General features: G+C 33.2%; 52 protein-coding genes and 1 tRNA gene (2 of these 53 running past the window's edge). 19 read left to right on the top strand and 34 right to left on the bottom strand.

Annotated features, from left to right (window positions below):
• The 3 genes in view from BUA46_RS11430 to BUA46_RS11420 are tightly spaced (at most 45 nt apart) and all read right to left on the bottom strand, a layout consistent with a single transcriptional unit that may run on beyond the window.
• A protein-coding gene (locus BUA46_RS11430; RefSeq protein WP_019388255.1) for a bifunctional 4-hydroxy-2-oxoglutarate aldolase/2-dehydro-3-deoxy-phosphogluconate aldolase crosses the window boundary here: on the bottom strand, nucleotides 1-216 show its beginning. Its footprint begins 453 nt before the window's first position; 216 of the gene's 669 nt are visible here — the first part of the coding sequence; the start codon lies at nucleotides 214-216; the stop codon falls past the left edge of the window.
• Nucleotides 217-234: 18 nt separating this feature from the next.
• A complete protein-coding gene (locus tag BUA46_RS11425; protein WP_019388254.1) occupies nucleotides 235-1,452 on the bottom strand; it encodes a 6-phosphofructokinase in 1,218 nt (405 codons plus the stop codon).
• 45 nt (nucleotides 1,453-1,497) lie between these two features.
• A complete protein-coding gene (locus BUA46_RS11420) occupies nucleotides 1,498-2,544 on the bottom strand; it encodes a sugar kinase (RefSeq protein WP_019388253.1) in 1,047 nt (348 codons plus the stop codon).
• Between the two features lie 154 nt (nucleotides 2,545-2,698).
• Here BUA46_RS11420 and BUA46_RS11415 point away from each other — a divergent pair, with 154 nt between their 5' ends.
• A complete protein-coding gene (locus tag BUA46_RS11415; protein ID WP_026010106.1) occupies nucleotides 2,699-3,724 on the top strand; it encodes a LacI family DNA-binding transcriptional regulator in 1,026 nt (341 codons plus the stop codon).
• A gap of 269 nt (nucleotides 3,725-3,993) precedes the next feature.
• Nucleotides 3,994-5,292 (top strand): tyrosine-type recombinase/integrase, encoded by a 1,299-nt coding sequence (locus BUA46_RS11410; protein ID WP_019388251.1) that lies wholly within the window; start codon nucleotides 3,994-3,996, stop codon nucleotides 5,290-5,292.
• Here the strand turns inward: BUA46_RS11410 and BUA46_RS11405 are convergent.
• The 4 genes from BUA46_RS11405 to BUA46_RS11390 all read right to left on the bottom strand — a co-directional run bounded on the left by BUA46_RS11405 (nucleotide 5,285) and on the right by BUA46_RS11390 (nucleotide 11,215).
• Nucleotides 5,285-7,900 (bottom strand): DEAD/DEAH box helicase family protein, encoded by a 2,616-nt coding sequence (locus BUA46_RS11405; protein WP_019388250.1) that lies wholly within the window; start codon nucleotides 7,898-7,900, stop codon nucleotides 5,285-5,287. The two genes, BUA46_RS11410 and BUA46_RS11405, sit on opposite strands and share 8 nt — an antisense overlap.
• Before the next feature lie 9 nt (nucleotides 7,901-7,909).
• Nucleotides 7,910-8,857 carry an Abi family protein gene (locus BUA46_RS11400; RefSeq protein WP_019388249.1) on the bottom strand — a complete coding sequence of 316 codons (948 nt, stop codon included), beginning with the start codon at nucleotides 8,855-8,857 and terminating at the stop codon, nucleotides 7,910-7,912.
• Nucleotides 8,858-9,043: 186 nt separating this feature from the next.
• Nucleotides 9,044-10,888, bottom strand: coding sequence for a DNA methyltransferase (locus tag BUA46_RS15245; RefSeq protein WP_019388248.1), 1,845 nt, complete (start codon nucleotides 10,886-10,888; stop codon nucleotides 9,044-9,046).
• 96 nt (nucleotides 10,889-10,984) lie between these two features.
• Nucleotides 10,985-11,215, bottom strand: a complete 231-nt coding sequence (locus BUA46_RS11390) for a helix-turn-helix domain-containing protein (RefSeq protein WP_019388247.1) — start codon at nucleotides 11,213-11,215, stop codon at nucleotides 10,985-10,987.
• A 195-nt stretch (nucleotides 11,216-11,410) separates the two neighbouring features.
• Between BUA46_RS11390 and BUA46_RS11385 the strand changes: the two genes are divergently transcribed.
• Nucleotides 11,411-11,776, top strand: a complete 366-nt coding sequence (locus BUA46_RS11385; RefSeq protein ID WP_143148123.1) for a hypothetical protein — start codon at nucleotides 11,411-11,413, stop codon at nucleotides 11,774-11,776.
• Nucleotide 11,777: 1 nt separating this feature from the next.
• A complete protein-coding gene (locus tag BUA46_RS11380; RefSeq protein ID WP_019388245.1) occupies nucleotides 11,778-12,200 on the top strand; it encodes a hypothetical protein in 423 nt (140 codons plus the stop codon).
• A gap of 79 nt (nucleotides 12,201-12,279) precedes the next feature.
• Here BUA46_RS11380 and BUA46_RS11375 read toward each other — a convergent pair whose 3' ends face one another.
• The 9 genes from BUA46_RS11375 to BUA46_RS11335 form a co-directional block, all read right to left on the bottom strand.
• Nucleotides 12,280-13,203 carry a hypothetical protein gene (locus tag BUA46_RS11375; protein ID WP_019388244.1) on the bottom strand — a complete coding sequence of 308 codons (924 nt, stop codon included), beginning with the start codon at nucleotides 13,201-13,203 and terminating at the stop codon, nucleotides 12,280-12,282.
• Nucleotides 13,200-13,511: a helix-turn-helix domain-containing protein gene (locus tag BUA46_RS11370; RefSeq protein ID WP_019388243.1), complete on the bottom strand. Its 312-nt coding sequence runs from the start codon at nucleotides 13,509-13,511 to the stop codon at nucleotides 13,200-13,202. Before BUA46_RS11370 ends, BUA46_RS11375 begins: the two co-directional genes overlap by 4 nt.
• Nucleotides 13,512-14,446: 935 nt before the next feature.
• Nucleotides 14,447-14,519: transfer RNA gene (locus tag BUA46_RS11365), tRNA-Met, on the bottom strand.
• A gap of 119 nt (nucleotides 14,520-14,638) precedes the next feature.
• Nucleotides 14,639-14,821 carry a CPXCG motif-containing cysteine-rich protein gene (locus BUA46_RS11360; protein ID WP_072794749.1) on the bottom strand — a complete coding sequence of 61 codons (183 nt, stop codon included), beginning with the start codon at nucleotides 14,819-14,821 and terminating at the stop codon, nucleotides 14,639-14,641.
• A gap of 68 nt (nucleotides 14,822-14,889) precedes the next feature.
• A complete protein-coding gene (locus BUA46_RS11355) occupies nucleotides 14,890-15,714 on the bottom strand; it encodes a hypothetical protein (RefSeq protein ID WP_019388242.1) in 825 nt (274 codons plus the stop codon).
• A gap of 126 nt (nucleotides 15,715-15,840) precedes the next feature.
• Nucleotides 15,841-17,157, bottom strand: a complete 1,317-nt coding sequence (locus tag BUA46_RS11350) for a TolC family protein (RefSeq protein ID WP_019388241.1) — start codon at nucleotides 17,155-17,157, stop codon at nucleotides 15,841-15,843.
• Nucleotides 17,147-20,344, bottom strand: a complete 3,198-nt coding sequence (locus tag BUA46_RS11345) for an efflux RND transporter permease subunit (RefSeq protein WP_019388240.1) — start codon at nucleotides 20,342-20,344, stop codon at nucleotides 17,147-17,149. Before BUA46_RS11345 ends, BUA46_RS11350 begins: the two co-directional genes overlap by 11 nt.
• Nucleotides 20,344-21,471: an efflux RND transporter periplasmic adaptor subunit gene (locus BUA46_RS11340; protein WP_019388239.1), complete on the bottom strand. Its 1,128-nt coding sequence runs from the start codon at nucleotides 21,469-21,471 to the stop codon at nucleotides 20,344-20,346. The genes BUA46_RS11345 and BUA46_RS11340 overlap by 1 nt, the downstream gene beginning before the upstream one ends.
• Before the next feature lie 82 nt (nucleotides 21,472-21,553).
• A complete protein-coding gene (locus tag BUA46_RS11335; RefSeq protein ID WP_026010105.1) occupies nucleotides 21,554-23,464 on the bottom strand; it encodes an ABC transporter ATP-binding protein in 1,911 nt (636 codons plus the stop codon).
• An 85-nt stretch (nucleotides 23,465-23,549) separates the two neighbouring features.
• Between BUA46_RS11335 and BUA46_RS11330 the strand changes: the two genes are divergently transcribed.
• Complete coding sequence (locus BUA46_RS11330) at nucleotides 23,550-23,933, top strand: DUF983 domain-containing protein (RefSeq protein ID WP_019388237.1); 384 nt, start codon at nucleotides 23,550-23,552, stop codon at nucleotides 23,931-23,933.
• A gap of 143 nt (nucleotides 23,934-24,076) precedes the next feature.
• Here BUA46_RS11330 and BUA46_RS11325 read toward each other — a convergent pair whose 3' ends face one another.
• The 11 genes from BUA46_RS11325 to BUA46_RS11275 form a co-directional block, all read right to left on the bottom strand.
• On the bottom strand, nucleotides 24,077-25,120 hold the full coding sequence (locus tag BUA46_RS11325; protein ID WP_019388236.1) for an NAD(P)/FAD-dependent oxidoreductase: 1,044 nt from the start codon (nucleotides 25,118-25,120) through the stop codon (nucleotides 24,077-24,079).
• Between the two features lie 118 nt (nucleotides 25,121-25,238).
• Nucleotides 25,239-26,129 carry a type IX secretion system ring subunit PorN/GldN gene (gene porN / locus BUA46_RS11320; protein ID WP_019388235.1) on the bottom strand — a complete coding sequence of 297 codons (891 nt, stop codon included), beginning with the start codon at nucleotides 26,127-26,129 and terminating at the stop codon, nucleotides 25,239-25,241.
• Nucleotides 26,130-26,198: 69 nt separating this feature from the next.
• Nucleotides 26,199-27,764: a type IX secretion system motor protein PorM/GldM gene (gene porM / locus BUA46_RS11315; protein WP_026010104.1), complete on the bottom strand. Its 1,566-nt coding sequence runs from the start codon at nucleotides 27,762-27,764 to the stop codon at nucleotides 26,199-26,201.
• A gap of 61 nt (nucleotides 27,765-27,825) precedes the next feature.
• The gene (porL, locus tag BUA46_RS11310; protein ID WP_019388233.1) at nucleotides 27,826-28,461 is read right to left on the bottom strand and encodes a type IX secretion system motor protein PorL/GldL; all 636 of its coding nucleotides are present in this window, start codon (nucleotides 28,459-28,461) and stop codon (nucleotides 27,826-27,828) included.
• Between the two features lie 82 nt (nucleotides 28,462-28,543).
• Nucleotides 28,544-29,911: a T9SS ring complex lipoprotein PorK/GldK gene (gene porK / locus BUA46_RS11305; protein ID WP_489884280.1), complete on the bottom strand. Its 1,368-nt coding sequence runs from the start codon at nucleotides 29,909-29,911 to the stop codon at nucleotides 28,544-28,546.
• Between the two features lie 164 nt (nucleotides 29,912-30,075).
• Complete coding sequence (locus BUA46_RS11300) at nucleotides 30,076-31,242, bottom strand: formimidoylglutamase (protein WP_019388231.1); 1,167 nt, start codon at nucleotides 31,240-31,242, stop codon at nucleotides 30,076-30,078.
• A gap of 6 nt (nucleotides 31,243-31,248) precedes the next feature.
• Complete coding sequence (gene topA, locus BUA46_RS11295) at nucleotides 31,249-33,759, bottom strand: type I DNA topoisomerase (protein ID WP_019388230.1); 2,511 nt, start codon at nucleotides 33,757-33,759, stop codon at nucleotides 31,249-31,251.
• A 138-nt stretch (nucleotides 33,760-33,897) separates the two neighbouring features.
• Nucleotides 33,898-34,665 carry a hypothetical protein gene (locus tag BUA46_RS11290; protein ID WP_019388229.1) on the bottom strand — a complete coding sequence of 256 codons (768 nt, stop codon included), beginning with the start codon at nucleotides 34,663-34,665 and terminating at the stop codon, nucleotides 33,898-33,900.
• A 12-nt stretch (nucleotides 34,666-34,677) separates the two neighbouring features.
• Entirely contained in the window at nucleotides 34,678-35,448 is a 771-nt protein-coding gene (locus BUA46_RS11285) for a hypothetical protein (RefSeq protein ID WP_035106473.1), read from the bottom strand.
• Between the two features lie 88 nt (nucleotides 35,449-35,536).
• A complete protein-coding gene (locus BUA46_RS11280; protein WP_026010102.1) occupies nucleotides 35,537-36,781 on the bottom strand; it encodes an LVIVD repeat-containing protein in 1,245 nt (414 codons plus the stop codon).
• 16 nt (nucleotides 36,782-36,797) lie between these two features.
• Complete coding sequence (locus BUA46_RS11275; protein WP_143148122.1) at nucleotides 36,798-37,238, bottom strand: hypothetical protein; 441 nt, start codon at nucleotides 37,236-37,238, stop codon at nucleotides 36,798-36,800.
• A gap of 144 nt (nucleotides 37,239-37,382) precedes the next feature.
• Between BUA46_RS11275 and miaB the strand changes: the two genes are divergently transcribed.
• The 7 genes from miaB to groL all read left to right on the top strand — a co-directional run bounded on the left by miaB (nucleotide 37,383) and on the right by groL (nucleotide 44,268).
• Nucleotides 37,383-38,831 carry a tRNA (N6-isopentenyl adenosine(37)-C2)-methylthiotransferase MiaB gene (gene miaB, locus BUA46_RS11270; RefSeq protein WP_019388225.1) on the top strand — a complete coding sequence of 483 codons (1,449 nt, stop codon included), beginning with the start codon at nucleotides 37,383-37,385 and terminating at the stop codon, nucleotides 38,829-38,831.
• Between the two features lie 92 nt (nucleotides 38,832-38,923).
• The gene (locus BUA46_RS11265) at nucleotides 38,924-40,204 is read left to right on the top strand and encodes a sigma-54 interaction domain-containing protein (protein WP_019388224.1); all 1,281 of its coding nucleotides are present in this window, start codon (nucleotides 38,924-38,926) and stop codon (nucleotides 40,202-40,204) included.
• A 51-nt stretch (nucleotides 40,205-40,255) separates the two neighbouring features.
• Entirely contained in the window at nucleotides 40,256-40,765 is a 510-nt protein-coding gene (gene lptE, locus BUA46_RS11260) for an LPS assembly lipoprotein LptE (protein ID WP_019388223.1), read from the top strand.
• 27 nt (nucleotides 40,766-40,792) lie between these two features.
• Nucleotides 40,793-41,734: a DUF8458 domain-containing protein gene (locus BUA46_RS11255; protein ID WP_019388222.1), complete on the top strand. Its 942-nt coding sequence runs from the start codon at nucleotides 40,793-40,795 to the stop codon at nucleotides 41,732-41,734.
• Nucleotides 41,734-42,093 (top strand): preprotein translocase subunit SecG, encoded by a 360-nt coding sequence (secG, locus tag BUA46_RS11250; RefSeq protein ID WP_026010101.1) that lies wholly within the window; start codon nucleotides 41,734-41,736, stop codon nucleotides 42,091-42,093. The genes BUA46_RS11255 and secG overlap by 1 nt, the downstream gene beginning before the upstream one ends.
• A gap of 165 nt (nucleotides 42,094-42,258) precedes the next feature.
• Complete coding sequence (locus tag BUA46_RS11245; RefSeq protein WP_019388220.1) at nucleotides 42,259-42,534, top strand: co-chaperone GroES; 276 nt, start codon at nucleotides 42,259-42,261, stop codon at nucleotides 42,532-42,534.
• Nucleotides 42,535-42,636: 102 nt separating this feature from the next.
• Nucleotides 42,637-44,268, top strand: coding sequence for a chaperonin GroEL (gene groL, locus BUA46_RS11240; protein ID WP_019388219.1), 1,632 nt, complete (start codon nucleotides 42,637-42,639; stop codon nucleotides 44,266-44,268).
• An 83-nt stretch (nucleotides 44,269-44,351) separates the two neighbouring features.
• On the opposite strand, the gene BUA46_RS11235 is transcribed toward groL, so the two are convergent.
• The 7 genes from BUA46_RS11235 to xrtF form a co-directional block, all read right to left on the bottom strand.
• The gene (locus BUA46_RS11235; RefSeq protein ID WP_019388218.1) at nucleotides 44,352-44,693 is read right to left on the bottom strand and encodes a hypothetical protein; all 342 of its coding nucleotides are present in this window, start codon (nucleotides 44,691-44,693) and stop codon (nucleotides 44,352-44,354) included.
• Between the two features lie 42 nt (nucleotides 44,694-44,735).
• The gene (locus tag BUA46_RS11230; RefSeq protein WP_019388217.1) at nucleotides 44,736-45,089 is read right to left on the bottom strand and encodes a heavy-metal-associated domain-containing protein; all 354 of its coding nucleotides are present in this window, start codon (nucleotides 45,087-45,089) and stop codon (nucleotides 44,736-44,738) included.
• Nucleotides 45,090-45,099: 10 nt separating this feature from the next.
• Entirely contained in the window at nucleotides 45,100-47,340 is a 2,241-nt protein-coding gene (locus BUA46_RS11225; RefSeq protein ID WP_026010100.1) for a TonB-dependent receptor, read from the bottom strand.
• A 1-nt stretch (nucleotide 47,341) separates the two neighbouring features.
• Nucleotides 47,342-48,070 (bottom strand): heavy-metal-associated domain-containing protein, encoded by a 729-nt coding sequence (locus BUA46_RS11220; protein ID WP_019388215.1) that lies wholly within the window; start codon nucleotides 48,068-48,070, stop codon nucleotides 47,342-47,344.
• 81 nt (nucleotides 48,071-48,151) lie between these two features.
• Complete coding sequence (locus BUA46_RS11215; protein WP_019388214.1) at nucleotides 48,152-48,553, bottom strand: HYC_CC_PP family protein; 402 nt, start codon at nucleotides 48,551-48,553, stop codon at nucleotides 48,152-48,154.
• Between the two features lie 57 nt (nucleotides 48,554-48,610).
• Nucleotides 48,611-49,039, bottom strand: a complete 429-nt coding sequence (locus tag BUA46_RS11210; RefSeq protein ID WP_072794748.1) for an exosortase F system-associated membrane protein — start codon at nucleotides 49,037-49,039, stop codon at nucleotides 48,611-48,613.
• Nucleotides 49,032-49,583 carry an exosortase family protein XrtF gene (xrtF, locus tag BUA46_RS11205; RefSeq protein WP_026010098.1) on the bottom strand — a complete coding sequence of 184 codons (552 nt, stop codon included), beginning with the start codon at nucleotides 49,581-49,583 and terminating at the stop codon, nucleotides 49,032-49,034. Before xrtF ends, BUA46_RS11210 begins: the two co-directional genes overlap by 8 nt.
• Before the next feature lie 71 nt (nucleotides 49,584-49,654).
• Here xrtF and BUA46_RS11200 point away from each other — a divergent pair, with 71 nt between their 5' ends.
• The 7 genes from BUA46_RS11200 to rodA all read left to right on the top strand — a co-directional run.
• Nucleotides 49,655-50,110 carry a GAF domain-containing protein gene (locus BUA46_RS11200; RefSeq protein WP_019388212.1) on the top strand — a complete coding sequence of 152 codons (456 nt, stop codon included), beginning with the start codon at nucleotides 49,655-49,657 and terminating at the stop codon, nucleotides 50,108-50,110.
• Nucleotides 50,111-50,273: 163 nt separating this feature from the next.
• Nucleotides 50,274-51,806, top strand: coding sequence for a bifunctional phosphoribosylaminoimidazolecarboxamide formyltransferase/IMP cyclohydrolase (gene purH / locus BUA46_RS11195; protein WP_019388211.1), 1,533 nt, complete (start codon nucleotides 50,274-50,276; stop codon nucleotides 51,804-51,806).
• Nucleotides 51,807-52,114: 308 nt separating this feature from the next.
• The gene (locus BUA46_RS11190) at nucleotides 52,115-53,143 is read left to right on the top strand and encodes a rod shape-determining protein (RefSeq protein ID WP_019388210.1); all 1,029 of its coding nucleotides are present in this window, start codon (nucleotides 52,115-52,117) and stop codon (nucleotides 53,141-53,143) included.
• A 23-nt stretch (nucleotides 53,144-53,166) separates the two neighbouring features.
• Nucleotides 53,167-53,982: a rod shape-determining protein MreC gene (mreC, locus tag BUA46_RS11185; protein ID WP_019388209.1), complete on the top strand. Its 816-nt coding sequence runs from the start codon at nucleotides 53,167-53,169 to the stop codon at nucleotides 53,980-53,982.
• Complete coding sequence (locus BUA46_RS11180) at nucleotides 53,983-54,489, top strand: hypothetical protein (protein ID WP_019388208.1); 507 nt, start codon at nucleotides 53,983-53,985, stop codon at nucleotides 54,487-54,489. It begins immediately after the preceding gene.
• Complete coding sequence (gene mrdA, locus BUA46_RS11175; protein ID WP_019388207.1) at nucleotides 54,486-56,423, top strand: penicillin-binding protein 2; 1,938 nt, start codon at nucleotides 54,486-54,488, stop codon at nucleotides 56,421-56,423. The genes BUA46_RS11180 and mrdA overlap by 4 nt, the downstream gene beginning before the upstream one ends.
• On the top strand, nucleotides 56,423-57,671 hold the 5' portion of the coding sequence (gene rodA / locus BUA46_RS11170; protein ID WP_019388206.1) for a rod shape-determining protein RodA. Its footprint extends 29 nt past the window's final position; 1,249 of the gene's 1,278 nt are visible here — the first part of the coding sequence; the start codon lies at nucleotides 56,423-56,425; its stop codon lies beyond the right edge, outside the window. The genes mrdA and rodA overlap by 1 nt, the downstream gene beginning before the upstream one ends.

Below are 57,671 nucleotides of genomic sequence, written 5' to 3'. Positions count from 1 at the left end.
CATTCCAGGTAATTCTTTAATTGCATATTTAGTTAACTCTCCAAAAACTTCATGAGCAAAATCACCACGTGCTGTAAACTCCATTAAACGCGCACCACCATCGTAGCATGCTTTTAATACTTTTTTACTTAATTCTATATCATTATGAAAGAATAAAGGAATCATTCCGGTATCTTTCATTGCTTGTGCCACTTCTAATCTTGAAAATTGTGCCATTTTATTGTTTTTTAATTTTTAGTTCCAGTTTAATATTTTCTTAAAATCATATGCCTCGGGGTTTGGCACATATTTTTTAGCTTTTTCATAATCCTTTTCTTGAATATAGAACAAATTGTTAATGAATAATTGTGCCATATCCGAATTAATATCTACCAATCTTGGAGGTATTTTGCCATTTTCATCTTCAAAATCTTTTAAAAATAAAGGTGTTATATCTCCTTTGGAATTTGCACTAACTATGCAACCAGATATACCTTGGTCAAATAATTTCTTAACGCCTATTCCTAAAAGCGTACACAATGTTAAATCAAAAGCAATGGGATTACAACATCTTAATTCATAACCAAGTTCTACTGGTCTTGATTTAACTTTTAGCCCGATCTCTTTTAATTTTAATTGTAAAAGATAGTTAAAAATATGAGACTTACTTACATTTCCTAACTCAGGATGTCCATGATCATCATAAGTAAAATTGATTCCGGAGTTTATAATTTCTTCCTCTTCCATAAAATGAAAAACACCTTCACTTACCAAAGCAACGCCATACTCTACGCCTTCAATTTTGCATTTTACTATTGAAGACACAATCAAGTTAATGAGCTTTTCGAAAGTAATGGTTGTTTTATCAAACATTTCTGGAATAATCATCATTTGAAAATGACAAGCCGAAGCAATGCCAAAAGCCAAATGACCCGCTGAACGCCCCATAGCAGATACAACAAACCAGTTTTCACTAGTTCTGGCATCTTCATAAACCGTATTTCCTATACGAACACCTTCATCTTTAGCTGTATGAAAACCAAAAGTTGGATTTCTATCAGGTAAAGGCAAATCGTTATCGATAGTTTTTGGAACATGAACATGCGAAACCGTTAAATCTTGAGATTGAAGATACTTGGTTAATCTATTGGCGGTTGATGCTGTATCATCGCCGCCAATAGTTACCAATAATTTTACATTATGTTTTTTAAAAAAATCAGCTTTAAAGTCGCTATCCTTGGGTTTAAATCTACTCATAATTAAAGTAGAACCACCACGGCTAAAAATACGATCGGCATGATGAAAATCGAAAATCTTCAATTCTGGATCGTCTGATAGTAATCCTTGATACCCATGATGAACACCAATTACCTCGTAACCATCTTTTAAAAAAGTTTTGGCTACTGTACTTATAACGGTATTGATACCAGGAGCTGGACCGCCTCCGCAAATAATTGCAATCGATTTTTTCATGAGTCTTTAAAGGTTATTTTAAAATAAAAATGTTTTATTAGATGCTTATCTAGCAACACGCCCAGAAGCATCACCACCCATAAGTTTTTCAACCTCGGCAACTGTTACTAAGTTGGCATCACCTTTAATAGTATGTTTTAAACATGAAGCAGCTACAGCAAAATCTAAAGCATTTTGATCATCTTTTGGGTATTTTAATAATCCGTAGATTAAACCTCCCATAAATGAATCTCCTCCACCTACTCTATCAACGATATCTGTAATTTGATACTGACGTGTTTGGAATAATGTTTTACCATCATATAAAACACCCGCCCATGTATTATGAGAAGCAGAAATAGATCCTCTTAAAGTCGTAATTACTTTTTTAGCTCTTGGGAATTTTTCCATCATTTGTTCACAAACCGATAAGAAAGCTTCAGCTTTTACATCGTGCCCTTGAGTTTGAACAGTAATTCCTTCTGGTTTAATACCAAAGTGCATTTCAGCATCTTCTTCGTTTCCTAAAACAATATCACAGTACGATGTTAACTCGGTCATTACTTTTTCTCTATGAGCAGCATCACAATACTTCCAAAGTTTTGCTCTGTAATTTAAATCTGTAGAAATAGTTATTCCTTTTGCACTTGCAGCTTTTACAGCTTCTAAGCACACATCAGCAGATCCTTGAGAAATAGCAGGAGTAATACCTGTCCAGTGAAACCATTCACAACCTTCAAAAACTGCGTCCCAATCAATCATTCCAGACTTAATTTCTGCAATGGCAGAATGTGCTCTATCATAAACTACTTTAGAACCTCTAGATACGGCACCAGTTTCTAAGAAGTAGATACCTAAACGATCTCCACCCCATACAATTTTATCAACACCAACGCCTCTTTTGCGCATTTCCATCATGGCACATTCACCAATATCATTTTTTGGTAAACGTGTTACAAAATCTACATCTACACCGTAGTTTGCTAACGATACTGCTACGTTTGATTCACCTCCTCCGTAAATAGCATCAAAACTATTTGCTTGAGAAAATCTTAAAAATCCTTGAGGAGCTAATCTTAACATGATTTCTCCAAATGTTACTACTTTACCCATTTGTTTAATTCTTATTTAAAATATTAATTAGTTTGCTTAAACGTTTAACCAAAAAATTAAAAATAAAACCAAAACCTTTAATGTATTGAAGATTTTGATTCAAACAATAAATACATTACATTTGCTTAAACGATTAAGCAAAGATATAAAAAAATTGAATACTAAAAAGAAAACTACTATAAAAGATATTGCAAATGTGCTAAATATCTCTACTGCTGCGGTTTCTAAAGCGCTTCATAACGACTCTAGAATTAGCAAAAAAACTAAAAAAGCAGTAAGACAAGTAGCAAAAAACTTAAATTATCAGCCCAATCATCTTGCTAGTGCATTGCGAAAAGGTAAAAGTAATTTAGTTGGTGTTATTGTACCTCGTACCAATAGCAACTTTTTTTCTTCGGTGATTCAAAATATAGAAGAAGTTTTAAATAAAGAAGGATATAATATTATAATAACACAATCAAACGAATCCTATAAAAAGGAATGCAACAACATAGATACTTTATTATTTACACAAGTTGATGGGATTATAGCTTCAATGGCTAATGAAACTATAGATTTAGAATTTTATGAAAAAGTAAAGGCTAAAGGTATCCCTTTAATACTTTTTGATCGCGGTGAGAACGATTTAAACGTAGATTATATTGGAATTAATGATTATGAAAGCAGTCATGTTATTGTAGAACATCTCGTTAAACAAGGTAGAAAACGAATTGCACATATTGGCGGTTATAAACATACCAGAATTTTTAATAATAGAATTAGAGGTTACGTTGATGCCTTGAAAAAACATCATCTTCCTTTAGATAATGAACTCCTTATTGAAAGCAGCCTCACTATAGAAGACGGAAGGCAAAAAATGGAGCAATTATTAAAACTCAAAAACAGACCCGATGCTGTTTATATTGCCAGTGACTACGCTGCTCTAGGAGCTCTTCAATTACTGAACGAATTACAAATAAAAGTTCCAGAAGATATTGCGTTGGTTGGTTTTGGTAACGAACCTTTCACTGCAATGGTTACACCTTCAATTACAAGTATCAATCAGCATAGTGAGGAAATTGGCAAACAAGCCGCTTTAACCTTCTTGAATTACAAGAATAAAAAAACAATTAAGCAAACCTTGAATAAGATTATTCTGGATGCTGAATTGGTTGTTAGAGAATCTTCTGCTCCAAAATAGAAATACGTTTAAAGTAGAAAATATTAAGCATAAAAAAACCAAATACGTAAATGTATTTGGTTCTTCTCTTAGTAGCGGGAACTGGACTACCACAATGAAATTCAATAGATTTCAGATAATTTCAAAAACCATCTTAAAAGCCTTATATATAAAGAGTTTATTGTCTTAATGGGTTTCTTTAAATTTCACAAAAATTCAAGTAATTACATAATAATCGGGAATATTTCGGGAAGATTTTATATATTAGCTATAGAAAGACAATAAAAAAAATGGCATCAATACGATTTATAGTAAAAGGAAAGAAAAACCCATCCCACATTTATGTTAGGTTTTATCATAGCAAGGATTTTGACGAAGTATCTAAAATAAGATTGCTTATAAATCCAAACCATTGGAACAACAAACTACAACGTTTTAAGAGCATTGCTGAACACATTGAGGACAAAGAAGATATAACTAAAAGGTTAGAGGATTTAAAGACCTCTATAGTATCTGAATATAACAAATCGGAAGCAAGAGGCGAACTGATTACTAAGCAATGGCTTGACAATACTGTAAATAAATTTAACAATAGACCCACGGACGAAAACGACACAACAGTGTTTTTTATACCTTTTATAGACAACTATATAGAAGAATCAAATTCAAGAATAAATCCCGATACAGGAAAACCTATTAACATAAAAACAATTAGAAAATACAAAACAACATCTACACGATTAAAAGAATTTGAAACCAAGCATAAGACTAAACTTAAACATATTGACATTGGTTTAGAGTTTTTCACAAAATTTGTAAGTTTTCTATCCATTGATGGCGGTTATTCTAAAACCACTATAAATAAATATATAAGTCAGGTAAAAATGTTTTGTAATGAAATAAAAACAAAAGGCTATAAGTATAACCCTGAATACGAAAGCAGAAGATTTTATGTTAAAAGAGGCGAAACACTGGATACCTATTTGAACAAAGACGAAATAAAAAAAATATTTGAATTAGAGATTAAAGATGAAAGACAGGACAAAATTAGAGATTTGTTTATTATCGGACTATGGACAGGTTTAAGGGTAAGTGATTTTAGCGAGATAGAAAGACTAAAAATTGTAGGCGATAATATGCTAATAAGTGCCACAGTTAAGACAATAGCACCCGTTAAAATACCTCTACACCCACAAATAAAAACAATCCTCAAAAAAAGGGGCGGGAAGTTACCTGAATTTGAATTAACCCCTAAATCCCTTGAAAATTTATTTAACAAAGAAATAAAAGTGATTTGCAAAAATGCAGATATTGATGAGGAAATTATCGGAGATTTAAGAAACAAGGAAACTAACAGGAATGAAAGAGGCATCTATGCCAAACACTTATTAATTTCTTCACATACCTGTAGAAGGTCATTTATTACAAATCACTTAAACGTATTGCCTGATAAAGCAATAATGACCATAACTACACATAGCAGTCCTGAACAACTACATAGGTACAATAAAAAAGCCACAGAAGATTACCTTGAACAAGTTAGGGAGCATTGGGAAGAAGAAAGAAAAGCAAAACTAAAAGTTATATAATGCTAGATAATTTTTCTGAAAACTCATCTTCTCTATTTTGCATGTTATAAAAGGGCATCCCTATTAATTTATATTGTTGGTTTTGGTATAATTCTATTAAAGCTTCTTTCTCTATTTCGGCAAGGAATTGCTCTTTCCATTCATCATTGTATAACAAATGGTCTCCTTTTGGCTCTATAAATAACTGGTAAATAACTTCTTCATCTGAATTTTTATCTGTCATAAATAGTACAAAGTCGGGTTCGGTAGCTTTTGCATCACTAAACCTATATAGTTTAAAGAACCTCTCATTTCTTAATAAAAATATGTCCTTAAATTTTTCTTTTAGCTCATCTATATTATCATGGAAATACTTTACTAAAAACTTTTCTTCGGAAGAGCCGTAGTTCTCTTTATAAACATACCAATCGGCTTTATTTAAATCCACAAAGTATTTTGGATCTATATCATTCCTCATGGTTGGTTTTCCTGTTTCTGCTGTAGTATTTGTATTCACTGAAAAGGATAATTTCTTGTCTCTAAAATACTTTCTTAAAGGCTCTCTATAAAAGGATTTTGTCCCTCTGTAATCTCCAAACTTTGTTGCTATTTCGTTTGCCACTCTTGTAGCAACATCAATAACTATTTCTAATTTTTGTTGAGGCGATAAATTATTAGTGTCTTTTTGCAACCCTGTAACTTCTACTGTTACCCCACCAAAATATTTAGCATCTGTAATAAAATCGTCTATAGACTTAACGCTAGGAAAATAACGTCTAATATTACTAAAGTGGTAAAATGGGATTTTGTTCAACCCCTTTTTTAATATGGTCTTGTCCCAAACAGAAAAATGATGTTTATTAGAATAATTTGCTTGTAATTTATTTTGTTTTACAGAAGCATTATCTAATATAGTTGTCGAAGCTGAACGATTAGTTCTTAAAGCGTAAGTATGCTTTTTTACAATGTCTGGCTCTTGGTACTCTAATAATGTTTTAGGGTTATTTTTTACCTTTTTATTTAAGAATATAAAGCCGTTTTTATAAAAAGATGTTGCTTTAAATTCGTCTTTTAAGATTAAATCAACTTCAATCTTTTCTTCTGGAAACATTCCTATTTGACGGAGCGCATTATTTAACTCTGTTATGTATCTTGGATTGTGTGAACAGTGATAATGTAAGGTCTCACAATTACGCATGATATTTTCTAAGTCATTATCATATTTGCGCTTGTCTATTTCTTGGCTTTCTTCTAGTTGAAAAGGATAATATCTTGCACCTCTGCCTATTAATTGCGCTTCGGCTACAGTTGTTTTCCCTGGTTTACTTCCCGAAGCATCACGGGTATCATACAGCCTAACAATATCGTATAAGTTTAATACGTCCCAACCCTCATTTAATTTATCTACTGCAAAAACTGCCCTATATTCGTTATTATGGTCTTCAAGGCTATTAATAACTATTTGCTTTTCATCAGTGTCATTTTTAGAGTTCACAGAGATTATTTTATCTTCTGAAAAATCTTCTTTTATCTCATCTATTAAATTTTGTAACGATATGTTCAGCTCTTTAAAATATGCTACTGCCTTATCCAAAATAGCGTTATCCAATTTAATTATGCCTTCTAATTTCTGCACCGATAAGTTTTGTATTTCCTTTTTAAAGGCTTCTTCCATTACTCCACTTTCAGCAGTTGTTTTAGATTTAAACATTATTACTGGCTTCGCTAAAATACCTTTAGTAGCAAATATTTTCTTTTTGAACTGACTTATTAAAACCGCTACAATTGCCCTTTGTATAGGCTGATAATCTACTTGGTTTGTTTGTACTTCCTTTGAATAACCATCTTCTCTAAATTTAGTTAGCGAATAATCAAAGAGTAATTTGTTAGCGTATTTAGAAGCTACATTTGGATGATTTAACTCTAATGTTGCTGTAAACTCTATTAAAACATTATTTGGGTTCGATGTTAATATGCGTTGTACAGTATATTCCCAACTTGTAGCATTACTTTTTTCTTCTTGTGAAAGTGTTTTCTTGGTTAGTGTATTAATGTGATGCGCTTCATCACTTATTAAAACTATTTCTTTGTCTATAAAGTCATCAAAAGTGATACTGTTCTCTCTTGGTGCGTTTAACTTAGAATGTAAGCCCTGTGTAGTAGAAAATAGAATACTAATATCAGCATCATTTGTAGTCTCAAAACTTTCTACCTCGGTAATATTCACATTAACGCCATCAATATTTATTTGTTCCTTAAAAAGGTATTTAGAGCTACTAGGGTTTAAAAAGTTCTCCTTGGTTTTACGAATAATAGTGTCGGTATTCACAAAGAAAATAAAATTACGATAACCCATTTTATACAATTCCAACATTGCCCCTGCCATTATTAGGGTTTTACCACTACCAGTAGCCATGTGAAACAACACTTGTGTAGGTTTTAGCCTTAAACGAGGGTTATTTATATAATAATTAAAATAAGAGAAAGCTTCTACTTGGTATGGTCTCGGTGCAAACCTTAAATTATTTTTAATAATAGGAGACAATTCTATTTCTTTAATACCGTCTTCAAAAACAACAGATATTCGTTTGTCTAAGCGTTGTAAATTGTCCTGATTAAATAAATTCATAAAAATATTTTATTTTTTCCAAAGTGGTTCAGCTTTCCAATCTTTTACATTTCCAAAGGCATCCGTTGGCAAGCCCATATACTCGATTTTTATGTTAGGATACTTTGTAAAAAGTGCTTCTAGTTTAGTTTTAAAAGAGTTGTTCGGGTTAATAATATTTAAAAAATATTTTAAAACATTAAGGTAATAAAACGTCCTATTATTTATATCAAATGCATTATCAACCCAATTAAATTTAGGGCTTTTTAGGTAGGACGGTGTAATTCTGTATTCCCTATTCCAAACTCTACAATGATGAGCAGATAAGTTTCTTAAATGCGTCATAGAATGAAACCAAGACTGAAATACAAAATGTGGTAATTTATAATTTCGTGCTATTAACTTTTTATCATCGTCATTAGCTAAATTACTATATAACCTTGACAAACCTCCTACAGTTACCAACTCTATAGCCATCCAAGAAGGTGGATTAGGTGGTGTATCATAATTGTCAAAATAGTGCTTAATAAAAACTTCGGGGTCTGAAGAATTATACTCTTTATTTAAATATGTTTGCAAACTGCCAAAAGGGTCAATATAAGTTCCGTTTCTATTTGTGTAAGGGGCTTTAAATACGCCTTGATTATCTTGCCAGTGTGAGCCGTATTTATGGGCTAAATCATATATAATTTTGGTTCTTAAAGCTATTTCAATACGTTCTATAGCATCTAAAATTAAAAGCCTTAATTCTCTATCAAAAAGATACAAATTTAAAACATCATCAAAAGTAGTACCTGCATCAAACGTGTCCTTTACACTTTGAAAAGGCAAACAATAAGCACTTAAACGGTAATAGCTTATATGCGATAAATAGCTTTGTGCCCTATATATGTCAGGCACTTGTAAACCTCTATCTATCCATTTTTGTATTTGAGCTTGAAAAGTAAGCGGTGGTTTTGTATAAGGTTTCTTTGCCATACCTTACCGCTTTAAATTAAAAAGGGTTATCCAGTGTGCATTGTGAAGAGGCAGGATAACCACGTTATTTTGAAACACTCTTGTAAAAGTGTTGTTAGTATCTAATTGTTGTACAAAAGTAGATAATAAAACTACCTTTTGCAAACTTATTAACATATATTTAATTTTATAAACAAAAACCATACCCTATTTTATATTATAAAATGAATAGTTTAAAGCCTTATCTTCTTCACTTACATTAAAAGATTTATCTTCAATTTCACTAAAATTAACATACAATTGGTTTTTATCTAATATTTCTATTAAATAGTGTTGCATAGTCTCTATTGAAGCTGTTTTAAAGGCTTCTAAGCTATTATTAAAGATGTCTTTATCAAATTGATAGGATATGAATGCTTTGTCTTGCATTTCGCTCCAAATAGCTATAATATTTTCTTTGGTTTTAGCTTCTTGAATTTTATTTACAAAGTATTGGTTGTACTCCAATAATTCAGCATAGACAAAAGTACCGCCACCTTGCCAATTTACTTTTTTTGAAATTCCTGCCTCGTCGCCTTTAGTAACATCAATTATACGCTGAACAGGAATAGGCTCTATGTAATTTAACTGCTCAACTCCAATGTACTTTCTATTCATTTTATGAGCAGTTGCACAAGTTGTACCACTACCAACAAAAAAATCTAAAACATAATCGCCTTCATCTGTAACCATTTCAATTATTCTATGAAGTAGGGCTTCAGGTTTTTGACCTCCTTCAAACTCTCCCCTTTCTTTACTCATAGGATTTATTACACTTATGTCAGTCCATAAACTTGAAACTGGTTGCCCTGAATATTCATCTAAATATATTTTTCTATTTATATTTTTTTCTTTGTCATCTGGAAACCATAGCTTGCCTTCTGCATCCCATTCCTTCATTTTTTCTTCTGAAATTGACCATCCATTTTTAGGAGTTTTGAATCCTTTATAATCATACATTAAATTTGGTCTTGGATTTGGGCTTTGCAAGGGAGATTTCATAAATTTCCTTCCATTTTCATCTACGTTTGTAAACCTTTCTTTAATATATTTCTTTGTGTTTGGATCGTCAATAGTAAATGGAGTATGAAAAGTAAAATTTTCATTTTTTGAATACCACAAAATATAATCTACAACATTATTAAGTCTATTCTTTGGATTTGCACTACCCCCCCTTCGTTTCCATGTTATTTTATTTCTAAAATTCTCTGGCTTAAAAAGTTCATCCATTAAAACCTTTAAATAAGCATCTTCAAAATCATCTATTTGTATAAAAATACTTCCTTCTGGATGTAATAACTCTTTTGCTATTAACAAACGATTTTTCATAAAAGTCAACCAAGAAGAATGGTTAAAGGAATCGTTATACATAAAAGTATCGCCTCCTGTGTTATATGGTGGGTCTATGTAAATAAGCTTTATTTTGCCTCTATGTGTTTTTAGCAATGACGAAAGAACTAATAAGTTGTTCCCTTTTAGAATTAAGTTTTCATCTCCTTTAAATTCTGTTATTTTATGTTCCCCCTTTTTGTCATATCTTTTAAAGTTGGTAAACGCTTTTGCATCTAATAATCTATCTACACTATCAGGAGCGAGGGTTTCATTCCAAAATATCTCATTTCTTTTTTGGTCTTCTTTCGTTTGCCCTCCTTCTAACACACAATCTTTATGAGGCCATACCAAAACCACGTCATTTTTAGTTTTAATGAAATTATCTACAGTGTCGTCGTTAATTGCTAACCCTATTTTATTTTTAAAGGCTGTATAACTATCAGGTAAAAAAGACTTGTTATTTACAAATCGCTGAAAGTTAATTTTATCGAACACCAATACATTTTCCACCTCTTGAAAGAAGTGTTTTTTAAAGGTCTCGTTCTTAATTAAGAGGCTTATTAAAAAGGGTTCAACCTTTAAAGCAGCTTCTATTATTTTATTTTTATTAAGTTGGTTATCGACTACTAAATTGTCTTCGTGTTTAAGTAGTTCTATAAGTTCGTTTTGTAGATTTTGCATTCTTTGGTTCGTCCTAGATATATTTACAGATTATTCAAAAATAGCATAATTAATAATTATACGTCTGAATTGTTATATAAAAAAACTAAAAATATACTATAGGTATTTGAAGAACTCCCTAAAGTCAACATCAAGGGCTTTTCCAAGTTTTACAAGGGTAATAATAGACACTTTATATTCGCCTCTCTCCAGTCTGCCTACTTGATTTTTAGATATTTCGGCATCTGTAGCAAGGTTGTATTGAGTAACATTCTTTTGTTCTCTTAATTCCCGAACTCGTTTACCAAGCTCTGTCAAAATTTTATTTTCCTCGCTCTTTGTTAACATCAGTTAAAAATGCGAGAATCACATCGAAAACCTTAACCCAAATTTGGGTTAATTAAATAAATTCACTTACATTAGTTCTATAAAACCTACGTTATGAAAAAAATACTTCTTTTATTATCTGTTATTTTGCTTTTTGACTGTACATCTTCTGATGACAACAAAGACCTTCAACTAAGTCAATCTGAACTGTTAATTATGAACAGCCCTTGGAAACTAACCCACCATGAGGTTTTAGAAATTACAGACCTTAATGGGACTAGTGTTACTAAATCTCAAATACAAGGAAGTCTTAATAGTGATACTGCAACACGAATAATGATATTTAACGATGACGGTACAGGCACAAAAGTTTCAGAGTATCCAGGGAACAGTCCTTTATATGGAAATTTTACATGGGCTACTCCTGATGGAAATAAACTCCAGATTGATGATAATGTTGCAGACTCCTTTACAGTCAATAATAATGAACTAACTTTTACAACTAGTAATGCTGAATATTATCAGTTGGGAACAGTTGTTAAATTCTCAGTTAAAACTTTTTATAACAAGAACAACATATAGTATGGCATTTATATATATCGGGTTTTTTATACTAATCGTAGTAGTTATTGTAAATATTTCTAGTTCTAGTCAAAAACAAAAAACTAGACCGAAACCAGAACCACGAAGAGTTACTATGGATAGCATTGAAGCTACTATGAAGTCTCAGGAAGTTGCTATGAAAAAAATTGAGCAACTAACAGAAACAAAATTATATAAAGCTTTAACTTTTGCTATCGAAACTGTCCCTGTAACAATCCAAGAAAACCCTGACTACTTAAAGAAATATATGGATGCTTTTATAGAAAAGCAAAAAGAAGTGATGAAGAACTCTATTTTTAGTACTCCAGACCTCATTTCTATTTTAAGTAAGGAACAAATTAACTACTCTATTGATGAAGCTACTAAAAGAGTGTCTAAAAAAGCCTCTACCCTAAATAAGTAATAATTAAAGGAGAATGAAAGAAATATAATAGAGGGATAATTGTAAGCTATATAACTAATAACAACTACCCCCTCTTATACTAAGCAACATTTGTAAAAATCCCACAATCGCAGTCCATTAATTCTTTGTACTTCTTCACTAACAGTATTCTTAACTTTTTCTTTGTTTTAAGTAGTCTATATTTATTAAGAAGATTATTAAAATCGTTTTTAAACCTGTACCTCACTTTAGAAGACACTTTGTTTTTTAAATCTTTCCAATATGTTGCACTAATACCATTTTGAAAGAATATCATTTCGTCCATTCTATGATTGTTTTTAAGGGACAATGTGTCAACGATTAGTAATTTATCGAAATGCTCTAAAAGTTTATCAAATAGCTTCTTAAACCTATCTCTATCTAGGTCATTAACTGTGTAAATGTTAAAGTGTTTTTTTAAATACCTTGCGCCAGTAATTTTTAACTCTACTCTTAAAATATTTCTATTCTTTAAAGAATGTTGTTTTGACTTATTATAAATTTTAAGACTGTAATCTGTAGTCTTAAACTCCAAATAATCGCCCTTACCGTAAAACTTTTCGTTTCTGTTAGGCATTTTATAATCATACATTAAAATATAATTATCTATCAGCTTTTGGGGTTCTTCCTCGATGTCTATATTTAAACCAAATTCTAAATTTGTTATATAGGTATCATTGCCGTTTATATCTAAGGCATTTTGTAGTCTATTCAAAGCATACTTAAAATCGCAAAAGCTAAAGTCATTATAGTTTTGTTCCCCATGGCCCTCAAAAATATTAAAGTACTTATGAATACTCCCTTTAATCGTAGCTCGATTTTCTGTTATCTCTATAAACAAATTTTTATAATGCGCAGTTTGTTTCTCTAAAATTTCTCCAGTTTTAGAGTTGATGCACATCCTTAAATCTACCTCATTTGAATTTTCTATGTTCTTTATAAATAACTTCCTGTTTTTCATATAGAATTTTAATAAATCTATCATATCACATTACCTTTTATAAAGTCAAACACATCTTTTTTAGAATAATAGACCTTTCTTCCTATCTTATTTTTAATTTTTAGGACACCCTGTTTATTATACCTCCACAAGGAAGTAGAAGAAACCTTTAAGATAACACTAACCTCTTTTGTGGTTAACAAGTCATCATCTGGGATTGAATCACTATCATTTAAACCTAGATTTAAGTTTTTTGTTGGCGGTGGCGGAATTACCGACAAGACCGCTTCTTTAATTATTTCCTTCAAGTCATCCATTGACACTTGCAGGAGTTGTATTACTTGATTATTCATTTTACTTTAATTTTCTTATTAATTATAAATTGTTGTAAAGTGATCACTATCTACAAGGCAAAGATATACTCGTAAATAGCTGCAAAACAACACTTTAAATAAAGTAAAATAAAACCTAGGGGTAAAAATCGGTAACTAATTGTAGTTTAGAAGTTTAGCCAAACTACTTTATTTAAAACTGGTTTTTTAAGAAAACTTTATGATTTAAATATAGATTTTACCTACAAAATCGAAGTAAAAAACTCTTTTTTTGGAATTTTAAAAGAGAAAAAGTGTTAGCGTCTACCCCAAAAAACACTAAAACAGTTAATTTTTAGTTTTAAATATAAACGCAATCAATGATTAAATTACCTGTCATGCGTGCGTATAGTCTTTTTATAGGTTTACACATTTTCCATTAAACGTAAGTTTTGGTTTCAAATACTTACTTTAACCCCTGTTTTACTAAAAATGCATATTTACCCTTAAAATATGGACTAGTTTATCCGTCAACTTATTTTATAAAGTCTAACATTTCTTTCGTTAAGAAAAACTAATAACCCCAGTAAAAACAACATTTAAGAGGTAGCTGTCACAATTAATGTGCTATTAATTTTACAACCAGTTTTATATAAGTTTTTTGTAGGTTTTAGAAAAATATTATTTAAGCCCCTCCATCTCCATCTACCATTAGCATAATTAAGATATAAACAATCGTTTTTTTACAGTCCCGCCCCTTTTTTATTTCAACGTTTACTATTTCAAATTAAATTCCTAAAAAAATCACTATTAAAAAAAGAGGTAAATTACATAAGTAGAACTATTTTGTTTGTGAATGCTTATGAAATAGACATAATTTCATTGGCTTTCAATAAGGCAAATATAAATAATCGGGCTATTTTCGGGAAGAAAAAAAGTCAACCATTTGATTAACAAGTGATTGACCTTTAAATTAGTAGCGGGAACTGGACTCGAACCAGTGACCTTCGGGTTATGAGCCCGACGAGCTACCTACTGCTCTATCCCGCGATGTAATCTTAAAATGATTTTCTTAGCTCTTAACTTTCGGTTCATAATGCCGACCAAATCATTTCGGACTGCAAATATACAACCCTTTTTAATTTCTGCAATAATAATTTTAGAAAATATTATTGTTCAATACTATGAGCTTGAAAACCCGATAATTCTGAATTTGCGAACTGCAAAGAAACCTGGATTGGATTGCAACAAACCTCGCAATCTTCTATATACGATTGATTAGAAATTGAATTATCAAGCAACATAGAAATAGTTTCCCAGCAATAAGGGCATGTAAAATGATGTTCTAGCATAACTAAAAATAAAAAAAAGCCATCAATTAAGATGGCCTTTTAACATAAACTCATTTATAAAATATAATTTATTCTTTTTCAATGTCCATAGTTGCAGTTGCATTTTCAATGTCTAATTGCATCAATGAAGGAGGATTTTTACCAGAAACACTAATATACTCTTGGTTTAAGTTATTATCACTCACCATCATTGTATTTAGTTTTGTAAGGTTCATAAACTCTTTTGGTAAATCTCCAGAAAATTTATTAGTTGATAATAACAACTCTTCTAAATTTCTTAATTGTGCAATTTCTGCAGGAATTTCACCATCCATTTTATTATCCATAAGACTAAGTTTTTGTAACTTACTTAATGCATAAATTTCTGTTGGAATCTGTCCTGTTAAAAAATTACTTCCTAATAAAAGTTCTTTAAGGTTAGTTAAACCCATTAACGACGTTGGAATTTCTCCAGACAGTTTATTACTATATAATTTTAATATCTCAAGATTTTTTAATTCTCCTAATTCTGCAGGTATTTCACCTTCAAAACCATTCATGAATAATTCTAGAGACTTTAATTCTTTTAAGTTTTTTAATGAAGTAGGAAGAGAACCTTTTAATTTATTAAATCCTAAATTCAATACCTTTAAACTTGATAAGTTCCCAATTTCTTTTGGTAACTCTCCATTCAAGTTATTAAATTGAAGATTAATTTCAATGATTTTATCGTTCTCGATTTTAACACCATACCATTTATCTACAGACGTACTTAAATCCCAAGAGGAATTCCATTCTGCTCCGTTAGTCGCTTTATATAAAGCGATTAAAGCATTTTTATCTTTAGAAGAAACGTTAGCAAACGAATACGCTGTAACGAAGAAACAAATTGCGATTAACTTTAGTGATTTCATGTTTTTGGTCAAATTTGGGATTAATTCTTATACGAATATAGAACTAAACCAGACTAAAAACTATTTTTATCGATGAAATGCATATAATTTTAACATTTAAAAGTCGACAAAGTACACTTTCACTAATTAAAAATCTACATTTAATAGCTCTCCACTTATTTGAAGCATCTGTAATTCAGCGATTTTCGCTAAATACTTAGCTTGATTTTTATTAAACTCTGCGCTTAATAAATTAAGTTGAGCCTGTCTAAACTCAATTGAAGTTGCTTGACCTAACTTAAACTTTTCCTCTGTACGCTCAAAATTGTTTCGGGCTGTTTCAATATTTTCTTCTTGAAGCTTATAAATATTGAGCTTATTTTGGAAGTCTTCCCAAGCGTTTTTAAAATCGCGTTCTAAAGTCACTAACTGTTGTTCTTTCTGAATAGTGTTGGCCTCTAAGCTAATTTTTGCGTTTTTAACATTCGTTACAGTCCTGCCACCATCAAATAGATTCCAGCTTAAATTCAATCCCCCTGACAATCCAGTATTAGTAGATACAGCAACAAAAGATGCGGCGTTATTATTGTTCTTATTCCATCCATAACTCCCAGTAAGTCCTATAGTTGGCAAGTAAGCAGATATTTGAGATTTTACACCTAACTTGTTTATTGCAATACTTTTATCAATCTGCAATAGGCTTATATTATTGGCTTTAGCCTTTTCTAATAGCAATTCTTTATCATATAGGTTTTTAAATTCGACAGTGGTATCTACATCGAATACTTCATTCAGCGTATTACCTAAAACAAGGTTCAAATCGCGTTTAAAATTTTTCAATTGCTGCTGCGAATTCATCAAACTTATGCTATCGTTGTTAATATCAACCTCTGCATTAAGTACAGCTAGTTTTGTACTCTGCCCATAATTAAATTGATATTCAGATCGAACCAACCTATCCTTGGATATAGACAAAGTTTGATTAATAGCATTGGTGTTTTCTTTTAGTTCTGCAACGCTGTAATAAATTGTAAACAATTGTACGATTGTGTTTTCTATCGTTTCTCGCGCTTGCATTTCGGTGAGCTGTTCCGTTTCCTTTAATTGTTTATAGTTATAAATACGCCCTAATCCATCAAACAAAGTGTAATTCAAATCTAAAGAAGCTGAATAACGAGAACTTTCGGCTCCTTTAAGAGTAGTAACTCTTCCATCTGAAAATTCAGCTTCTGTATTATCTAAATTATAAGTTCCGCCAGCATTTCCTGTTAACGTAGGTAAGTACCCCGAGTTTAAAATACTAGCATTGTTTTGAGCAATTTCAACATCCGTTTTAGCCAATTTTATACCGTAATTGTTTTCTAATGCTAATTGTACAGCTTTATCGGGTGTAATTATTTCTTGTCCATACAATAATATTTGCGACAATAACAAAGCTATAATACAGAATACTTTAATGTTCATTTTCTTCTTTTTGTTCTTTAATAGCGCGTTCTACTTCTTCTTTTGTTACGTCGTTACCCGTAGCTAGCCATTTTGCGTTCTTTTTAATACTGTTACTAAATGACAAAAATAAAGGCAACACCAATAAGGTTAAAACCGTTGCGTAGGCTATACCAAATGAAATGGAAATGGCCATAGGTTTTAAAAATTGCGCTTGCCTACTTTTTTCTAATAACAGCGGCGCTAATCCTGCAACCGTAGTTAAAGAGGTTAAGAAAATAGCCCTGAATCGTGATTTTCCGGCTTCTGATAATGCCAAATCAAACGTCATACCTTCTCTTAAATTGGTGTTGAATTTACCAATTAACACCAAACCGTCATTAACCATAATTCCAATTAATGCAATAATTCCAAGCATTGATAATACATTAACCGAGAAGCCCAATAACCAGTGACCCCAAGCCACTGCGGTTAAACTAAATGGCACCAATAATATTAATAAAATGGGCTGGCTATAACTTCTAAAAGTGAAGGCTATGGTTATATATATGAGAAGTAAGATTGGTATTCCTGCATTTTTTAAGGACGTTGATAATTTAGTAGCTTCTCTATTTTGTCCTTCAAAAGAAGCAGAAATTGTTGGATATTTAGATTGAATATTTGGTATTATATTCGATTTTATATCATTTAAAATATCAGTTGCACTACTACTTGGATCTTTTAAATCTGCCGAAATTTGAATTTCACGCTGACCTTCCAAATGGTTTATGGCAACATCACCTCTTTCAATACTATAACTTGCAATATCCTTTAATGTCACCCGCTCTCCAGAAGGTGTTACAATACGCATATCATCTAAATTATTGATTGATTCTCTGTTCGCTCTATCATAACGCACCCACACGCGAATTTCGTCTTGCCCACGCTGAAAGCGCTGTGATTGAACACCAAAAAACCCAGCCCTTATTTGAGACATGACGGTACTTAAGTCTAAACCTAATAAATAGGCGCTTTCTTTTAGTTGTAATCGAATTTCTTTAATACCGGCAGGGTCATTATCCTCAATATCTTTTAATAACGGATTGGTTTGAAGTACTTCTTTTAGCTCTAATTTCGCCGCTTTTAATTCTTCAATATTATTACTTAATAGGGCTACTGAAACTGGACTTCCACCAAAATTTCCACCCGAACCAAAAACTAACCGTTCTGTACCTATAATTGGGCCAACCAACTCTCTTAGTCGATTTGCTACTAATGAGGAGTTAATAGCATCTGGTCTTTCTTCACCAGGCAACATGTTTATTTGAAGTTGTGCACTAGATGAACTGCTTATGGTTAAAATGGTATTTTCAAATAATTCTTTATCAGTTCCTTTTAAATATTCGTCTGTTAATTCCTTGTTTACGATATAAGATTTCTGTTCAATCATAGAAATTATCGAATCTGTTATTTGAACATGAGTTCCATTTGGCATATCTAGTTCTACAGTAATTCTATCACTTGCAATGGAAGGAAAAATAGTAACTCCAATAATACCTCCACCTATTGAGCCAATAGTAAGCACCAGTAATGCTACAAAAATTCCTAATGAAAGCATTTTAAAACTTAATACAAATTGTAATACTGGCGTATAAACGCGGTCTCTTAAAAAGGCCATTATTTTATCGCCAAAACGATTAATGACGCGCATTTTAGTAAAGAATTGCTTAAGTTTTGAAGGGTTCTCTTCTTCAACTTGCTTGGTCAATGCTTTAGAATGTGCCAAATGCGCTGGCAAAATAATTAAAGCTTCAACTAAAGAAACTACTAATGTCAATATAACGATTACAGATACTTCGCTAAAAAATTCGCCTATTCTACTATCTAAAAACAGGAATAATGAAAATGCTAACAGGGTTGTAATAATTGCTGAAACTACGGGAGGTATAACTTCTAAAGTCCCATCAATAGCTGCCTGTTTAGGTGTTTTTCCTTTTTCGTAATGCTGATAGATATTTTCGGCAATAACTATTCCATCATCTACCAAAATACCAATAACAATTATCATCCCAAAAAGCGAAAGCACGTTAATAGTAACATCAAACTGCCCAGCAAAAATAAACATACCTAGAAACGAAATAGGAAGTCCAAAAGCTACCCAAAAGGCTAAACGCGTATTTAAAAACAGGGATAGAAATATTAATACTAGGAAGATTCCAGCAATAGCATTTTCTATTAAAAGTTGTGTTCGTTGATTTAATGTAATGGATAAATCTCTAACCACATTTAGCTTAACATTGTTATGACTTTGATTATAATCTTCAATATAAGCTTTAACCTTATCGGCAGCTGAAATCAAATCTTCAGTATTGGTGCTGGTAACCGAAACATTTACAGCCAAATCTTCATTGAAGTAAGAAGCGTTTGGAGTTTCCGAAAATCGATCTCGAACAATAGCCACGTCTTTTAAACGTACCGTTTTACCATCTCCACTTGCTTTAATAATCACATTTGAAAGCTCAACACCGTAATAAGACCTATTATTAGCCCGTATTAAATACTCTTCGGTATCGGTTTTTATATTTCCTCCTGTTACCAGAATATTCGATCTGCTAACCGCATTTGCAACATCTTGAAAACTTAAATTATAAGCCAAAAGACTCGATTCATTAACAGCAATTTCAATTTCCTCTTCAGGATATCCGGTGACCTCAATTTGCGAAATGCCATCAATTGCTCGCAAATCATTTTCTACTTGTCTGCCCAATTGCTTTAATGTGGCCAATGGTATGTCTTTGCCACTAATAGCGAACGAAATAGTTTCTCTTACTTCTTCTCTTTTTGAAACAACCAATGGCTCCATACCAGTTGGAAACGATGGCACACGATCAACCGCATTTTTAACTTCGAGCAGCATAAAATCAATATTCTCGCCCTTCTCAATTTCTACTGTTATTGTTCCACTATTCTCGCGAGACACTGAAGTTACCCTATCGATGCCTCTTAGGCCTTTTAAATTATCTTCTATTTTTAAAACAACACCTTCTTCTATCTCTTGTGGCGAAGCCCCAGGGTAAGCAATACTAACGGTTATTATTTTGGAATCAACTAACGGAAAAAAGGACGATTTTAGAGACCTAACTCCAATAACCCCGAATACTATAAATGCTATAATAAAAACATTAACAGCAACATGGTATTTAATAAAATAACTTATTAACTTCCTCATTAGTTTTGGTTATTTTCAGAATTTTTAAATGGCTTTACCAGCATACCAGCATAGGCTCCAGGTACCGATTTTTTAAGAATAACAGTACCATTAGGAATGTCTTTTAAAACCACTTTGGTATCTGAAAAATAAATAGGTTTAGCATCAATAATATCCAATATGCTATCGCGAATAACAAAAACTTGATTATTCTCTAAAAGTAAATTGCGATCTATTTCTATAACATCTTGCTCTTCTTTAGCATCTAAATTTGCTTCAAGATACATGCCTTCTTTTAAGCTCTCATCGCGAACTTCAATATATGCGGTAATGGTTTGTGTAGTCGCATCTATACTTCCATTAACACGTGAAACAACCCCTTTATAAGTTTCCGTTTTATCCAAATTATTAAGCTTAACGGGTTCTCCAACTTTAAGTAAACTCGCATAAGTTTTACTTAATGCCACTTCCATTTCATAAATTGTTGGATCTATAAATTCACCTAATTTTTGACCGCTTCTAATCAACGATCCTTCAGTAACCAAAGCTTCAGTTAAAATGCCAGTAAATGGTGCCGTTATGGTATATTTAGAAAGCCGCTGTTCTAAATTTTTAACGTTATAATAGCTCGATACAATACCCCGACCCGTTATAAAATAGTTTTCTTTATCTGAAGTTAATTTAGGAAGTTCTGGTGTTGATTTATTCAAATCGAAACCATTTAAATAAGCTAGCCATTTTTGATATACATCAGGAAAATCCAAGCGTAAATCTGGCATAATAGCTGCAATGGTGTTATACAAATTACTTTTAGCAGATTGCACACTTGCATAATATTCAGAAGCATCAATGCGAATTAGAGCCTGTCCTTTACTGTATTTCTGACCTGGTTTAAAAAGCACATTTGAAGGCTTAAAAACACCTTGAACTTCAGCATACAATTCTACTCTGCGTTTAGCCACTAAGCTACCGTTAGCAGGAATGACAATTTTCACATTGCCATTTACAACCGTATCGACAAATACCGTTTTAACAACTTTTTCTCTTACCGGTTTGGGTTTATTTTTATTAGCTATAAGATTTTTGGCAAATAAAACAGAAAGAATAATAAGCAAAACGCCTATTATAGAAAGTATAATTTTTCGCATTGGTTAATTTGTATAACTTTTTAGACTACAAATCTACCTGTTAGTTTAATTTAAGGTTCTTAAAAAAAACTTAAAAAAAATCTTAATTTTCTAGGGCTTCAATTTCCAGCTGAATCCCTTCCCATTTATCCATTAAGTCCTGTAAATCAGATTTCTTTTTTTGGTACTTATTAAAAAAATCGGGTTTTGCCGTCGTTTCTTCATAGTTGGTTTCAAGTTCAAAATCAATCGCTTTAATATCGCGTTCTAATTGATTAATCTTGGCTTCAACATTACTCAACTTATTATTCAATGATTTGGCCTTTTTCTGATCTTGATAAGATTGCTGCTTTTTTACTTTTGGTGTTTCTTTTACGACTGTTCGTTTTTCAACCTCACGCAAACTTTCAACTTTACGTTGTTCTAAATAGAAATCAATATCGCCTAAATACTCTTTGAGTTTATGATCTTTAAATTCATAAACAATATTTGTTAGTCCTTGTAGAAAATCACGATCATGCGATACTAGTATAAGCGTTCCTTCAAAACGATTCAGCGCTTCCTTTAAAACATTTTTAGACTTAATATCTAAATGGTTTGTAGGCTCATCCATAATAAGCACATTAAAAGGTTGCAGCATCAACTTCGCTAAAGCTAAACGATTACGCTCACCACCAGAAAGCACACGAACATATTTATCAACCTCATCGCCTCTAAATAAAAACGATCCTAAAATATCTCTCACTTTAGTTCGGTTGGTTTCATTAGCTGCATCAATCATAGTATCGTGTACGGTTTTATTTCCGTCCAAGTATTCAGCTTGATTTTGAGCAAAATACCCTATTTGCACATTATGCCCTAGTTTTAAAGACCCATTGTATTTAATATCGCCAACTATTATTTTGGCTAAAGTTGATTTTCCTTGACCATTCTGCCCAACAAAAGCTGTTTTGCTATCGCGCTCAATAAATAAATCAATACTTTTCAAAACTTCGTTATCCCCGTAATTTTTCGAAATATTTTCCGCTTCCACCACCACTTTACCTGGAGTAATTGAAACAGGGAAATTAAGTGTCATTACACTATTATCGTCCTCATCAACTTCAATCCTATCAATTTTATCCAACTTTTTAATTAAAGATTGAGCCATGGTAGCTTTTGAAGCTTTGGCTCTAAATTTCTCAATTAATTTCTCGGTTTGTTCAATCTGTTTTTGCTGATTTTTTTGAGATGCTAATTGTTGCGTTCTTAATTCATCACGTAATACTAAATATTTGGAATAAGGTTTCGGATAATCGTAAATACGCCCCAAAGAAATCTCAATGGTTCTGTTAGTCACGTTATCCAAAAACATTTTATCATGCGATACAATAACTACGGCGCCTGCATAATTTTTTAAAAACCCCTCCAACCAAATAATAGATTCAATATCCAAGTGGTTTGTAGGCTCATCTAAAAGTAAAATATCGTTATTTTGAAGTAAGAGTTTTGCCAACTCAATACGCATACGCCAACCTCCAGAAAATGTATCTGTTAGTTTATCAAAATCTTCGCGTTTAAAACCTAATCCTTGTAAAATTTTCTCGGTATCCCCTTGGTAGTTATAACCGCCTAGTATCTCGTATTGATGCTGCAATTCATTAACATCAACCATTAATTGATGGTAACCGTCACTTTCATAATCTGTACGTTCTGCCAGTTGGTTATTTACCGTTTCCATTTTAGCTTCAATAGCCTTAATTTCGGTAAATGCCTCGTAAGACTCTTCTAAAACGGTTCTTCCAAAAACAAAATCAATATCCTGTTTTAAGAATCCTATTTTAAGCTCTTTATCGGCAGCAATTTGGCCTGTATCAGGCTCCATTTCTTTAGATAAAATTTTAAGCATCGTAGATTTACCGGCACCATTTTTCCCAATAAGCCCTATCCTATCGCCATTACCCAACTTAAAAGTAAGGTCCTCAAACAAGTATTCGCCTTGAAATGAAATCGATAAATTATGAATGTTCATCATAGAAATGTAACTTTAGTCACAATACAATATTAATAATATAGTATTTTTGCACTGCAATTCAGGATGCAAAAATACATTAAATTATATGTTTACAAAAGGCTCAAAATTATATAGCATATTCACAGGCACATGCCCAAAATGTCACGAGGAATCAATGTATAAAAACAAAAATCCTTATATCCTTTCCGAGGCATTAAGCATGCACGAAAATTGCAGTAATTGCAGCACTAAATACAAAATAGAACCCTCATTTTTTTACGGTGCTATGTACGTAAGTTATGCTGTTGGTATAGCTTTTGCTGTGGCAGCATTCGTTATCAGTTTCTATATTTTCAACGCAGGCTTAAATGCTATGTTTATTTCAATAATTGCCACATTAATCGTGTTTATGCCAATAATAATGCGACTTTCAAGAAACATTTGGATTAACTTTTTTATGAGTTACGATAAAACTTTAGCTAAAAAATAATTTGGGCGCCTGCCGGCAGGCAGGTTACCGCAAGGGTCGGGCTTTACGTTATTAGTTTTGCCTCGATGCGCGCCTCGGCAAAAGAAAGCCACTACAATCCCTAACGCACAAGTAAACTCACCTTTCTAGTATAAATTAAACCATTAGTTTTCAAAACGATTAATATCAATATCGCTTTGCAGTGGTAAGCTATTTTCAACAAAATCGTACAATTGTTTAGCCACATAAGGTCCAATCATCACACCCCGAGTACCAAGGCCATTTAAAACTAAAAGGTTTTTATGTGATTTATGGCGTCCTACTAAAGGTCTTCTGTCTTTAACAGTTGGCCGTATTCCAGCTACCTGATTAACGACTTCAAACGGACAATTAATAAGCTTGTTCAATTTACTTAAAAGCTCCTCTTTTGCCTTATTTGTTGTATCATGGCTTAAATCTTTCCACTCGTAAGTGGCGCCAACAATGTATAAATCATTATCCAACGGAATTAAAAACACGCCCGCTTTTAAAACAAAATCCATTTTTAATTCTGGTGCATGTATAGTGAGCAATTCACCTTTAGCAGGTACGAGCGGTAAATTTTTAAAATAGGGGTTCTTTTTAACCCCAAAACCTTCAGCAAAAACAACATATTTTGCATCAATATTTTTATAGGTAATGGCGTTTTCTTGAATCTGAATGGTATCATAATTGAAAGGTTCTTCAAATAAAAGCTTATTAGCTAACAAATCAGCTTTATAGATATCAATCAAGGTTTTCACGTCTATCCTACCAGTTTCTAACACCTCCCCAAAACCGAAATTACCATCAATAAATTTATTATCGTTTTTTATAACTATTGGAGAAAGATATCTAGTAAGCAAAGGCTTATCAGAAGCTGTAAACCAATCATTTTGCTCTTCCAGTGATGCAAACTTTCTATAAACGGAAATTTTATAATCTAATTTTACCTTTAACCTTTTTTCAATGTTGGCATAAACTGGTAAAGCAATCTCCAACTGCTCCGTGCTTTTCCAAACCGATGTAAAACGTTTTAACACCACCGGGTTGTAAAGTCCCCCCGCAACGGTTGAAGATTGCTGAGATGCGTTATCATACACTACAAAACGCTTTTCATGTGCTCTTAACTGTTCGCAAAAGCTAATGCCTGCAATCCCAATCCCAACTATAATATAATCTACTTGCATAATGAATTGCGAAGATAATCAGTTTTATATGTTTAAGCGACGATTTACCTCAAATGACAATAAAAAAACGCCCACTTTATAAGCGGGCGTTTTTCATTTATTTGTTTATTATTATGGCTTAATAAGTCCACATATCCAATTCAAAATCTCGAATTTTATCTTTAATTCTTTCAGATTCAAGTAATTGCATCAAAGCGTTCTGAGACACATATTCGTTAACCGCTCTATCGCCTTGAACATTCTCTTCTCTAAAGATATATCCTTGAAAACGTCTTGCGTTCAGCACATGATCAAAAGAAAATGGCATCGAACTGTTTTGATTGTTAAAAGATTTCGCTTCGTGTAATACCTCTCTAGCATCTGGGAAAAATACCCAAAATAAAGGCACTAAATCTGGTTCAGCATCATCAATAAAGTTCACATCTGGAGCTACCGGAGCAATTCCAAGAAGTCTGTATTTCATTTCAGCTTGACGCTTATCAAAATACCAAAGTCCTTTAATGTGATATTCTTTAATATCTGCAGCAGTAATATCTCTTTTATTGATAAACTCTGCCGATAATTCTTCACCAGCATTTAACTGTTCGATACCTAACTCTGTAGTATCAACCATAGTTAATGCAGACTGAATATCCTTTAAAGTTCTTTTTGTTGTAAAATAAGAATCGTCATAAATATTTTTTATTTTCCCGTTTTTAATGTTCTTCATTAGCACATGATATAATGATCTTCTATCACTACCAATATTATTAGTATCAATTGGGTAATACAAAGGGAAGTTAGCACGTTCGTCAAGAACAATTTTTTCCCAAACCATTTTAGAAAATAGGATGTCTCTATCATCAACATAACCGTATTCTAAAGGTTTATCATTGTCAACTGCTTTTTGAGCTTCAGTTCTTACACCAATTTCTTCAGGGCTTTTAGCATTAAGTATATTGGCTTGCGCAAACATACCACATGCTGTAAAAACTGTAACAGCGGTTAATAAAAAACGTTTTAATTTCATCTTAATTTTGTTTTACATTTTAACTATAAGAGGTAATCTTTTTGCAAGATTACCTCTTATAATCTATTCCTAATTTGTAAGCTCAACAAATACTGGTGATACTTTTTTAAGTATTACACTAACACCACTTGCTTTGGCTTCTATGTCAAATATTTGAACACCAGATCCACGTTTAGCTTTTGCTAAAGCTTGTTGTGCTCTACTATCTAACTTATTTCCTCTAACATTTATTGTTGGTTGCCCAGGAACTTTAAATTTAAATCCTGTTACACGTAACGGTAATTCAAAATCAAAGTCATCAAATTTTGCACCAATAGTAGATATTTTAAGACTATTACGTTGCATTTTTAATGCTCCATCTTCACCTCTTACAGTACCTGTTGGTTTTGGTAAATCTTTAATTCTAAATTTAGCATTATCGCTTACTTTACCACCATCCGGCAATGTACCAGTAACGTTAATAGTTACTTCTCTACCTTGAATTCTAGATGCATCCATGACATAGCTGCTACCAGAACTTCTTGATAATCCTTGAGCACTAGCAGTCACTTTATTATCCGGAATACCAGCAAACGAAATAGTCATTGGGTTTTTAACACCTCTATAAACTACATTCATTTTATCAGCAGAAATTGTTGCTGAGTTTGGTTTAGCTACCGTTGCGAACGATGACTTAACAGGCACAGGAATTTCTTCTCCGCCTTCGCCAAAAAACAAGTTACCTTCGATTTTATGTTCGCCAACGCCTCCGGCACCAACTTTTAATTTTACTTTTCCACCTTCTAAGGTATAATCTCTATCTTTTACTAGTTTTCTACCATCTAAAGTTAATTCTACTCTACTAGGAACGGTAGTTGCATCAGTACGACCTAATACAATTTCTCCATCAAATCGCTCACCATTAAAATAAGCTGATTTAGATGTTTCCATTAAAGTTGAATAATTGGTCATAGAAACTTGTTTACCAAGTTCACCAGCCAACATTGTTGACAATACTTCAGATTCTGTAGTTTTAATATCAGATTGTAATTGGGTCATTTTCGTTAAAGAAGCTACTAAAGGGAAACCTTTGTAGTGATAGTCTAACCAATCAACTTTAATACCATCTCTGTTTACTTCTTGGTCGGTATTAAATTTATCTTTAACTTGTTTGATAATGTCTTCCATACCTTCTTCAGTAGAAAGAATTTTTACAACACCATCTCTAAATCCATTAATCTGATTTAAAAATTCTTGTCCGTCTGGTTTTAACTTGTCTCCTTTAAAGAAATTTTGGTCAAGGTAATCTCCTTTATCCATTATTTCATAATCTGTAGGATCATCAAGTTTTGCCGTCATTTTGCCTTTTAATTCTTCTAAGTAACCATCAAATTTGTGCGCTAGGTCATCTATTTGATCTGCTTTAGCTTTTAAAGGCTTGTATTTTTCAGGCTGATCGTTTGCTTTCTCAGCTAAATTATCTACAAAAGTTTTATTTCTTAATTCTGTAGCTTGATTTGACTCAGTAAGCTTCTCGTTCATTAATCCGAAGGCTGAAAGCACTTCTTTAGACATATTTAACGCTAGCATCGCTATAAATATTAAATACATCAGATTAATCATCTTCTGTCTTGGTGATAAATTATTTCCTGCCATGTGTAATTAGGTTTTTTTTGGTTAATTAATGTAATTTGGGATTATTTATTAACTCTCCTAATTATTTGTTCATTGCAGATAACATGCCACCATATACACCATTTAATGACGATAAGTTAGACGCTAAAGATTGCATTTGCTCTTTTAATTTAGCAGCATTTTCAATTGATTCTTCGTTAATTGTAGCTTGTTTGTTTACACTTTCTAATTGCATTTTGTATAAGCTATTTAACGACTCCATTTGAGCAGCAGCTAATGATAATTCTTCACCATATTTCTTAGTAGCTTCAATTGAATCTACAGTAGAAGACATGTTTTTTGCAGCACCTTCAAAGTTTTTGATACTATCGCCTAAACTTGCGATTAATTCGCCATCAATTTTTGCTTCTTTTAATAAATCATCTAATTTTTTAGATAATAATCCTTGTGCATCTTCTTTTCCTTCTCTTTTAACTGATTGTCCGCCAGCTAATTCAGGATATACTAGAGCCCAATCTAATTCTTCATCTACAGGTTCGAATGCAGATAATGCAAAAATGATTGCCTCGGTTACAAGACCAATGGTTAACATTACGTTACCAGTTAAAGGTCCAATTTCAAAGTGAATAATTTTGAATAGTGCACCAACGATTACAATTGCTGCCCCTAATCCATAGGCCATATTCATGAATTTCTTGTTTGCTTTTGACTTTGCCATAATTTTCGGTTTTAAATTTTAAGTAGGTTTTTTTTTACTTAAGTAGGTTAATTAATAGTGTTTATAATTGATTTGATTTGAATTATTGATTTCCGTTACTTGTTACTTGAGTCCCCATGTAATCTTGTACCGTTCTAAATCCTATATAACTTCTTGCAGAATCTGCATATTCGTAATCTCTCGAACTTACTTGTAAAAAGTAAGCCACATCTTTCCAAGAACCACCTCTAACAATTTTACGTTGATTGTTATTATCGTTTACACTTGGGTTAATGGTTGATGTATACTCATAAGATGAAGGATCGTAAGAGGCATTCACCCATTCTGAAACATTTCCAGCCATATTGTATAAGTTATAATCATTAGGATCATAAGACTTGGCTTCAACAGTGTATAATGCCTGATCTGCAGCGTAATCTCCTCGAACTGGTTTAAAGTTTGCCATAAAGCAACCTCTATCACTTTTTGTATACGGACCACCCCAAGGATAAGTTGCAGCTTGCAATCCGCCCCTCGCGGCATACTCCCATTCTGCTTCTGATGGTAATCTGAACGTATTTACCATAGCAGCACCTTTTTTAGATTTTTGGTATGTATTTTTCCATAACGTTCTCCACTCACAGAAAGCTTTTGCTTGTTTCCAAGTCACGCCTACTACAGGATAATCGCTATAAGCATCATGCCAAAAATAATCGTTATGCATTGGTTCGTTATATGAATATGCAAAATCTCTAATCCATACCGTAGTATCTGGATAAACTTCTACTTCTTCTTTTATTATAACGTCTTTACGTTTTACACCTCTACTTCTAGCTGCTTCTTGAATATCCATATAATTGTACTGGAATTTAAACTTGGTTACATCCCAAGTTCGTTGTCCGTTATACGATTCTTCTAATGGTAAGTACATAGTATCCATAACTTCTGCGTAATACTCATCTAAATATTCTGAAGTATCAAAAATTAAGTCTACATCTTTATTGATTTTTCTTCCTTCATAACCCGTTGGACCTAATCCAGTATAGTTATCATACATGTATTTTTCGTAAACCGACATATTCTCTGGGTCCGCATCACTAAAAGCAAATTCACCTATGGTACCTTCATCTGCTTGGGTCAATCCAACCTCATCGGCCAATATAGCTAGTCTCATTCTAACAATTGAGTCTCTTACCCAATTTACGAATTGACGATATTCGCTATTTGTAATTTCAGTTGCATCCATATAAAAGGCTCTAACAGTAACTGTTTTTGAGGGTGCATCGTTTACACCAGCAAGATCGTCGTCCGCTTTACCCATTATAAATGCTCCGCCAGGTATTAGCTCCATACCATAAGGCTTTTCTGGATGCCATTTTTTCCCTTTAACACCAACTAGTTCGCCCCTATCTTTTGAGCCGCAACTCGCTAGCATAGCGAATACTGTGGTTAATAATAAAAACTTCTTAATATCCATAGAAAACTTGAGGTTAATTATTTTAAGCTTCATTTTTGAGAGCGTAAACATATTTATATATTTTTTAAAAAACAACTATTTGTCTAAAAAATTTACGTTTCATCGTAAAAATTAAGCATTTCAACGATGAAAATGGTATTTGAACTGTCTTACCTGTACTACACACTGTTCTTTTGCAATGCTTTATACCAGCGGTCTGGGACCTTATTATTACAGGCATCCAAATAATCTTGGTGCATGCATGGTAATAACGTATGTCTTTTTAATTTATTATTAACATCTGCTAAAAAAGGAATCTCAATCCACCATCTTCCAGTTTTATTACTCTTGTAAAAAACTAATTCTTCAGAGTCCACCAGTGTTATGTATTTTTTATAATTTCTATCATCTGAAAAATCATCGTCTTTTACTCTGTAATTAACACCCTCAATAAAATACCATAAAATTTGAGCTACTAGCATTGATGTAAGCTCATCGTCATTTGATGGTTTATATTCATAAATACCAAACGAGGTCACTTTATTACTAATACCAGCATATCTTGCAATGGCACAAATTTCTTTACCATCTAAACCATTTGGCGAAAACTTTTGTTTTAAACTTACTTCGGCTCCTTTTACCGAGGTTAAATCTAAACTTACAATATTCGCATCTCTTAATACAGGCTCAACTATGGTAACATCTTTTGAAACTGCACCTAATCGATACGATTCAAAATATAGATTATCCATCAAATCTATTTCTTCTTGCGAATTAAAATAGGTTTGATAGCCTATTGTGGCATAATTAAATAAGTTATAGGGTTTATCGAGAATTATTTTTCCAACAAAGCTATTGTTTTTTATTGGTTTTGTAGAATCTCCTAAGTTAAATTGAGCATCAACATTTACGATGTTAACCATAGGAATTAAAGCATCATAAGCCCTGTAATTCGAATAAGTTAAATCTTGAGAGCCTCCTAAAATTATAGGAATGATATTCTTTTTAACTAATATTGTTATTGATTCTTTAAGTGCAAAATAAGTATCTTCCACACTTTCACCTTTATTAATATCTCCTAAATCGGCGACGGTAGTATTCCAACTTCCTGGAAAAAGACCATAAAATGACTTTCTTATTTCATTAAGTTGAAATTCTTCACCTATATAATTAACATCGTTTCTGTTTTCAAGAACGCCAAGAATAGCAATATTAACATCTTCAAGGTCTGGAATACCATGTTGTGCAGAATGTATTTTAAGTTTTCTTCCTAGTGCTTGAGCAGGCAATAACTCGTTATGCGCCAATACTGAATCTGAGACAGGAGATAAAAAATTAAAATTCATTTTGTATTATTTCTTTTTTGCTGGTGCTTTCTTTTTTGCAGCAGTTTTTTTCTTTGCTGGTGTTTTTTTCTTCGGAGCATTGGCTTCAATAATGGTCTTTGCTTCCTCTAAGGTCATTTCTGAAACATCAACTGTTTTAGGTAATTCAACTTTTATTTTACCTTTTAACACATTGTGTCTTCCCCAACGTGCTTTTTCAACTCGAATCCCTTCGTCTTCCCAATTATGGATAACCTTATCGATTTCCTTTTGTATTTTGGTTTCGATTAACTCAACAATATCTTCGTCTGATAAATTATCCCAATCGTATTTTTTATTTACGTTAATAAACATATTGTTCCATTTTATAAATGGACCAAAACGACCTTTACCTTTTTGTACAGGTAAATCTTTGTACATATAAATAGGGGCATCTGCTTTTTGCTTTTCTTTAATTAAAACAATCGCATCATCCAATTCAACACTTAATGGGTCTACACCTTTGGGTAATGATACAAAAGCATCTCCAAATTTTACATAAGGACCAAAACGCCCATTGTTAACTTGAACTTCTTCACCTTTATATTCACCAAGTGTTTTTGGAAGCTGGAATAAATCCATGGCTTCTTCGTAAGTAATTGAATTTAATTGCTGGTCTGGACTTAAACTCGCAAATTGAGGTTTTTCTTCATCATCAACTGTTCCTATTTGCACCATTGGTCCAAATCTTCCTAAACGCACACTTACTTGTTTCCCTGTTTTTGGGTCTTTACCTAAAATACGCTCACCAGATTCTCTATCGGCATTTTCTTTTACATCTTCAACTACAGGATGGAAATCTTTATAAAACGATTTCATCACTTTCGTCCAATCTTCATTGCCTTCAGCGATTTCATCAAAATCGGCCTCTACTTTTGCCGTAAAATTATAATCTAAAATATGTTCAAAATGATTCACTAAAAAATCAGTTACAATCATTCCAATATCTGTAGGAACCAATTTCCCTTTATCTGAGCCAACTTTTTCTGTTAGAGTAACATCCTTAACTGTTCCGCTTTTTAAGGTAAGTTGTGTATAATTACGCTCTTCACCTTCAACAGAACCTTTCTCAACATAATTTCTATTCTGAATCGTTGAAATTGTTGGTGCATAAGTTGATGGACGACCAATACCTAACTCTTCTAATTTCTTTACTAATGACGCTTCTGTGTATCGTGCTGGCGGACGCGTATAACGCTCTGTAGCCGTAATGTAATTGTTTAATAGCGTTTCATTTACTTTCATTGCTGGAAGCATACCATCTTGCTCTACATCCTCATCATCTGTACCTTCAAGATATACTTTCAAGAATCCATCAAAAGTAATAACCTCACCATTTGCAGTAAAAGTTTCGTTATGCGTTGAAGCACTAATTTTCACATTCGTTCGCTCTAACTCAGCTTCACTCATTTGTGAGGCTATAGCGCGTTTCCAAATTAAATCATATAAACGAGCCTGATCACGATCGATATCAACGGAATGCGTTGCGAAATTTGTTGGTCGAATAGCCTCATGCGCTTCTTGAGCCCCTTTGGCTTTGCCTTTATAATTTCTTGGTTTACTATATTTTGAACCGTAAGCATCTTTGATTTCGGCTTCGGCACCTTTTCTAGCTTCATCTGATAGATTTACACTATCTGTTCTCATATAAGTAATTAAACCTGCTTCATAAAGGCGTTGCGCCATCGTCATGGTTTTACTTACTGAGAAATATAACTTTCTAGATGCTTCTTGTTGTAATGTTGACGTTGTAAATGGAGCAGCAGGTGATTTTTTAGCAGGTTTTTTTTGTAAATCTGCTACCTTAAAATTAGCCGTTGCATTTTGCTCTAAAAATTTTTGTGCTTTTGCCTTAGTTGAAAAATTCTTAGGTAGTTTAGCTTTAAAAGTTTGCCCGTCTTCATTTGAAAACTCAGCATCAATTCTATAGGATGCTTCAGGTGTGAACTCTTGAATTTCACGTTCTTTTTCAACAATTAATCTCACAGAAACCGATTGTACTCGACCTGCAGATAAACCGCCTTTTACTTTTCTCCAAAGTACTGGCGATAATTCATACCCTACAATCCTATCTAAAACACGACGCGCTTGTTGTGCATCCACCAAATCGTAATCTATACCTCTTGGGTTATTAATAGCTTTTAAAATGGCATCTTTAGTAATTTCATGAAAAACAATACGTTTGGTTTTGTCTTTATCTAATTTTAAAGTTTCTGCCAAATGCCACGCAATAGCTTCTCCCTCGCGATCTTCATCACTTGCTAACCAAACCATTTCTGCTTTTTTAGCTAAATCTTTAAGCTTTTTTACTACTGCTTTTTTATCTTTGGAAACTTCGTATTTTGGTTTAAAATCACCATCCACATCTACCCCTAATTCTTTGGAAGGTAAATCGGCTATATGCCCAAAACTAGATTCTACTTTAAAATCTTTCCCTAGAAATTTTTCAATGGTTTTTGCCTTTGCAGGTGACTCTACTATCACTAAATTCTTCGCCATACTTCGTTTTTTGAAGCTACAAATGTATATGAAAAAAAGTTTATCTGTAGCATTTTATGGATTATCTGGATGATATTTGAATAAAAAAACCTGCTTTTAACATTTTAAAAACAGGTTTTTATTTAATTATTATAAATATTATTCTGTTACGATCCCTATCTCATCTATAACACTTTGCTCGTTATGCCCAATTGAATCTTTGTATATATAATATAGTGGCACGTAAGCGAATGAACTAGTTACAAAAACACCAATAAAACACAAGACAATTCCAACTAATTGTGCCAGAAACCCTGCAACTATAATTAAACCAAAGGTGATAAGCCACTTTTTGTTTCCTAGTTTAAATCCGATTTTTGTGATATCTGAAGCCGATAAATCTGGATTAAAGGCGTAAATTACATTAATTAAAGCTATGGGCACCATCGCATAAAACATTGGTAAAACGCAAAGTAAAATGGCAAGCAAGCTAATACCGAAAGTTATGGCGGCGAGTTTTATAGTTTTTCCCAAGTATGGTTTTTTAAAGAAATAAAAATAATCATCTGACCCTGCTTCATTCAAATCTTTCATTTTACAAATTCTGAAGAATGCCGACTTAAATCCGAAAGTAATAATCATTGCGAAAAACATAAATACCGTCATTAATAAATAAAATGGTATTAACAACATCATATTAGCCTCTGAGCCTTGTTGTAAAGAATCTGGATCTAAAATCCCCATTGCTATCAAGGGCAAATACATGATGATGTAAAAAGGTATCATCATAACCATTGTTAAAAGCATTATAACCAATCCTTGTAACCAAACTTTCTTAAAAAGCTCGATTGACTTATTAAAAATATCGCCAAAGTCTAGATCTTTTGCGTTTTCAATTTTAGTGAGTAATGTTTCAGTTGTGTTCATTATAAATATATTTTAATTTTCGTAATCGTCTCTAACCCCAATTTGTTCTATTTCATTAGTATCCTCAAAACCTATAACCTCTTTGTATATAAAAAATACGGGCAAATAAATAATAGACATGGTAAACAGAAGCCCTATACCGCATCCTAAAATACCCAACATACCAATGACAACCGATACGAAGATTGTCCCAAAGCTAATAAGCCACTTTTTTGTTCCTAATTTAAAACTTGCTTTTACAATTTCAGCCTCGCTTAAATCTGGATTATTAGCAAATATTATAGTAAAGTAAGCCAATGGCACAAAAACATAAATATAAGGTATAAAAAACATGAACTGAGCTACTACCGCAATACCGGTATGAATTAAACCAAGCATGAGTAATTTAGAAAAGTAGGCCTTTTTTAAGAAATAAAAATAATCGTCTGGCTCTAAAATACCTGAAACTTGATTTCTACAAATTCTATAAAATCCAGCTACGATAGCCATGGATATAGTAGTTACTAAAATAGTTTGAGGAATACTAAAAATTATAGATTCTGAATAAAAATCAACAAAAGAGTCGATATTAAATTGACCAAAGGGTAGTGTAGTTTGAGGTGCTAAGCCTATTAATGAGAATACAATATTAATTCCCATGGCAAATACAACAACTAGTAAAACAACTAAAAATCCTTTTATCCAGATTTTTTTAAATAATGCAATTATGCTATCAAATAAGTTACTAAAATCTAATGCTTTGGCGTTATCAATTTTTTTTGATAAACTATCAAATGAATTCATTATTGGTTTGGTTAGTAGATGATTTTCTTTACAATTATACATAAAAAAATCTGCCCGAAGGCAGATTAGTAAACAACATTTGTTTAGTTTAGTTTAGCAAGTATGAGCTAATCAGCTCGATGTTGTTTTCTTTATATTCGTATTGATACAAGGTATTTCCTCCTATCATAATTAAATTATTTTCCAGAGGAATTACATCAGTAGCTTGAATATCACCTAAGGTATTTACCAGTTTTAAATATTTTGGCGTTTCTAGTTCAAATAGTTTTAAACCCGCTGTTCCGTCGCACACATAAAGCATGTTATTTCTTATTCCTAAGCCATAAGGATTTTCTAAATCGTAACGTGCTGATAAGGTAGGATTCGATTTATTGCTAATATCTATAACTTCTAACACACTTTCTAATTGCCCGCAAAGATTACCGCCTCTTAAAGTTAAATAGGCATAGTCACCATTTACAACCACAGGATCGCAACCTTCCCAATGTGTAAATTCCGAAACATATTCTGGAGCGGACGGATTCTTTAAATTATATATATACATGCCGTTTGTGCTACCAAGATATAAATAGCCTTCTGCTTGAAACATAGTTTCTATATTCCATCCTGCATATTGCGTATTTACAAGAAATGGCTCCTCCAAATTCTGAATATTAAAAATAGCCATTTCATAATTTCCAACGGTATACAGATAATTATCCACAATTTGAAAACGTGCTAAAGATCCTCCCGTTCCTGTTGATGATTCTGCTTGTGAGCTTACCATCCCATCATTAAAAATAACGTCAATAACACGTGTATTATCCACTTTTTTTCGACGCTCTGTACTTAACGTCCAACCAATTATAATTTCTTCTTCATAATTGTATTTTCCATAATCAACCTCTTGCGCTTCAATAGGGATATCGTAATCATATACCGTAAAAACATCTTCTAAACGTTCAGACATCACCACATTATTGATATCTGAAATATCAAAAACAACTAAATCTGTGGCGCTATCAGCAAACAAAAAATTGTCCTTAACCGAGATATCTTCATTTCCTGGAATCTCAATAAATTTTATCGCCTGTGGCATTTCAGGGTTAGTATTATCTATAATATGGACCCCAGAATCTACATCACTTACAAAAATATAGTCCTGGTATACATAAATTTTACCTGGCTCTTCTATGGTTTTAGGAGCATTGACTTTTACAGCGCTTCTAAACGCCGCCTTACTCATGAGCTTTGGCGATGCTACTTGAATAAATTCATAATCGGCATCGTCGTTTTTATCGCAAGACAAAGCCATTAAAAAAAATAGAGGCAAAAAAAGGTGTTTTAATTTCATACGACTTGGTTTTTATTCAATATTTATAATTTAATGAAGACTCTAACCCTTCAATATTCAATATTATTTCTTGACTTCCTTCAATTTGAATTGGGGTTAAATCAAATGTTACCGTTCGTTCAAAAACGGCCAAACATTCTTCTTTATTATCTAATTGAAACTTTAAATAACGCTGTTCTGGGAACGATTCAGCAATAGCTTCAGAAGCTACTAAACTAAAACTCCATGAATTTCCATCGCAACCAGAAGCTCCAATAGTTATACTCAAGCAGTCATCAATAATTTCAGTATCAATAAATGTAAAGTTTTCAGAACTCAAACTATTATATAGGCCTTCGTCTACTATTAAGACATCATCACAATTACCAAAATAATAATCATCATCTTCATCACATTGGGTATTCATAAAACAAAACGCCGTAAGTAATATAAATACTATCTTTTTGAAATGCTGCATATTAATGGATTGGTTTTACAAAAGATGCAGCGAATGCCTTTTGGTTGCGTTAATTATATAATAAAATAAACTGCCACTTTGTCATAAAATACAAATAAATTGTATCTTTGCATGCTTATTGACTCAGATAGGATTCAGTAAATTATGGAAAAGACAATAGACGAAAAAAAACAAGGAGAATCTTTAGTTTTAGATCAAAAAGAGGGCAACAAACGTAAACTTTTTATTGAAAGTTACGGATGTGCTATGAATTTTAGCGATAGCGAAATTGTAGCATCTATCATGCAAAATCAAGGGTTTAATACGACACAAAACCTTGAAGAAGCCGATTTGGTTTTAGTGAACACGTGCTCCATTAGAGATAAAGCAGAACAAACCGTTCGCAAACGTCTTGAAAAATATAACGCTGTAAAAAGAGACCATAACCCTAAAATGAAAGTAGGCGTATTAGGTTGTATGGCTGAACGTTTAAAGACTAAATTTCTTGAAGAAGAAAAAATTGTTGATTTAGTTGTTGGACCGGATGCTTACAAAGATTTGCCTAACCTATTAGCCGAAGTTGACGAAGGAAGAGATGCTATAAACGTCATTCTTTCAAAAGAAGAAACCTATGGCGATATCTCGCCGGTGCGTTTAAACACCAATGGTGTTACAGCTTTTGTATCGATAACCCGCGGTTGCGATAACATGTGCACATTTTGTGTAGTACCTTTTACGCGTGGTAGAGAGCGCAGTAGAGACCCGCAGAGTATTATTGAAGAAATAAACGATTTATGGAATAAAGGCTATAAAGAAGTTACACTTTTGGGCCAGAATGTAGATAGCTACCTTTGGTATGGCGGCGGACTTAAAAAAGACTTTAAGGATGCTAGCGATATTCAAAAGGCAACATCGGTAAACTTCTCGAAGTTGTTAGATCTTTGCGCAGTGGCACAACCCAAAATGCGGATTCGTTTTTCAACATCAAATCCTCAAGATTTAACTTTAGATGTGGTTGAAACCATGGCGAAACATCAAAACATCTGTAATCATATTCATTTACCTGTACAAAGCGGTAGTAATCGTATTTTAAAAGAAATGAATCGATTACACACTCGCGAAGAATACATGGCTTTAATTGATAACATCCGAAAAATTATTCCAAATTGTGCTATAAGTCAAGATATGATTGTTGGTTTTCCTACCGAAACGGAAGCCGATTTTCAAGATACCATTTCACTGATGGATTATGTAAAATATAATTTCGGTTATATGTTTACCTATTCTGAGCGTCCTGGAACTATGGCAGGTAGAAATATGAAAGACGATGTTCCTGAAGCAATTAAAAAACGTAGACTACAAGATATAGTAGACTTACAACGCATTCACAGTGAAATTAAAACCAAAGAATGGCTTAACACCACTGTGGAAGTTTTAATTGAAAAAGAATCAAAAAAATCAGATGCCCAATGGTCTGGTCGCACACCTCAAAATATTGTCTGTGTGTTTCCAAAAGCAAACTATAAAGTAGGCGATTTTGTAAATGTAAAAGTTACAGATTGCACCAGTGCAACGCTTATTGGCGAGGGTATTGGGTTGAGTGAGAATAATTAATTAAAAAAAGCACAGAGAAAATAGAATAGAGAAAATAGACCCCACAATTAAAGTCTAAACTCTTGTTTCTTGATTCTCTCATCTAAATAAACATGGAATCAGTTCAAGCTATAAAACAACGTTTTGGTATTATTGGTAATGCACCAGCGCTAAATCGTGCTATTGAAAAGGCGATTCAAGTAGCACCTACAGATATTTCGGTTTTAGTAACTGGAGAAAGTGGTGTTGGTAAAGAAAGTATTCCTAAAATAATACATCAATTATCTCATAGAAAGCACAATAAATACATTGCTGTAAACTGTGGTGCCATACCAGAAGGCACCATAGACAGTGAGTTATTTGGACATGAAAAAGGATCTTTTACAGGTGCCACACAAACCCGTGCAGGGTATTTTGAAGTAGCTGATGGCGGAACCATTTTTCTAGATGAAGTTGGCGAATTGCCCTTAACAACTCAAGTGCGTTTATTGCGTGTTTTAGAAAATGGTGAATTCATAAAAGTAGGTTCCAGTAAAGTACAAAAAACCAATGTACGTATTGTAGCCGCTACAAACGTGAATATGTTCGAAGCCATTGAAAAAGAAAAATTTCGAGAAGATTTATATTATAGATTAAGCACGGTAGATATTCATTTACCTCCACTAAGAGATCGTCAAGAAGATATTCATTTATTGTTCCGAAAATTCGCTAGTGATTTTGCACTGAAATACAAAATGCCTACCATTAAATTAACCGATAATGCTGTACAAGTTTTATTGAAACACCGATGGGCTGGTAATATAAGACAGTTAAGAAACATTGCAGAACAACTCTCTGTATTAGAGCAAAACAGAACTATTTCTGCTGAAACATTGCGTGGGTACCTACCAGCTACTGCAAATACAAACTTGCCTGCGGTTATAAAAACATCAAAATCTCAAAGCGATTTTAGCAGCGAACGCGAAATCTTGTACAAAGTTCTTTTTGATATGAAAAGCGACCTAAACGACCTAAAAAAGTTAACGCTAGAATTAATGAAAAATGGCAATGTTAAGGATGTTGAAAAAAATAACGAGAGCTTAATCCAAAAAATTTATGGCAATGATGAAGAGGAGCAGGACATGGATTTAGATTTTGAAGAAAACACCATAAACGACGATATTATTGCTATTCCAGAGCATAAAACTACCGAAGAAGAAGCAACTCCAGTTCAAGATAAGTATTATTTTGCTGAAGAAATTGAAGAAGAAGAAACCTTATCATTACAAGACAAAGAATTAGAATTAATTAAAAAATCGCTTGAACGTCACAACGGAAAACGTAAATTAGCAGCTGCAGAATTAGGCATTAGCGAACGTACGTTGTACAGAAAGATAAAACAATACGATTTATAACTTATCGTTAAACAAGAAACTAAAGTTCTTATTTCATCAGAATTTGTGAATATGAAAAAATATAGTATCCCTTTTTTATTTTTAACTATCTGCTTTACGCTTGTAGGTTGTGGCATTTACTCTTTTACGGGTGCGTCCATACCTCCGGGAACGGAGACTTATCAAGTCAATAGGTTTGAAAATACGGCGTTATTAGTTGAACCAGGATTAGAACGAGATTTTAAATTGGCTTTAGAAGATCTAATACAAAATCAAACGAACTTACGATTGGTTCCATCTAATGGCGATTTGGTTTATGAAGGTGAAATTACAGAATATAGAATCTCGCCAACTACAGCAACCTCTGATAATACGGCAGCTCAAAACAGATTAACTATTGGTGTAAAACTGAGGTTTTTCAACAGAAAAAAAGAAGAAGACGATTTAGAACAAAGTTTTACATTCTTTTATGATTATCCAGGAAGCGAACAGCTTATAGGCTCACAAAAAACCACAGCGCACGAAGAAATATTTGAACGCCTAACTCAAGATATTTTTAATGCTACATTAGCAAAATGGTAAAATTTTTAATTAAATTGGGATAAACCAATGCATCAAACAGATTTTACATATTTATTACAAAACCCTCAAGCCATATCTCATGGGCAAATCGAGGATGTAAAATCTATTATTGACGCCTATCCTTATTTTCAACCGGCACGCGCCATTTACCTTAAAGGTTTAAAAAACCAAAGTAGTATTTCTTATAATCAAGAACTCAAAACAACTGCTGCTTACACTACTGATAGAAGCATACTATTCGACTTTATTACATCGGATGCTTTTATTCAAAATGAAGTTTCAAAACATATAAAAAGCAATACAGAAAACCTCAAAGGCATTAGTGTTGATATTGAAGATCTTTCAGTAAATAAAAGTGTTGCTATTGACGATGCCTTAAAACAACAAATAAAAGAAACTGCTGGTGTTTTAGACCCTACTTTATTTCAACCTAAAGAACCCAGACCAATTAAGGTGTCAAGCTTCAGACTAGATGAATCTGAAGCTATTGAAAACGTAACCGAAGAAACCAAAACCCAAGAAGCTTCAGCAGAAGATATTTTAAAATTAGGAGAACCTCTTAAGTTTGATAAAAAAGAAAAGCATTCTTTCAATGCATGGCTAAAATTAGCGCATTTCAAGCCTATAAAAAGATCAACTAAAGAAGAAGAACCCGTTGAAAATAAAACTTCTGAAAGTTTGAATAAAGAAAAGAAATTTGAACTAATTGATAAATTTATTTCAGAAAATCCAAAAATCAAACCGAGCAAAACGAGTACGCCAAATATAAACTTAGCACAAGCCCAAATGATACAGCCAGAGTCTTTAATGACAGAGACTTTAGCACGTATTTATGTTGAACAAAAAAATTACAAAAAAGCTATTCAATCTTATAAAATTTTAAGTTTGAAATATCCAGAAAAAAGTAGTTTCTTTGCAAACCAAATTAAAGCGGTAGAACAATTACAAGAACAAAATAATAAATCATAATGAGTACGTTTACAATATTTTTAGTCCTTATCGTCGTTGTAGCATTTTTACTAGTTGTAGTAATCATGGTGCAAAACCCAAAAGGAGGAGGTTTATCATCGTCATTTGGTGGTGGTGGCACACAACAATTAGGAGGTGTTAAAAAGACAACCGACTTTTTAGACAAGAGTACCTGGACATTAGCAACATTATTATTGGTTTTAATACTTATATCAAATGTAGCTATTGACAGAGGTGGTTCAGCTAATACAGAATCTAAAGCCTTAGATCCTGATACACAAACTGCACAACCTTTACCAGCAGTTCCTGCTGCTACAGATAATACAACGGCTACCCCTGCAGATTCAACGGGTAACTAAGCGACATAAAACAAAACAAAAAATGCCAACCTTAACAGTTGGCATTTTTTATTTCTACCAATCGGTAGAAGAGTCTGTAAGTTTGTCAGTTCGGAAGCATTGGCACATTTTTAGCATAACGCATAAGCGTTAATAAAAATTTTTAAAATCAAAAACATATAAAAAATGGCATTAAACATTAAACCATTAGCAGATAGAGTTCTAATTGAACCAGCTGCCGCCGAAACTAAAACGGCATCAGGAATTATAATTCCAGATAATGCAAAAGAGAAACCACAAAAAGGAACTGTTGTAGCTGCCGGACCTGGCACAAAAGACGACCCGATTACAGTTAAAGTTGGTGATACCGTTTTATATGGAAAGTACGCTGGAACAGAGCTTAAATTAGAAGGAAACGATTATTTAATCATGCGCGAAAGCGACATATTGGCTATTATTTAAATGGCTATTTGCTATTAGCCTCTGGCTTTTAGCTCAAAATAAATTATTATTAATACTTGGCCAATAGCACACAGCTAAAGGCTAAAAGCAAAAACTAAAAAAATGGCAAAAGATATAAAATTTGATATTGAAGCACGCGACGGTTTAAAGCGCGGTGTAGATGCATTAGCAAATGCAGTTAAAGTAACTTTAGGACCAAAAGGACGTAACGTAATTATAAGCAAAAGCTTTGGTGCGCCACAAGTAACCAAAGATGGTGTTTCGGTTGCAAAAGAAATTGAATTGGCAGACGAGCACGAAAATATGGGCGCTCAAATGGTAAAAGAAGTAGCTAGCAAAACTAACGATTTAGCTGGTGATGGAACAACTACCGCTACCGTTTTAGCCCAAGCTATTGTAAAAGAAGGTTTAAAAAACGTTGCTTCTGGAGCAAATCCAATGGACTTAAAACGTGGTATTGACAAAGCTGTTGAAGCTATTACTGCAGATTTAGAAAAGCAATCAAAGCAAGTTGGCAATTCTTCTGAAAAAATAAAACAAGTTGCAGCTATTTCTGCTAATAACGACGATACTATTGGTGAGTTAATCGCTCAAGCGTTTGGTAAAGTTGGAAAAGAAGGTGTTATTACTGTTGAAGAAGCAAAAGGTATGGAAACATATGTTGATGTTGTTGAAGGTATGCAATTTGATAGAGGCTATTTATCACCTTACTTTGTTACCGATGCAGATAAAATGATTGCCGATTTAGAAAATCCATACATTTTATTATTCGATAAAAAGATTTCTAACTTACAAGAAATCCTACCTATTTTAGAGCCAGTAGCACAATCTGGTCGTCCGTTATTAATTATTGCTGAAGATGTTGACGGACAAGCTTTAGCAACCTTAGTAGTTAACAAATTACGTGGTGGTTTAAAAATTGCTGCTGTAAAAGCTCCAGGATTTGGCGACAGACGTAAAGCGATGCTTGAAGATATCGCAATTTTAACTGGAGGAACAGTAATTTCAGAAGAAAGAGGATTTACTTTAGAAAATGCAGATCTTTCAATGTTAGGTACTGCTGAAACTGTAACCGTTGATAAAGACAATACAACCATTGTTAACGGTTCTGGAAAAGCTGCTGATATTAAAGCACGAGTAAACCAAATTAAAGCACAAATTGAAACAACAACTTCGGATTACGATAAAGAAAAACTTCAAGAGCGTTTAGCTAAATTAGCTGGTGGTGTTGCTGTACTTTACGTAGGTGCTGCAAGTGAAGTGGAGATGAAAGAGAAGAAAGATCGTGTTGATGATGCTTTACATGCTACAAGAGCTGCTGTTGAAGAAGGTATTGTTGCTGGTGGTGGTGTTGCTTTAGTGAGAGCAAAAGCAGTATTAACTAAAATTACTACCGATAATTTAGATGAAACAACAGGTGTTCAAATTGTAAATAAAGCTATTGAAGCACCATTAAGAACTATTGTTGAAAATGCGGGTGGCGAAGGCTCTGTTGTTATCAATAAAGTTTTAGAAGGGAAAAAAGATTTTGGTTACGATGCCAAGTCTGAAGAATATGTAGATATGCTTAAAGCTGGAATTATCGATCCTAAAAAAGTAACACGTATCGCTTTAGAAAATGCCGCATCTGTTGCTGGTATGATTTTAACGACTGAGTGTGCTTTAATTGATGTTAAAGAAGATGCTCCTGCAATGCCTCCAATGGGAGGTGGCGGAATGCCAGGAATGATGTAGTCGAAACTTCGACACACAAATCATATAAAAAAAAACGCTTCAATTCATTTTGAAGCGTTTTTTTATTTGCAACAAATTATTTTTTAGTTAAACCAAACCGCGTAGCGTTGTCGGCGTAACTCTAAAGCTAAAGCTTTTTCCATTTTAAGTGCTTCTTCTCGAGTAGCAAGAGGGTCGATATGATTATATAAGCTCGGTCTTAAATAAGAGCCATATTTCTCAACAATATTAGACGATAACTTATAGCCTTTTTTGTTTCTATAACCAGTTTTATGCTGAAGAAAACGTTCTTTTGGTGACTTGCTAGTCATACCGACATACAAACATTCCAAAACGCCATTAAACTGCGGATTTGCGGCCCGAAATTTAGCATTTTCACTATAAACCCGTTTTTTTAATTCAACAACATAAATTCTATATGGCATTCTAGATAAACTTAAAATCTATATCAAATAAAGCTATGTGATTTAATCTTTGTGGTCATCTATAACCTCATCATCACGATATTTACAACAGGCATGAACGGAAGCGTAAGCTTCATCAGTAGCTTTAAATGCCTTGGTATCATGACCCGCAGCTAATACTTGCTTTTCAATAGTTTCAACATCTGTTTTGCGTGCATCGAAAATTAATTTTAGCTCGTGGGTATCAATATTCCAATCGGCAAACTTAACGCCTTTGGTATTTAAACATGCCTTTTCAATTCGTGCTTTGCACATGCCACAAACTCCATCTACTTCAAGAGAAGCTTTGGCATTTTTATTTTGCCCAAAGGATAATGTCCCGATTAGCATTAAAGCTATAATTATTAATTTTTTCATTTTATTTGTTTTAATTTAATTTATATCGTAATCCTGCATAATACATACTCCCAAAAATGGGGCCATATACAAAAGTAGAATCAAAATTCGCACCAAAAGGATCATCAGCCCCTAAAATAGGATTTGGCTGTCTTACATTGGTTATGTTTTCACCCCCTAAATATACTTCAAATCTTGGCGAAAATACCTTTGTAATTTGCGCATTTAAAGTCGCCACGGTTGGTGTTCTTTCTGGCAACTGATATTCCACAGGGTTACTTACTGTTGAAGCATAACGCTGATCGCTCAACCAATTATAGGTAATATCAAATTTCCAATGTCCAGATTCTTCAACTTCTTGTTTTGTTTCATAACCCATATTAGCAAAAATTCTGTGTTTGGGTGTTAATGGTTTTTCTAATCGTCCAGAATTATAATCTGTTTTTACATCATAAAACTTGTAGGCGGTTCTTAAATCGAATCCTTCAAAAGCATTATAATTCAATTCTACTTGAAAACTATTGGCAAAACTCTTGCCATTAAGGTTGTAAAAATTTATTTCAGTAGGTGTTTCCCAATCTACTACCACTTGATTCTTAAAATCGGTTTTATAATAATCAAAGGTGATATCTGCTTTTCTTCCAAAAAGATTGAATCCTTGTAAATATGAAAATCCATAATTCCATGCAATTTCTGGATCCAAGCCATAAATTGTTCCGCCAATATCCAAAATTTGTATTTGTCTGGATGTTGAAAATAGTTGCTGGTTTTCAGTAAAAATATTAGCACTTCGTTTTCCTCTTCCAAATGAAGCCCTAAAGGCCGATTTACTCCAAGGTGAATAGCGCGCGTGCACTCGAGGTGTTATAAATGTACCTAATAAATTATGGTGATCTACGCGAACCCCTGCTGTTAGATTGAGCAATTCTAAATTATCAAAACTGTATTCAAAAAAGGCACCAACAGAGTTTTCTGTTCGTTCATAATCAGAGGCATTTACCTGCTCATCATAATGATCGTAAGTATAGCTAATTCCGGTTTTTATTTTATGTCGAGAATCGCTAATTATAGAATTATAAATGGCATTCGCATATAAACTATTGTGGGTAATATCATAAGAATTCAATCCGAAATATGAATCTTGTTTATGGCTACTAAATGCCGTTTGAACTCCTAAACTTTGCCATGGAATTTCAGGATTTACATAACCAAATTTGGTTGATATTTCATAGCGTTGTGTGTCAATCTCACTGCCCCAGGCATTGGTTGTTAGTTTGCCGGTATCCGGATTAAAATCTAACTGGCCCGTTTGCTTTTCGTCGTTTAAAAACTTCAAATTAATGAAACTTACAAACCCTTTTTCGGTATCGATGTACTGCCAACGATTCATCAGATTGATTTGATTGAATTTCGGCATATCTAAAAACCCATCGTTGTTAACGTCGTGTTCCTTGTTATGTGTATTCCCGTGGATATACAAGCCAGTATGCCACTTATCATTCACTTTCGTATTTATATGTGTATTGAGTTCTAAACGTTCGCTTGATGCGCCATATAAATTAACAAACAATTTATCATCGGTAAATGGTTTGACCAACTCCGTATTAATTTGGCCTGCAATACTTTCAAAACCATTCACTACGCTTCCTGCACCTTTGGTAATTTGAATACTTTCCACCCATGTTCCGGGAATAAAACTCAATCCGTAAGCTTGCGACGCACCACGAATGGATGGAATATTTTCAGTAGCAATCAAAATATACGGACTTGTTAATCCTAACATTTTTATCTGTCGTGTTCCTGAAATGGCATCGGCGAAATTAACATCGATAGACGGGTTGGTTTCAAAACTTTCAGAAAGATTACAACAGGCCGCTTTCAACAACTCATCACTACTTACATTAATTACATTTGTGGCTTTATAGAACGATTTTGCCGTTGTTTGCTTTCTAGATTTTATAGTTACAGTATCCAAATTATCTGTGGATTGTAACCAATGTTTAATAGTTTTTGGCCCATTGATGGTTAACGTATCGGTTTTAAAGCCAACGTAACTAATAATAAGCTTTTTGTACTCTGGTTTGTAGGTTAAATTGAACTTACCATCAATATCGGTTACTGTTCCAACTTCGGTATTTAACCAATACACATTGGCTCCTGCCAATGCTATTTCTTGATTTTTATCGTTGGCTTCAAAGACTACACCTGTAATTTTATCCTGAGACAAAACCATAATTGGGAATAGCCATAGTATATATAAAAACTGATTCATTTTAATTGAAGGTTTTTATTAACATAACTATAGCCATCACAATCATGATCGAGTTTTCAATAAAGGTTGCTTTAGTCATGGGCAGTTTTAATGCTGTTCCTAGGCAAGCACATTGTATCGCTTTTTTATCAAGTAATGTTTTAGTAACACCTATCGTGGTGATTCCTAAAATAATTAAGGTAATGATTAATGCTATTGGAATTTCAATACGCATTAAGAACATCACACCAAGAATGGTTTCAATAAAAGGATACACCCAACCGTAAACAGGAACTACTTTAGCAACAGGATCGTACACTCTAAACGATTCTGGAAATCCTTTTAAATCAAGCATTTTAAAGAAGCTAAAGACAATATAAAATAAGCCCATAAAATCGAGCATAAATTCGCTACTATTCCACGGATTGTAATTGAGAATAACAGACGCAATGGTAATGTACCCAAAGATTAAAAACAATGGAAATAATTGTTGTAAATCGGTTTTTTCTTGTTCAACAACCCCTGAAGATTTAAACACATTTATCTTATGTTTTTCAGAAATTGTATATTTATTTGGCAATGTTTTTTGAAGTGTTTCGACTGGAATATGTTTAGACATTTCAATGGTAGCTTCAGCCCTTTCTAAATCTACCGCTGCATTAACGACATGATCTAGCTTGTTGAGATTTTCTTCAACTGACACCTTGCAATTATTACAGGTCATGCCTGTAATTGTATATGTATGTTTCATGATTTATTTGATTATCAATTTTTAAATAAAATTTTCAATGGAAATAGATTCCGAATCTATTTCAGAAAAAAAATTAATAAATCAAATCAAGAAAACTTGATCTAACACCTGAATATCGGTGACCAAATTGGGTGGAGAATAATCTTTATGAGGTATGGTTTCTTTAGGTAAACTTTCAAAACCATGAATATAAGTGTGGAGAAAAGCTGTCAGAAACTGAACTTTTTCAAATTCTAAATCATCAAAAGAAGAGAATTTAAGTTGGTCTTGTCCTTTTACAACGTCTACCTCATCTTTACAGCAGGTTTTTTTCTGAAGCATTTCCATAGCTTCCATACCGCATTTTTCAGCTTCAGTAAATACTGCAACATCAACTAAAACATCACCACAATAGTGCTTTTCAATGGTAAAAGATACCGTTGAAAACAACACGAGTAATGCTAAAGTTACTGAAAACGTTTTATGTAAAATGGCTTTTATCACAATACAAAAATACAAAATTTTGAAGTGAAGCGGTTGACTTTATCAAATGATTAACATTCAATTTTTAAGCTTGTGATAGTAAAATGCGGGCAGTAACAGAATTAATATAATAGGCTGAATTAAAAACCTTCTGATATTAAAAAACAAATAATAATCTTCTTGTCTTGGGTTGATAACAAAATACAAATAGAAAAGCATCAAAATAAAAAAGGCGACTGCATACACCAATGTTGAAAATTTTATAATGCTTTTATCCTTAAAAACAACAAACAGTATTGCTAGAGAAATGAGTGTATTCAGCAAATAGCGCAAAGTTGTAAAGGCAACCAATTTAAGCACTTCCCGTCTTGGACTATCAATGTACAAATAATCGTTTTCAAAAAAAGTTAAGTAGGGATCATAGAACAACACGTCTTCAAAATACCGAATTAACATCAGCATCAATATGAGTATTGAAATCAATATTAATTTAGTAGCTCTATGCATGCTTTTTATTAAATTTAGAAAATCTATTCACCCAAAAAATCCACAGTAAAAATACCATTCCATAAATAATAGCCGGAAATATTACGGTATGTAACACATCTCCATACTCTGGGTAATGATACAACCCGACAGTTAAAACAACAATACGCAATAAATTAACAATGTATATTAAAACGCTACCCGACAAAATATAGAAAAATGTCGTTTTCAGTTTTCCAGAAAACGCTGCAATAAAAGACACAAAAAGGATAATTACACTAATGGAGTTACAGCCTTCAATAATTCGCCCGAGATATTCGCCATTTAAAATCAGTTTCATAGATGGTTCATCGGGATGCGGTAATACCTGTGCTTGATAGCCGAAAGATTGTAACAACTCTTGACTTTGAATAGCCACTAAGTTGGTTACATAATCGGGGTAAAATTTAGAGCCATCAGAATATTGCAAGTACAATTTATAAAAAACAGAAAGCACCACATACACCACCAAAAATGTCATGATAAATTTTATTACCGACTTATATTTAACGAAAAGTGATTTCAATTATAAATTTTTGTGTAACAGAATATCGAAATTACACCTTTTTAAATACATTTACCAAAACTTTTAAAGTTATGATTTTTGAAACCTTAAAACCACAAGTTGAAAACATTATCTCGAACAGCACTAAAACGGTTGATGAGCGCCTATTAGCGGTTTGCGATTTACTTAAAACCAACATTAAATATTACAACTGGGTTGGTTTTTATTTTAGAAATGGGCAAAAAGAAGAATTACTATTAGGTCCTTATGTAGGTGAGCCCACAGACCATACGGTAATTCCTTTTGGGAAAGGGATTTGCGGACAAGTAGCAGTAAGTGACCAAAATTTTGTGGTACCCGATGTATCGGCACAAGATAATTATATAGCATGCAGTATTACGGTAAAAGCAGAAATTGTGGTTCCTATTTTTGTGAAAGGTGAAAATATTGGACAGATAGATATCGATTCGAATACACCAGACCCATTTACTGAAGCCGACGAGCGATTTTTAGAGTTTGTTTGCCAAAAAATTTCTGAAATTTTATAGTTGTTAACAACTTCCATTTTTCGTTAAAAAAATACCCCGTTTTTTGATAATTCGGGGCTTGTTTTTTAAAGGAAATAACTACTTTTGCAGAGCATTGAAAAATTCATGCTAAAACCCTGAAAAACAAGCAATAATTTCATTTTAGAAAACTAACAAAACACTAATGAGCAACGAAAAAACAATAAAATCGGCTTTAATTTCTGTATTTAGTAAAGACGGTTTAGAACCCATTGTAAAAGAACTAGACAAACAAGGTGTGACCATTTATTCTACTGGTGGTACCGAGAAATTTATAAACGATTTAGGCGTTAATGTTGTTCCTGTGGAAGATGTAACTTCTTACCCATCTATTCTTGGTGGTCGTGTAAAAACGTTGCATCCAAAGGTATTTGGTGGTATTTTAAACAGACAAAACCACGACGGTGATGTTGCTGAATTATCGGAGTATGAAATCCCACAAATTGATGTGGTTATTGTTGATTTATATCCGTTTGAAAAAACAGTAGCTTCGGGTGCTAGCAATCAAGATATTATTGAAAAGATTGATATAGGTGGTATTTCTTTAATTCGAGCAGCAGCTAAAAATTATGCTGATGTGATATGTGTTTCGTCTGTTGATGATTACGCAGAGTTTTTAGAGTTGATTTCAAAAAATAATGGAAGCATTTCTGAAGAAGACAGAAAACGATTTGCAGGAAAAGCATTTAACGTATCATCGCATTACGATACTGCAATTTTTAATTACTTTAACCAAAACCATGATGAAGCAGTTTTAAAAATTAGCGAAACTAACGGCAAGGTGCTACGTTACGGTGAAAACCCACACCAACGCGGTTTTTTCTTTGGGAATTTTGACGAATTATTCACCAAACTTCACGGTAAAGAATTGAGTTACAACAACCTTTTAGATGTTGATGCCGCAGTAAATTTAATGTTAGAGTTTAAAAATGATGCCCCAACGTTTGCGATTTTAAAACACAATAATGCTTGTGGTTTAGCACAACGCGAAACATTACATCAAGCTTATGTTGATGCCTTAGCTGGCGATCCTGTTTCTGCTTTTGGTGGTGTGTTAATTAGTAATAAAGAAATTGATTTAGCTACGGCTGAAGAAATTCATAAATTATTCTGTGAGGTGGTTATTGCGCCATCGTTTTCTGCTGAAGCTTTAGACATTCTTAAAGGTAAAAAGAATAGAATTTTATTAAAAATTCATGATGTTGAAATGCCACAAACCAACGTAAGAAGTTGCTTGAATGGTGTTTTAGTACAAGATAGAAATAACATTACCGATAAGGCTGAAGATTTAAAAAATGTAACGACTACTGCCCCAACTCAGGCACAGATAGACGATTTAATTTTTGCATCGAAAATATGTAAACACACCAAATCGAACACCATTGTTTTAGCTAAAAACAAGCAGTTATGCGCTAGTGGTACCGGACAAACAAGTCGTGTTGATGCTTTAGAGCAAGCCATTCATAAAGCTGGGACTTTTAAATTCGATTTAAATGGTGCTGTAATGGCTAGCGATGCGTTCTTTCCTTTCCCGGATTGTGTTGAAATTGCCAACAATGCAGGAATTTCTGCAGTAATTCAACCTGGTGGCTCTATAAAAGACCAACTAAGTATTGATTATTGTAACGATAATGGTGTTGCTATGGTAATGACTGGTACACGTCACTTTAAGCATTAAAAGAGACCTCAATTATACTTGAACGGACTAACGGTTTTGATTTAACTGAATGATAACTAGCAAGTGCGTTAGGGATTGCAGCGGCATCCTTTTTTACTTTTTCTGTAAAAAAGATATAGCGGAAAGCCCGACCCTTGTGGTAACCTGCCTGCCGGCAGGCAGGCGCCCAAACAATTATCGTTGAAATGCGTTTAGCGTATTGAGTTTAAGCTTAAATGAAATTTGAATACCATAAAACATATATATTTATTTACTTTTATTACATTTACAACATTCGATTTAAAACCACTAATAATTTTTAATAACACATGGGATTTTTTGACTTCTTAACTGAAGAAATTGCAATAGATTTAGGTACTGCAAACACACTTATAATTCACAATGACAAGGTTGTTGTTGATGCGCCATCGATAGTGGCTCGCGATCGCATTTCTGGTAAAATTATTGCCGTTGGGCAGGAAGCCAGCTTAATGCAAGGAAAAACTCATGAAAATATTAAAACAATACGTCCGTTAAAAGACGGTGTAATTGCCGATTTTGATGCTTCTGAACAAATGATAAGTATGTTTATTAAAAACATACCTGCGCTTAAAAAGAAGTTTTTTACGCCTGCATTACGAATGGTAATTTGTATTCCTTCGGGGATTACAGAAGTGGAGATGCGTGCGGTAAAAGAAAGTGCGGAACGTGTGAATGGTAAAGAAGTGTATTTAATACACGAACCTATGGCTGCGGCTATTGGTATTGGTGTTGATATTATGCAACCTAAAGGAAACATGGTGGTAGATATAGGTGGTGGTACTACAGAAATTGCGGTAATTGCCTTAGGTGGTATTGTTTGCGATAAATCGGTTAAAATTGCGGGTGATGTTTTTACTAATGATATTGTGTATTACATGCGTACGCAACACAACTTATACGTTGGAGAACGTACTGCTGAAAAAATAAAAATTCAAATAGGTGCGGCTACTGAAGATTTAGAGCTGCCGCCAGAAGATATGAGTGTTCAAGGACGTGATTTATTAACTGGAAAACCTAAACAAGTTTCTATCTCGTACAGAGAGATTGCTAAAGCTTTAGATAAATCGATACTTCGTATTGAAGATGCGGTAATGGAAACTTTATCTCAAACCCCTCCAGAATTGGCTGCAGATATTTACAATACAGGTATTTATTTAGCTGGTGGTGGATCGATGTTGCGCGGTTTAGATAAACGTTTATCGCAAAAAACAGATTTACCTGTTTACATTGCTGAAGACCCATTACGTGCGGTAGTGAGAGGAACTGGTATTACACTTAAAAATTTACCTAAATACAAAAGTGTATTGATAAAATAGAGCTCCAAACAGGTATATAACCCATGCAACAGATTATTAATTTTATAATAAGAAACAAAAACTTTTTGTTGTTCTTGTTGCTGTTTGGTTTATCGCTTTTGTTTACCATTCAAACACATTCTTACCATAAAAGTAAGTTTATAAATTCGGCTAATTTTTTAACTGGAGGCGTTTACAATTCTTTAAACAACATCAATAGTTATTTTGATTTAAGGTCGCAAAATGAGCTACTTTCAGAAGAAAACAAGCGCTTACGCGTGCTTTTAAGAAACTCTGAAATACATGCCGATTCTGTTTTTACCGACAGTGTTATGTTTAAACAATTGTATCGTTTTTACACCGCGAATATTATAAAAAACAGTTACTCATTTAGTAATAATATTTTAACTATAAATAAAGGCAGAAACGATAGTGTACAGCAAGATTTTGGAGTTATTTCAAGTAAAGGCATTATAGGCATTGTAGATAAAACAAGTGCTAATTATGCTGCGGTTATTTCTATTTTAAATACCACAAGCAGAATTAGTGCGCAATTAAAAAAATCGAATCATTTCGGGACCTTAACTTGGGATGGGAAATCGCCAGAATACAACCAACTTATCGACATTCCTAAAATAGCACCTGTAAGCAAGGGCGATACTATTGTTACTTCTGGGCGTTCCTCGATTTTCCCGAAAGGCGTTCCTGTAGGGATTGTTGAAGATTTTAAGCTGGATTTAGCCGAAAATTATTATGAAATAAATGTGAAGTTGTTTAACGATATGACCAGCGTTGAGCATGTTTACATTATTGAAAATGCCGATAAGGAAGAGATTGAAAACCTACTAAGCAATAACTAAATGAACAGTATTTTTTCCATACATACCGTAAGATTTATTGCTTTAGTGTTTGTGCAAGTTTTAATTTTAAACCACATTAACTTTTTGGGGTATATAAACCCTTATATCTACATTTTATTTATTGCATTATTTCCTGTAAAAAACAATCGTATTATTCTTATTTTACTTAGTTTTTTATTAGGTATAACCATCGATATGTTTTTAGACACAGGTGGTATTCATGCCGGTGCTTCGGTATTAATAGCCTATGCACGCCCAGTCATTTTAAAATCTTCTTTCGGCACTGTTTACGAGCACCAAAGTGTGAAATTTAATACTGTAGATTTTGGTTCGAAACTCACCTATTTTACATTTCTAACAGTGTTACATCATTTCGTTTTATTTACTTTAGAAATATTTAGCATTTCTAAGATAATTTTAATCTTCCAAAAAACGTTATTCTCAAGTATATTTACTATTTTATTAAGTGTTGTAGTAACCATAATTTTTAGTAGAAAACCCAAATGAGACAATTATTACTTTTTATATCGATAATAGCAGTAGGCATATTATTTCTGTCGAGACTGTTTTATCTGCAGGTATACGATTCTAATAATTACAGTCTTTTTGAAGATAACGCCATTAGAAAGGTATATGATTACCCTAAACGCGGCTTTGTTTACGACAGAAACGGGCAATTATTAGTAGCGAATCAACCATCCTATGATGTGATGATTATTCCTCGAGAAGTAAAACCTTTAGACACCTTGGAGTTTTGTTCGTTATTAAAAATTGACAAAGCTACATTCGTAAAAAAGTATAACAGAGCAAGACATTATTCACCCCGATTACCTTCTGTTTTTGTATCGCATTTATCCAAAGAAGATTATGCCGTTTTACAAGAAAAAATGCGGAAATATGAAGGGTTTTACATTCAGAAAAGATCGTTACGTAATTACGAAACTACTATAGGCGCCAATGTCCTTGGTGATATTGGTGAAGTAAACAATGCGAATATTAGAAGAGACCCGTACTATAAAATGGGTGATTTAATAGGAAAACAAGGTATTGAAGCCTCCTATGAAAAAACCTTGAGAGGCGAAAAAGGTATCAAGTTCATTCAGAAAGACCGTTTTAATAGAAATATTGGCCCTTATAAAGATGGTAAATTTGATACCATACCTGTGCAAGGGAAAGACATCACCATAACCATTGACGCCGAATTGCAAGCTTATGGCGAACTGTTAATGAAAAATAAACGCGGTGGTGTAATTGCCATTGAACCTTCAACAGGAGAAATTCTAGCTATGGTTGCGGCACCAACCTACGACCCGAATATATTGGTAGGAAGAGCGCGCTCCAAAAACTTCACCAAACTGTATAACGATTCCATTGCAAAACCTCTTTTTAATAGAAGTTTACAAGGTGTTTACGAACCTGGTTCTCCTTTTAAATTAATGAATGCTTTAATCGCGCTTCAAGAAGGTGTTTTAACGCCTGAAGAGACCGTAACATGTTATGCAGGTTATAAATACGGAAATCGGTTTATGAAATGCCATTGTAACCGTGGCACTCGAAATAATATGGTTACAGGTATACAGCGGTCTTGTAACGCTTATTTTGCGACCACTTACAGAAAAATTTTAGATAAAACTGGAAGCGCTTCCCAGGGAATTGATACCTGGAGCAATCACGCCCAAAGTTTTGGCTTGGGTCAGTTCTTAAATAACGATTTGTATGTGGGTCAAAAAGGAAGAATTCCAGACAGAGACTATTACAAAAGTATTTATCCTAGTACGTTTTATTCCACGTACACCATTTCTAACGCTATTGGGCAAGGTGAAGTAGCCACAACGCCTATACAATTAGCAAATATGGCTGCTGCTATTGCCAATAGAGGGCATTATTACACCCCTCATATTATAAAACATATTGAGGGCGAAACCTTGCCGGAACAATTTACAAAACCAAAATATACTAGTATTAACAAGGAACATTTTGAACCTGTAATTGAAGGTATGTATCAAGTGTATAAAAAAGGTACCGCCTCTTCGCTGCAAGTAAAGGATATTGATATTTGTGGAAAAACAGGAACGGTTGAAAATTTTGCGATTATTGATAGCGTAAAAACGCAATTAACCGACCATTCTATATTTGTAGCCTTTGCACCTAAAGACAACCCGAAAATAGCTATTGCCGTTTTTGTTGAAAATGGGTATTGGGGAAGTAGATTTGCAGGTAAAGTAGCGAGTTTAATGATAGAAAAACACATTAAAGGGTATATTACCAGACGTGATTTAGAAGAATGGCTTTTAAAACATAGCCTTGAAAATGAGTATGCCAAACCTTATTCTGGCGAACCCTTTAAAATTAATGGCTATACAAGCTTACAAATTGTTGAAGAGCAAGAGTATTACCGTTTAAAAAAAGAATTAAACCGAATTAAAAAGACTGAAAATTAATGGTTAGAGAAACTAACAGGCATTTTAAATTCGATTGGATAACCATCATTCTTTTCTTCTTATTGGTTGGTTTTGGCTGGTTGAATATTTTATCGGCTTCTCATACGGGAACAGACGTCAATTATTTCGATTTCTCTCAGCCTTTTGGTAAACAGCTTGTTTTTATTTTTCTCACATTCGGTTTAGTTATACTATTATTGGCTATTGATGCTAAGTTTTTCGAAAGGTTTTCTAGTGTCATTTACATCATTTCCATGTTGTCTTTGGTCGGGCTTTTTCTATTTGGAAAAAATGTAAATGGTGCCACGTCGTGGTATGCTATTGGCGGCATGACCATTCAACCCAGTGAATTTGCAAAAATGGCTACAGCCCTCGCGGTTGCTAAACACATAAGTGATATTAACACGAATATAAATTCATTAAAAGACCAATTGCAAACATTTGCAATCATCATTCTTCCTGCCATTTTGGTATTACTTCAAAATGACACGGGTAGTACAATTGTTTACGGTGCCTTCTTTTTTGTTTTATATCGCGAAGGTTTACCTAAATATTACTTAACCATTGGTGTTGGTGCCATTATCGTTTCCATTCTTTCTCTAAAATTCGGAGCTATACTGGCATCATTTGTGACTTTAATTTTTGTGATTGGTTATCATTTTTTAAGTAAAAAAAGACTCCGCGTTTTTCAATCTATATTCGTTGTTTTAGTTGCCATAGCGATCTCTTTTGGCGTGAAATTTTTCTATGAGAGCATCTTAAAACCACATCAACAAGATAGAATAAGTCTTTGGTTGCGTTTGGAAAAAGATCCAGAAAAGCTTGAACAAATGAAACGCACGTTTGCTTATAATTTAAACGAATCGGAAAAAGCCATAAGCTCGGGCGGTTTTTCAGGAAAAGGATTTATGGAAGGCACACGAACCACAGGGAAATTTGTTCCAGAGCAACATACCGATTATATTTTTAGTACGGTTGGTGAAGAATGGGGCTTCTTAGGCAGTGCCTTTGTTGTGATTGTATTTGTTTTATTATTGTTGCGTATTCTGCATTTGGCAGAATTGCAAAAATCGCAGTTTAGTCGCGTTTACGGTTATGGGGTGGCTTCCATTATATTTATTCATTTTTTTATTAATGTAGGTATGGTAATGGGCTTAATACCAACCATTGGAATTCCTTTGCCCATGTTTAGTTATGGTGGTTCTGGATTATGGGCTTTTACCATTCTCATTTTTATTTTTATTAAAT

Origin of the sequence: Algibacter luteus, from assembly GCF_900141715.1 — a bacterium.
Taxonomy (GTDB): domain Bacteria; phylum Bacteroidota; class Bacteroidia; order Flavobacteriales; family Flavobacteriaceae; genus Arenitalea; species Arenitalea lutea.
The sequence above is the reverse complement of the archived record's forward strand: the minus strand, read 5'-3'. Positions and strand labels throughout refer to the sequence as shown.

Excerpts from the sequence above, each read along its gene's own strand:
- BUA46_RS11375 (WP_019388244.1), bottom strand. The coding sequence starts at position 13,203 with ATGATAGATTTATTAAAATTCTATATGAAAAACAGGAAGTTATTTATA.
- BUA46_RS11425 (WP_019388254.1), bottom strand. The coding sequence starts at position 1,452 with ATGAAAAAATCGATTGCAATTATTTGCGGAGGCGGTCCAGCTCCTGGT.
- porN (WP_019388235.1), bottom strand. The coding sequence starts at position 26,129 with ATGAAATTAAAACGTTTTTTATTAACCGCTGTTACAGTTTTTACAGCA.
- BUA46_RS11410 (WP_019388251.1), top strand. The coding sequence starts at position 3,994 with ATGGCATCAATACGATTTATAGTAAAAGGAAAGAAAAACCCATCCCAC.
- BUA46_RS11325 (WP_019388236.1), bottom strand. The coding sequence starts at position 25,120 with ATGCAAGTAGATTATATTATAGTTGGGATTGGGATTGCAGGCATTAGC.
- porL (WP_019388233.1), bottom strand. The coding sequence starts at position 28,461 with ATGGCAAAGTCAAAAGCAAACAAGAAATTCATGAATATGGCCTATGGA.
- BUA46_RS11360 (WP_072794749.1), bottom strand. The coding sequence starts at position 14,821 with ATGCTAGAACATCATTTTACATGCCCTTATTGCTGGGAAACTATTTCT.
- BUA46_RS11420 (WP_019388253.1), bottom strand. The coding sequence starts at position 2,544 with ATGGGTAAAGTAGTAACATTTGGAGAAATCATGTTAAGATTAGCTCCT.
- BUA46_RS11370 (WP_019388243.1), bottom strand. The coding sequence starts at position 13,511 with ATGAATAATCAAGTAATACAACTCCTGCAAGTGTCAATGGATGACTTG.
- BUA46_RS11300 (WP_019388231.1), bottom strand. The coding sequence starts at position 31,242 with ATGAATTTTAATTTTTTATCTCCTGTCTCAGATTCAGTATTGGCGCAT.
- topA (WP_019388230.1), bottom strand. The coding sequence starts at position 33,759 with ATGGCGAAGAATTTAGTGATAGTAGAGTCACCTGCAAAGGCAAAAACC.
- BUA46_RS15245 (WP_019388248.1), bottom strand. The coding sequence starts at position 10,888 with ATGCAAAATCTACAAAACGAACTTATAGAACTACTTAAACACGAAGAC.
- mrdA (WP_019388207.1), top strand. The coding sequence starts at position 54,486 with ATGAGACAATTATTACTTTTTATATCGATAATAGCAGTAGGCATATTA.
- miaB (WP_019388225.1), top strand. The coding sequence starts at position 37,383 with ATGGAAAAGACAATAGACGAAAAAAAACAAGGAGAATCTTTAGTTTTA.
- BUA46_RS11380 (WP_019388245.1), top strand. The coding sequence starts at position 11,778 with ATGGCATTTATATATATCGGGTTTTTTATACTAATCGTAGTAGTTATT.
- BUA46_RS11330 (WP_019388237.1), top strand. The coding sequence starts at position 23,550 with ATGTTTACAAAAGGCTCAAAATTATATAGCATATTCACAGGCACATGC.
- BUA46_RS11220 (WP_019388215.1), bottom strand. The coding sequence starts at position 48,070 with ATGAAACATACATATACAATTACAGGCATGACCTGTAATAATTGCAAG.
- BUA46_RS11390 (WP_019388247.1), bottom strand. The coding sequence starts at position 11,215 with ATGTTAACAAAGAGCGAGGAAAATAAAATTTTGACAGAGCTTGGTAAA.
- BUA46_RS11225 (WP_026010100.1), bottom strand. The coding sequence starts at position 47,340 with ATGAATCAGTTTTTATATATACTATGGCTATTCCCAATTATGGTTTTG.
- BUA46_RS11180 (WP_019388208.1), top strand. The coding sequence starts at position 53,983 with ATGAACAGTATTTTTTCCATACATACCGTAAGATTTATTGCTTTAGTG.
- porM (WP_026010104.1), bottom strand. The coding sequence starts at position 27,764 with ATGGCAGGAAATAATTTATCACCAAGACAGAAGATGATTAATCTGATG.
- BUA46_RS11200 (WP_019388212.1), top strand. The coding sequence starts at position 49,655 with ATGATTTTTGAAACCTTAAAACCACAAGTTGAAAACATTATCTCGAAC.
- BUA46_RS11230 (WP_019388217.1), bottom strand. The coding sequence starts at position 45,089 with ATGAAAAAATTAATAATTATAGCTTTAATGCTAATCGGGACATTATCC.
- BUA46_RS11280 (WP_026010102.1), bottom strand. The coding sequence starts at position 36,781 with ATGAAATTAAAACACCTTTTTTTGCCTCTATTTTTTTTAATGGCTTTG.
- lptE (WP_019388223.1), top strand. The coding sequence starts at position 40,256 with ATGAAAAAATATAGTATCCCTTTTTTATTTTTAACTATCTGCTTTACG.
- BUA46_RS11290 (WP_019388229.1), bottom strand. The coding sequence starts at position 34,665 with ATGAACACAACTGAAACATTACTCACTAAAATTGAAAACGCAAAAGAT.
- groL (WP_019388219.1), top strand. The coding sequence starts at position 42,637 with ATGGCAAAAGATATAAAATTTGATATTGAAGCACGCGACGGTTTAAAG.
- BUA46_RS11210 (WP_072794748.1), bottom strand. The coding sequence starts at position 49,039 with ATGCATAGAGCTACTAAATTAATATTGATTTCAATACTCATATTGATG.
- BUA46_RS11385 (WP_143148123.1), top strand. The coding sequence starts at position 11,411 with ATGAACAGCCCTTGGAAACTAACCCACCATGAGGTTTTAGAAATTACA.
- BUA46_RS11405 (WP_019388250.1), bottom strand. The coding sequence starts at position 7,900 with ATGAATTTATTTAATCAGGACAATTTACAACGCTTAGACAAACGAATA.
- BUA46_RS11285 (WP_035106473.1), bottom strand. The coding sequence starts at position 35,448 with ATGAATTCATTTGATAGTTTATCAAAAAAAATTGATAACGCCAAAGCA.
- BUA46_RS11400 (WP_019388249.1), bottom strand. The coding sequence starts at position 8,857 with ATGGCAAAGAAACCTTATACAAAACCACCGCTTACTTTTCAAGCTCAA.
- BUA46_RS11255 (WP_019388222.1), top strand. The coding sequence starts at position 40,793 with ATGCATCAAACAGATTTTACATATTTATTACAAAACCCTCAAGCCATA.
- BUA46_RS11335 (WP_026010105.1), bottom strand. The coding sequence starts at position 23,464 with ATGATGAACATTCATAATTTATCGATTTCATTTCAAGGCGAATACTTG.
- mreC (WP_019388209.1), top strand. The coding sequence starts at position 53,167 with ATGCAACAGATTATTAATTTTATAATAAGAAACAAAAACTTTTTGTTG.
- BUA46_RS11345 (WP_019388240.1), bottom strand. The coding sequence starts at position 20,344 with ATGAGGAAGTTAATAAGTTATTTTATTAAATACCATGTTGCTGTTAAT.
- BUA46_RS11340 (WP_019388239.1), bottom strand. The coding sequence starts at position 21,471 with ATGCGAAAAATTATACTTTCTATAATAGGCGTTTTGCTTATTATTCTT.
- BUA46_RS11245 (WP_019388220.1), top strand. The coding sequence starts at position 42,259 with ATGGCATTAAACATTAAACCATTAGCAGATAGAGTTCTAATTGAACCA.
- BUA46_RS11235 (WP_019388218.1), bottom strand. The coding sequence starts at position 44,693 with ATGCCATATAGAATTTATGTTGTTGAATTAAAAAAACGGGTTTATAGT.
- purH (WP_019388211.1), top strand. The coding sequence starts at position 50,274 with ATGAGCAACGAAAAAACAATAAAATCGGCTTTAATTTCTGTATTTAGT.
- BUA46_RS11355 (WP_019388242.1), bottom strand. The coding sequence starts at position 15,714 with ATGAAATCACTAAAGTTAATCGCAATTTGTTTCTTCGTTACAGCGTAT.
- BUA46_RS11275 (WP_143148122.1), bottom strand. The coding sequence starts at position 37,238 with ATGCAGCATTTCAAAAAGATAGTATTTATATTACTTACGGCGTTTTGT.
- BUA46_RS11350 (WP_019388241.1), bottom strand. The coding sequence starts at position 17,157 with ATGAACATTAAAGTATTCTGTATTATAGCTTTGTTATTGTCGCAAATA.
- BUA46_RS11265 (WP_019388224.1), top strand. The coding sequence starts at position 38,924 with ATGGAATCAGTTCAAGCTATAAAACAACGTTTTGGTATTATTGGTAAT.
- BUA46_RS11190 (WP_019388210.1), top strand. The coding sequence starts at position 52,115 with ATGGGATTTTTTGACTTCTTAACTGAAGAAATTGCAATAGATTTAGGT.
- secG (WP_026010101.1), top strand. The coding sequence starts at position 41,734 with ATGAGTACGTTTACAATATTTTTAGTCCTTATCGTCGTTGTAGCATTT.